At 55.2% G+C, this 57671-nt stretch carries 54 protein-coding genes (2 of these 54 cut by a window edge); 38 read left to right on the top strand and 16 right to left on the bottom strand.

From position 1 onward, the window contains the following. From motB to flhD, 4 genes are all read right to left on the bottom strand, one after another. A protein-coding gene (gene motB / locus ACCC84_RS08785; protein ID WP_371901755.1) for a flagellar motor protein MotB crosses the window boundary here: on the bottom strand, positions 1–671 show its 5' portion. 322 nt of this gene lie to the left of the window's left edge; the window shows 671 of its 993 coding nt (coding positions 1–671); its start codon is at positions 669–671; its stop codon lies beyond the left edge, outside the window. Next, positions 668–1558 (bottom strand): flagellar motor stator protein MotA, encoded by an 891-nt coding sequence (motA, locus tag ACCC84_RS08780; protein WP_039991969.1) that lies wholly within the window; start codon positions 1556–1558, stop codon positions 668–670. Before motA ends, motB begins: the two co-directional genes overlap by 4 nt. 152 nt (positions 1559–1710) lie before the next feature. Further along, the gene (gene flhC, locus ACCC84_RS08775) at positions 1711–2292 is read right to left on the bottom strand and encodes a flagellar transcriptional regulator FlhC (RefSeq protein WP_004961410.1); all 582 of its coding nucleotides are present in this window, start codon (positions 2290–2292) and stop codon (positions 1711–1713) included. Between the two features lie 2 nt (positions 2293–2294). After that, positions 2295–2645 carry a flagellar transcriptional regulator FlhD gene (gene flhD / locus ACCC84_RS08770; RefSeq protein ID WP_039991968.1) on the bottom strand — a complete coding sequence of 117 codons (351 nt, stop codon included), beginning with the start codon at positions 2643–2645 and terminating at the stop codon, positions 2295–2297. Between the two features lie 1346 nt (positions 2646–3991). Between flhD and ydgT the strand changes: the two genes are divergently transcribed. The 29 genes from ydgT (at position 3992) to ACCC84_RS08625 (ending at position 38242) form a co-directional block, all read left to right on the top strand. Next, positions 3992–4207 (top strand): transcription modulator YdgT, encoded by a 216-nt coding sequence (gene ydgT / locus ACCC84_RS08765; protein ID WP_004961406.1) that lies wholly within the window; start codon positions 3992–3994, stop codon positions 4205–4207. 149 nt (positions 4208–4356) lie between these two features. Beyond that, a complete protein-coding gene (uspC, locus tag ACCC84_RS08760) occupies positions 4357–4776 on the top strand; it encodes a universal stress protein UspC (protein ID WP_004961402.1) in 420 nt (139 codons plus the stop codon). A 93-nt stretch (positions 4777–4869) separates the two neighbouring features. Next, positions 4870–5904 (top strand): NADPH-dependent curcumin/dihydrocurcumin reductase, encoded by a 1035-nt coding sequence (curA, locus tag ACCC84_RS08755; RefSeq protein ID WP_371901754.1) that lies wholly within the window; start codon positions 4870–4872, stop codon positions 5902–5904. A gap of 1663 nt (positions 5905–7567) precedes the next feature. Then, on the top strand, positions 7568–8068 hold the full coding sequence (tagV, locus tag ACCC84_RS08750) for a type VI secretion system accessory protein TagV (protein ID WP_081445078.1): 501 nt from the start codon (positions 7568–7570) through the stop codon (positions 8066–8068). A gap of 26 nt (positions 8069–8094) precedes the next feature. After that, positions 8095–8625: a type VI secretion system lipoprotein TssJ gene (tssJ, locus tag ACCC84_RS08745; RefSeq protein ID WP_004961392.1), complete on the top strand. Its 531-nt coding sequence runs from the start codon at positions 8095–8097 to the stop codon at positions 8623–8625. Between the two features lie 40 nt (positions 8626–8665). Further along, positions 8666–10012 carry a type VI secretion system baseplate subunit TssK gene (tssK, locus tag ACCC84_RS08740; RefSeq protein ID WP_039992681.1) on the top strand — a complete coding sequence of 449 codons (1347 nt, stop codon included), beginning with the start codon at positions 8666–8668 and terminating at the stop codon, positions 10010–10012. Positions 10013–10015: 3 nt separating this feature from the next. Further along, positions 10016–11236: a DotU family type VI secretion system protein gene (locus ACCC84_RS08735; protein ID WP_004961388.1), complete on the top strand. Its 1221-nt coding sequence runs from the start codon at positions 10016–10018 to the stop codon at positions 11234–11236. Beyond that, complete coding sequence (tssM, locus tag ACCC84_RS08730) at positions 11236–14871, top strand: type VI secretion system membrane subunit TssM (RefSeq protein ID WP_371901753.1); 3636 nt, start codon at positions 11236–11238, stop codon at positions 14869–14871. Before ACCC84_RS08735 ends, tssM begins: the two co-directional genes overlap by 1 nt. A 22-nt stretch (positions 14872–14893) precedes the next feature. Continuing rightward, complete coding sequence (tagF, locus tag ACCC84_RS08725; RefSeq protein ID WP_004961384.1) at positions 14894–15613, top strand: type VI secretion system-associated protein TagF; 720 nt, start codon at positions 14894–14896, stop codon at positions 15611–15613. 25 nt (positions 15614–15638) lie between these two features. Continuing rightward, positions 15639–16664 (top strand): type VI secretion system protein TssA, encoded by a 1026-nt coding sequence (gene tssA / locus ACCC84_RS08720; protein WP_371901752.1) that lies wholly within the window; start codon positions 15639–15641, stop codon positions 16662–16664. 121 nt (positions 16665–16785) lie between these two features. Further along, entirely contained in the window at positions 16786–17322 is a 537-nt protein-coding gene (tssB, locus tag ACCC84_RS08715) for a type VI secretion system contractile sheath small subunit (RefSeq protein ID WP_004961380.1), read from the top strand. Positions 17323–17325: 3 nt separating this feature from the next. Further along, positions 17326–18831: a type VI secretion system contractile sheath large subunit gene (tssC, locus tag ACCC84_RS08710; RefSeq protein WP_004961378.1), complete on the top strand. Its 1506-nt coding sequence runs from the start codon at positions 17326–17328 to the stop codon at positions 18829–18831. A 59-nt stretch (positions 18832–18890) separates the two neighbouring features. After that, positions 18891–19397, top strand: coding sequence for a type VI secretion system amidase effector protein Tae4 (locus ACCC84_RS08705; RefSeq protein ID WP_004961376.1), 507 nt, complete (start codon positions 18891–18893; stop codon positions 19395–19397). Next, positions 19394–19834 (top strand): T6SS amidase immunity protein Tai4 family protein, encoded by a 441-nt coding sequence (locus ACCC84_RS08700; protein WP_004961374.1) that lies wholly within the window; start codon positions 19394–19396, stop codon positions 19832–19834. The genes ACCC84_RS08705 and ACCC84_RS08700 overlap by 4 nt, the downstream gene beginning before the upstream one ends. A 196-nt stretch (positions 19835–20030) precedes the next feature. After that, on the top strand, positions 20031–20513 hold the full coding sequence (locus ACCC84_RS08695; RefSeq protein WP_004961372.1) for an Hcp family type VI secretion system effector: 483 nt from the start codon (positions 20031–20033) through the stop codon (positions 20511–20513). 240 nt (positions 20514–20753) lie between these two features. Further along, a complete protein-coding gene (gene tagH / locus ACCC84_RS08690; protein WP_371901750.1) occupies positions 20754–22568 on the top strand; it encodes a type VI secretion system-associated FHA domain protein TagH in 1815 nt (604 codons plus the stop codon). Between the two features lie 32 nt (positions 22569–22600). Continuing rightward, positions 22601–23374 carry a PP2C family protein-serine/threonine phosphatase gene (locus tag ACCC84_RS08685; protein WP_004961366.1) on the top strand — a complete coding sequence of 258 codons (774 nt, stop codon included), beginning with the start codon at positions 22601–22603 and terminating at the stop codon, positions 23372–23374. Between the two features lie 35 nt (positions 23375–23409). Continuing rightward, on the top strand, positions 23410–24390 hold the full coding sequence (locus ACCC84_RS08680) for a type VI secretion system-associated protein (RefSeq protein ID WP_371901749.1): 981 nt from the start codon (positions 23410–23412) through the stop codon (positions 24388–24390). A 16-nt stretch (positions 24391–24406) separates the two neighbouring features. Beyond that, positions 24407–25228, top strand: a complete 822-nt coding sequence (locus ACCC84_RS08675; protein ID WP_265332330.1) for a type VI secretion system accessory protein TagJ — start codon at positions 24407–24409, stop codon at positions 25226–25228. Positions 25229–25230: 2 nt separating this feature from the next. After that, on the top strand, positions 25231–25809 hold the full coding sequence (locus tag ACCC84_RS08670; protein ID WP_371901899.1) for a type VI secretion system baseplate subunit TssE: 579 nt from the start codon (positions 25231–25233) through the stop codon (positions 25807–25809). A gap of 4 nt (positions 25810–25813) precedes the next feature. Continuing rightward, positions 25814–27700: a type VI secretion system baseplate subunit TssF gene (gene tssF / locus ACCC84_RS08665; RefSeq protein ID WP_371901748.1), complete on the top strand. Its 1887-nt coding sequence runs from the start codon at positions 25814–25816 to the stop codon at positions 27698–27700. Next, positions 27697–28770 carry a type VI secretion system baseplate subunit TssG gene (tssG, locus tag ACCC84_RS08660; RefSeq protein WP_371901747.1) on the top strand — a complete coding sequence of 358 codons (1074 nt, stop codon included), beginning with the start codon at positions 27697–27699 and terminating at the stop codon, positions 28768–28770. The genes tssF and tssG overlap by 4 nt, the downstream gene beginning before the upstream one ends. Positions 28771–28788: 18 nt before the next feature. Beyond that, positions 28789–31506, top strand: a complete 2718-nt coding sequence (gene tssH, locus ACCC84_RS08655; RefSeq protein WP_371901746.1) for a type VI secretion system ATPase TssH — start codon at positions 28789–28791, stop codon at positions 31504–31506. A gap of 49 nt (positions 31507–31555) precedes the next feature. Beyond that, positions 31556–32995 carry a serine/threonine protein kinase gene (locus ACCC84_RS08650; RefSeq protein ID WP_371901745.1) on the top strand — a complete coding sequence of 480 codons (1440 nt, stop codon included), beginning with the start codon at positions 31556–31558 and terminating at the stop codon, positions 32993–32995. Between the two features lie 210 nt (positions 32996–33205). Then, the gene (locus ACCC84_RS08645; RefSeq protein WP_039991961.1) at positions 33206–35149 is read left to right on the top strand and encodes a type VI secretion system Vgr family protein; all 1944 of its coding nucleotides are present in this window, start codon (positions 33206–33208) and stop codon (positions 35147–35149) included. Positions 35150–35152: 3 nt separating this feature from the next. Further along, positions 35153–35953 carry a DcrB-related protein gene (locus ACCC84_RS08640; RefSeq protein ID WP_273871460.1) on the top strand — a complete coding sequence of 267 codons (801 nt, stop codon included), beginning with the start codon at positions 35153–35155 and terminating at the stop codon, positions 35951–35953. Positions 35954–35956: 3 nt separating this feature from the next. Then, positions 35957–37192: a polymorphic toxin type 46 domain-containing protein gene (locus tag ACCC84_RS08635; protein WP_198772944.1), complete on the top strand. Its 1236-nt coding sequence runs from the start codon at positions 35957–35959 to the stop codon at positions 37190–37192. Continuing rightward, entirely contained in the window at positions 37192–37530 is a 339-nt protein-coding gene (locus ACCC84_RS08630; RefSeq protein ID WP_004961346.1) for an immunity protein Tsi6 family protein, read from the top strand. Before ACCC84_RS08635 ends, ACCC84_RS08630 begins: the two co-directional genes overlap by 1 nt. A 445-nt stretch (positions 37531–37975) precedes the next feature. Next, entirely contained in the window at positions 37976–38242 is a 267-nt protein-coding gene (locus ACCC84_RS08625; protein WP_102991019.1) for a hypothetical protein, read from the top strand. Positions 38243–38583: 341 nt separating this feature from the next. On the opposite strand, the gene umuC is transcribed toward ACCC84_RS08625, so the two are convergent. The 5 genes from umuC to ACCC84_RS08595 form a co-directional block, all read right to left on the bottom strand. Next, the gene (gene umuC, locus ACCC84_RS08615) at positions 38584–39846 is read right to left on the bottom strand and encodes a translesion error-prone DNA polymerase V subunit UmuC (protein ID WP_371901744.1); all 1263 of its coding nucleotides are present in this window, start codon (positions 39844–39846) and stop codon (positions 38584–38586) included. A gap of 169 nt (positions 39847–40015) precedes the next feature. Next, positions 40016–40435: a translesion error-prone DNA polymerase V autoproteolytic subunit gene (gene umuD, locus ACCC84_RS08610; RefSeq protein WP_004961337.1), complete on the bottom strand. Its 420-nt coding sequence runs from the start codon at positions 40433–40435 to the stop codon at positions 40016–40018. A gap of 162 nt (positions 40436–40597) precedes the next feature. Continuing rightward, a complete protein-coding gene (arsC, locus tag ACCC84_RS08605) occupies positions 40598–41023 on the bottom strand; it encodes a glutaredoxin-dependent arsenate reductase (protein ID WP_198772946.1) in 426 nt (141 codons plus the stop codon). Positions 41024–41047: 24 nt separating this feature from the next. Then, entirely contained in the window at positions 41048–42337 is a 1290-nt protein-coding gene (locus ACCC84_RS08600; protein ID WP_004961333.1) for an arsenic transporter, read from the bottom strand. 66 nt (positions 42338–42403) lie between these two features. Beyond that, positions 42404–42757 (bottom strand): metalloregulator ArsR/SmtB family transcription factor, encoded by a 354-nt coding sequence (locus ACCC84_RS08595; RefSeq protein ID WP_004961332.1) that lies wholly within the window; start codon positions 42755–42757, stop codon positions 42404–42406. 164 nt (positions 42758–42921) lie between these two features. Between ACCC84_RS08595 and ACCC84_RS08590 the strand changes: the two genes are divergently transcribed. The 3 genes from ACCC84_RS08590 to ACCC84_RS08580 all read left to right on the top strand — a co-directional run bounded on the left by ACCC84_RS08590 (position 42922) and on the right by ACCC84_RS08580 (position 44575). Beyond that, positions 42922–43440, top strand: a complete 519-nt coding sequence (locus tag ACCC84_RS08590; RefSeq protein WP_004961330.1) for a hypothetical protein — start codon at positions 42922–42924, stop codon at positions 43438–43440. A 9-nt stretch (positions 43441–43449) separates the two neighbouring features. Then, on the top strand, positions 43450–43899 hold the full coding sequence (locus tag ACCC84_RS08585; protein ID WP_004961329.1) for a DUF421 domain-containing protein: 450 nt from the start codon (positions 43450–43452) through the stop codon (positions 43897–43899). Positions 43900–44083: 184 nt separating this feature from the next. Further along, on the top strand, positions 44084–44575 hold the full coding sequence (locus tag ACCC84_RS08580) for a YciE/YciF ferroxidase family protein (RefSeq protein WP_004961327.1): 492 nt from the start codon (positions 44084–44086) through the stop codon (positions 44573–44575). A 242-nt stretch (positions 44576–44817) separates the two neighbouring features. Here ACCC84_RS08580 and ACCC84_RS08575 read toward each other — a convergent pair whose 3' ends face one another. From ACCC84_RS08575 to ACCC84_RS08560, 4 genes are all read right to left on the bottom strand, one after another. Next, a complete protein-coding gene (locus ACCC84_RS08575; RefSeq protein ID WP_371901743.1) occupies positions 44818–45510 on the bottom strand; it encodes a DUF421 domain-containing protein in 693 nt (230 codons plus the stop codon). A 97-nt stretch (positions 45511–45607) separates the two neighbouring features. Then, positions 45608–46462 (bottom strand): SDR family oxidoreductase, encoded by an 855-nt coding sequence (locus ACCC84_RS08570; protein ID WP_004961323.1) that lies wholly within the window; start codon positions 46460–46462, stop codon positions 45608–45610. A 36-nt stretch (positions 46463–46498) separates the two neighbouring features. Next, on the bottom strand, positions 46499–46792 hold the full coding sequence (locus ACCC84_RS08565; protein WP_004961321.1) for a hypothetical protein: 294 nt from the start codon (positions 46790–46792) through the stop codon (positions 46499–46501). 82 nt (positions 46793–46874) lie between these two features. Next, positions 46875–47357, bottom strand: a complete 483-nt coding sequence (locus ACCC84_RS08560; RefSeq protein ID WP_039991960.1) for a ferritin-like domain-containing protein — start codon at positions 47355–47357, stop codon at positions 46875–46877. A 234-nt stretch (positions 47358–47591) separates the two neighbouring features. On the opposite strand from ACCC84_RS08560, the gene ACCC84_RS08555 reads away from it, so the two are divergent. Then, complete coding sequence (locus tag ACCC84_RS08555; protein ID WP_004961316.1) at positions 47592–48104, top strand: host-nuclease inhibitor Gam family protein; 513 nt, start codon at positions 47592–47594, stop codon at positions 48102–48104. 47 nt (positions 48105–48151) lie between these two features. Here ACCC84_RS08555 and katE read toward each other — a convergent pair whose 3' ends face one another. Then, positions 48152–50425: a catalase HPII gene (katE, locus tag ACCC84_RS08550; RefSeq protein ID WP_198772948.1), complete on the bottom strand. Its 2274-nt coding sequence runs from the start codon at positions 50423–50425 to the stop codon at positions 48152–48154. Between the two features lie 254 nt (positions 50426–50679). Here katE and ACCC84_RS08545 point away from each other — a divergent pair, with 254 nt between their 5' ends. Further along, complete coding sequence (locus tag ACCC84_RS08545) at positions 50680–51789, top strand: YbdK family carboxylate-amine ligase (protein ID WP_004961312.1); 1110 nt, start codon at positions 50680–50682, stop codon at positions 51787–51789. A gap of 107 nt (positions 51790–51896) precedes the next feature. After that, complete coding sequence (locus ACCC84_RS08540) at positions 51897–52073, top strand: hypothetical protein (protein WP_004961310.1); 177 nt, start codon at positions 51897–51899, stop codon at positions 52071–52073. 11 nt (positions 52074–52084) lie between these two features. Here ACCC84_RS08540 and ACCC84_RS08535 read toward each other — a convergent pair whose 3' ends face one another. After that, positions 52085–52972 carry an AraC family transcriptional regulator gene (locus ACCC84_RS08535; RefSeq protein WP_004961308.1) on the bottom strand — a complete coding sequence of 296 codons (888 nt, stop codon included), beginning with the start codon at positions 52970–52972 and terminating at the stop codon, positions 52085–52087. A 113-nt stretch (positions 52973–53085) separates the two neighbouring features. Here ACCC84_RS08535 and ACCC84_RS08530 point away from each other — a divergent pair, with 113 nt between their 5' ends. The 3 genes from ACCC84_RS08530 (at position 53086) to ACCC84_RS08520 (ending at position 55471) form a co-directional block, all read left to right on the top strand. Next, the gene (locus ACCC84_RS08530; RefSeq protein ID WP_004961306.1) at positions 53086–53910 is read left to right on the top strand and encodes an oxidoreductase; all 825 of its coding nucleotides are present in this window, start codon (positions 53086–53088) and stop codon (positions 53908–53910) included. Between the two features lie 191 nt (positions 53911–54101). After that, positions 54102–54695: a hypothetical protein gene (locus ACCC84_RS08525; RefSeq protein ID WP_004961304.1), complete on the top strand. Its 594-nt coding sequence runs from the start codon at positions 54102–54104 to the stop codon at positions 54693–54695. Between the two features lie 2 nt (positions 54696–54697). Then, positions 54698–55471 (top strand): DUF3307 domain-containing protein, encoded by a 774-nt coding sequence (locus ACCC84_RS08520; protein WP_088499728.1) that lies wholly within the window; start codon positions 54698–54700, stop codon positions 55469–55471. A 29-nt stretch (positions 55472–55500) separates the two neighbouring features. Here the strand turns inward: ACCC84_RS08520 and mgtA are convergent, their stop codons facing one another. After that, positions 55501–57671, bottom strand: the 3' portion of a protein-coding gene (gene mgtA, locus ACCC84_RS08515) for a magnesium-translocating P-type ATPase (RefSeq protein WP_004961300.1). Its footprint extends 529 nt past the window's final position; 2171 of the gene's 2700 nt are visible here — the last part of the coding sequence; its start codon lies off the right edge, out of view — the gene reads right to left on this strand; it ends in the stop codon at positions 55501–55503.

Here is a 57671-nt window from a genome sequence, read left to right as displayed (position 1 = left end):
GCAATCAGCTCACGCCGTGACGCATTGGCGCGGTCCGCCGACAGTTCCCAGTTGCTGTAATAGCGTTCGCCGGTGGCATAGGGCAGATCGTCGGTATGACCGGACAGGCTGATTTTGTTCGGCAAGTCGTTGAGGATCGGCGCTATCGCCCGCAGAATGTCACGCATGTAACTTTCCACCTGCGCACTGCCGGTGGTAAACATTGGCCGATTCTGGCTATCTATAATCTGAATGCGCAGCCCTTCATCCATCATGTTGATCAGTAAATGCGGGCGCAGCGCCTTGAGACGCGGATCCGATTCAATCAGCTCATCGAGACGTTCGCGCAGCTTGTTGAGACGCAGTTCTTCGGCCTGTTTTTCCGGCGAGTCGAGCTGTTTTCTCACCAACCCCTCCAACTGCGTCGGGTCGTCGCCGCCGCCGGGGATCGGGCTACTTTCAGAGCTGCTTTTATTGCCGGTGGTCAATGCAACCTTGAGCGGGGTGCGAAAATATTCGGCGATCTGCGTCAACTCCTGCGGGCTGGCTATCGCCAGCAACCACATCACCAGAAAAAAGGCCATCATCGCCGTCATAAAATCGGCATAGGCGATTTTCCACGATCCGCCGTGATGAGCCACCTGATGCGCCTTGCGTTTACGCACCAAAATGACCGGGTGATTCTGCTTCATGCCTGCTCTTCTTCCACGGCCGTTTGCGCCGGCGCTTTCACCCGGCGAACATGCTCTTCCAGTTCGACAAAGGAAGGCCGCTCGGTGGTATAAAGCGTTTTACGGCCAAATTCGACGGCGATTTGCGGCGCATAACCGTTCAGGCTGGACAGCAGAGTAACCTTGATGCACTGCATCATCTTGACGTTTTCCGCGCTCTTTTGCCGCAGCAGCGTCGCCAACGGCGAAATAAACCCGTAGGCCAGCAGAATCCCCAGGAACGTGCCCACCATCGCATTGGCGATCAGCGCGCCCAGTTCCGCCGCCGGTCGGTCGGCGGAAGCCAGCGCATGCACCACGCCCATCACCGCCGCCACAATGCCAAACGCCGGCAATGAATCGCCGACCATCGCCAGACTGCCTGCCGGCACCTCACTTTCCTGTTCGAAAGTTTCGATCTCTTCATCCATCAGCGCTTCGATTTCGAATGCGTTCATGTTGCCGCTCACCATCAGCCGTAAGTAGTCGGTAATAAATTCCACCAGATGGTTATCGGCAAGAATGCGCGGATAATTAGAAAAAATTTCACTTTCCTGCGGGTTATCGATATCGAACTCCAACGACAGCATGCCCTGCTGACGCGATTTGGCCAGCAAACGGAACAGCAAGGCCATCAGATCCATATACAATTCTTTGCTGTATTTGGAGCGACGCATCAGTTTTGGCAAGGCACGCAGCGTGGACTTGATGGCTTTGCCGTTATTGCCGACGATGAACGCCCCAACGCCGGCACCGCCGATAATCAGAAATTCAGCCGGCTGATAAAGCGCCCCAAGGTGGCCGCCGACGATCATATAGCCGCCAAATACCGCACCCAATACCACCAGATAACCCAAAATAACTAACACACGCATTCCTTAAATTGACAATGTGGATGGAAGGTGGGGTAAACGCACGACGCAAGCGTAACGGCGCAGCAGGCTGCGCCTCGGTGGATCGGTTGGCCGATCCCTACGATTGAAGAGCGTTGTTGTTGCTGTCAGCCAGGACTGCGCCTGGCCTAGATCGCGCGTTTAACCTGTTCGTCCAGCTGTTGTGGAGTACTATCGGCCGGTTGCGGCAAAAGTTTACGTCTTTTTACTGCGCGGGATGGGGGCTGGCACAAACTGCAGACAAAACTGTTCAGCGGTTGATGCGCATGGGTGATAAACGTACCGCCGCAGCAACTGCAGGCAGACAGTTGCAGCATGCCGCTATCGACAAAGCGAACCAGCGTCCAGGCACGGGTCAGCGCCAGCAGCGGCGCTTCGCCCGGCTGTTCCGGGCACTGTTCCAGATACAGCCGATACGCCTTGATCACCGCCTCGACGCCGGTGCACTGGCCGCTTTTCAGCAAAAACAGATAGGCGTTGTAAAACATGGAGGAATGAATGTTTTGTTCCCACGTCATAAACCAGTCGGTGGAAAACGGCAGCATGCCTTTTGGTGGCGGACTGCCACGCAACTCCTTGTAAAGTTTGATCAAACGCCCGCGACTGAGCTGCGTTTCGCTTTCCAGCATTTGCAAACGCGCACCCAGGGTGATCAGCTCCATGGCAAGCTGTATGTCTTTGGCTTCCTGAACAATACTTTTCTCTACCATTATCAGGCTCTTTTCTTCGTCGCGCTTGCGTCTTTGCCGGACAGCTCTTGCAGTAAATGGCTTGATAACAAAATCCCGGTGTGGATTTGTTGCAGGTCGTCCACGCGCGACTCTTTGGTGAGGTGCGCGATGGTATTGTGATCGTTGAAACGGAAGTGGCAAACCAGTTGATTGGTTTCCGCCAGTTTGACCATTTGCGGTAAGGTCAGCTGCGACAGAGCATCCGCCATGGTCTCGTCGATCCCCAGGCGGAACATTGCCGATGCTTTTTCGTCATTAATCAAACGCTGTGCTAAAAGTAAATATGACAGGTTGATGTCATAAATATGCTTAAGTAATTCAGACGTACCCATATTCCCCATCCCGACAGACTATGTTTAAAAACATACGCTGGGTGATAAATTTATCGCCCGTGACCTGGGAGTGTTCCCAAAGTTGGCAAATGAATCCCTGATTGCCGGCCAAGAAACTCTTTGCCGTTTTAACTTATTCGGACCGTCATTCAGTAATTGATACGTACATAAGCAACGTGTACGGATGTACAGCATTGTGCTTCGATAGTGTTTATTCACCATGAAACTATTTTTACAAAATTAATAAGATTATTCCTAAAGCAGCGCAACTCTACCCCCGAACCATTAGCACATACAATGTAACTAGCAGGCAATTTTAAATACAATGTGACACTGATCACAAAAATAAAAAATATTTAAGCCAAATATCGGCAATATTGCGTGATTTTTAAGCTGAATTACGTCTAAAAATTGGCCACAGGTAAAAAAACGTCTTAAAAACAACGTTTATAAGCCCAAAAATTATCGTTTTTAGATCAATTCGAACAAAAGCATTACCAAACCAAAATCACAGAACAAAAATCTGCGAATATCGCACAATGACAGGATAAATAACCAGTTAGCTAACAATAATATCGCAATTAAGAAAAATAACACACAGAAACTATAAGCATTTGAAATATTCGGACAACGGCAGAAATGGCTGGAAGCTGTGTTTTAAATTTCATCGCAGGGCGTTATCCGGTTAACCAGGTAGCGATTAGGTCACCAACAAGAAAACAGAGGTAACGAGTTGTGTCAGCGCAAAAAAACGCAAGTTGGTTATTTGCGGATAAAAAGTCGGCTAAAACGGATTATCGGCAAATTTATTTAGAACTTTAATTTTTGTCAGCACTTTTTGTTTACCGGCGGCAGTGAGAATATTTATGGGTAAAATTCCGATACCGTTGCTCATTTGTTCGTCAAATAAAACACAGTTTCGCTTTGCTTATACTTTGGCGTAAATCAGCCCGCTCTCACCCTGGCTAATTGCGGTTAATCGCCAACGACCGGCGGTGACAGCGAACGGCGTAACATTCACCTAATGTCAGCACCATCGGTGATAATCTCCGCATCAACTGCCTCAACGTCGCTATTGCACCGAGTAACATTGCCGCGATGAGCGGCTCGCTTTCGACATCGGACTTTCCCGAATTTGGTGGCAGACGGCGGGAGTAGCATTGCTGATAACGCACTTGCAGATTATTATTTTCAGGTTAGTCGCAGGGGCAGAGCCTATTTTCAGTCCAGCGCGGCACTTTTTTAAATACCGTTCTTACGTCGTCATCACCTGGCGAACAGCGCGACGGCTGCGCCAGAGGTGATGTTTTTATTTGGTCCTTCCCTTAATAGGCTATATTTCACTCATGACCAATACCGCTGATTATCTCATGACCTTCCGCAAGTGCTCGACGCTGGACAGCCTGGAAAAAGTCTATGATAAACTTAACTATTCTATTAATAACGATCTGGAAATGAGCAACATGTACCGCGCTGCCGACCACCGTCGCGCTGAATTGGTTGCTGGCAAATTGTTCGATTTGGGGAAAGTGCCAAAAACGCTGTGGGCACAAGTGCTCTAATAGAGACGATTACGCGCGAAAATAACGTTAACCTTACTGGCTATATCTGCCTTGTTGCGGGAAATTATTGCCGCGCGTGATGCAACACACATTTATTCGTACCGCCACGTTCTACCCTTTTGACAGGATAAACGGAATGGAGGTGATACATGACCTATCACAACGTCCTGGTCGCGGTCGCCGTTGCCGCCGACAGTCATCGTTTGGTGGAAAAAGCCGTTGCTATCGTTCGCCCCTACCACGGAAAAATCACGCTGCTGAGCATGATCGCCAACCCGGAAATCTACAACAGTTTTGCCGGTCCGATGCTGGGCGATTTGCGCAGCCTGATGGAAGAGGAAACGCAGCTGTTTATGGAAACGCTGCGCAATCAAGCCGATTACCCGATTGCCGACACCTTGATTTTACAAGGCGAGCTCGGCGATAGCCTGCAGTACGCCAGCCAACGGCACCCTTTTGACCTGGTGATTTGCGGTAACCACAGCGACAGCATAATGAACAAAATCGCCTGTTCTGCGGCGCGCTTTGTCGATACCAGCCAGATAGACGTCCTGATCGTTCCGCTGTAACCGACGCCATGACGTTTGAGCATCTTACGCGCCCTATTGAACGGCGGTATTGACTAGACTGAGAGTTACACATCCTCAGTCCAGGAGCATCAGATGTCTCAACACTCCCAGCATAACCGCCGTATCGTTTTGGCTTCTCGTCCCCACGGCGAACCCACCCCCGACAACCTGCGGCTGGAAACGGTAGAGATACCGCAACCGGCAGAGGGACAGGTTTTGCTGCGCACGGTATACCTGTCGCTCGATCCCTATATGCGCGGCCGCATGAGCGACGCCCCATCCTATGCATCGCCTGTCGAGGTTGGCGAAGTGATGGTAGCCGGCGCAGTGTCGCGCGTGGTGAGTTCCAAACATGCCGACTTTGCCGTCGGCGACTGGGTACTGGGCGCCACCGGTTGGCAAGATTATGCCCTGACCGACGGCAAGGACGTGCGCAACCTTGGCGCTCGGTTATCCCACCCTTCGCGCATGCTGGGCGTATTGGGCATGCCGGGTTTTACCGCCTATATGGGGCTGCTGGATATCGGTCAGCCTCAAACGGGGGAAACCGTGGTCGTTGCCGCAGCCAGCGGCGCGGTAGGCTCGGTTGTCGGTCAGGTGGCGAAGCTGAAAGGCTGCCGCGTGGTTGGCATTGCCGGCGGAGCAGAAAAGTGCCGCTACGTACGTGAAGAATTAGGATTTGATGACTGTATCGACCACCGTGCCGACGACTTCGCCGATCGGTTGGCGAAAGCTTGCCACCAGGGCATTGACGTTTATTACGAAAACGTCGGCGGCGCGGTTTTTGACGCCGTGATGCCGCTACTGAACGCCAAGGCGCGCATTCCGGTCTGCGGGATTATCGCGCAGTACAACGCTACCGGCCTGCCGGATGGACCGGACCGGCTCCCCATGCTGCAAGCGCTGATCCTGCGTAAACGGATCCGCATGCAGGGTTTTATCATCTTCGACGACTACGCCCCGCGCTATGGTGAATTCCTGCAACAGATGGCTCCCTGGGTCGAACAGGGCAAAATCAAATTCCGTGAAGATATCGTCGACGGGCTGGAAAATGCGCCGCAAGCCTTTATTGGCTTATTAAAAGGTAAAAACTTCGGCAAGTTGGTGATCCGCGTAGCGCAAGAGTAATCGCCCCTCCTTACCCTCACAGGGCGCAGCCTGCTGCGTCCTGTCCCTGCCTCTCGCCGCTTTGCGTGCCCCGGCCCCGGTTGATAAAAGATACCGCTCGGATTTCGCCTCAAATCCATTAACAATAATGATCGTTACATTCAGCTTCGAGCCGGCATGCGGCGTACGCAATTTCCGCCATCCCCGTCCGGTCAGTGTCACAAAAAATCAGCACTCCAATAAGAATCCTCCTAATTCATATTCATATAATTCATCTATATGTTTTCATTCACACAATGAATGGTAAGGACAAAAAAAAGCCAGCCACTTAATTTTCGTTAAAAAATAGTTTTTATTTAAGTAGCTTAGCCGATGTTCATCATTCATATGAATTGGTATTACCATTTTCATTTACCATACACGTAGTTATTAAGTGGATATTTAACTCACTGTTTATATTGCTTAAAAAAATAAAATTACTTACCTTAGCCATAACATAACGAAAAAGTGACGCAGGTTTTGCAATTGCGGACGGCTATTGTAGACTGCTGCCAAACCTCTACATGTGTAAACTTTGTTAAATATTTAGTCAGCCACTGTCTGTTTTTATGTCAGATACGCCCTCGGGATCGTGCGTCAATCTCGTGCGGTAGCCATGGCTAAAACCAAGAGATAGTATGAAATGCCTTAACATTGTTGCCTGCGGAGGGTGTGATCATAGCGCGACAGCCATTGCCTCTGATGTCACGGAATATCACGACAGCCTACCGGTAATCGTCACCAAACAGTTAAGCTGGCGTAATGACACTGACACACAACTTTGCTGAGACAACAACGCATCCCCACCAGCGTCACTGCTGAGCGGATTGATCCCGGGTTCGGCGGGAGGCCGCAGGCGTGATAATGCGGTTCCCCACTATTCGGTAGTGGTTTTTTGCAATTTTTCGCCGTTTTGGTTTCATTTCGGGAAGGTGCCCTCACCGCCCTTTACCGGCAGCCTCGCCGCCGGTCGTATTCATCTGCTGTGACGTAGCCTGATATCTATTAAAGCGAAAAACGGGATTGTTTTTGAGCGGTACAGCGTGTCTGTTCGCGGGTATCCACAGGAAGCCTTACACACACAATGAAAGTCGTAAAACCGTTGCGCCTGAACGTGCGCCCACGTCCTGCCGGTCGGCAAGGACCTTACCCTCTGAGATTCTCTGTTTTGGCTCCGACCACTACGGAGGTTGCCCCGCGCCTGCACTCCGCGCTCGCGCAGTGTCATTACGCCGCCGATGGCATACATACCCCCACCTTTGCCACTCTATGCACGGAACGCGTCGTCCAGCATCACCCGTTACCCCAGCGTCAACACGCCAATCCCCCCCACACGACGAAAACCCACCGCAATATGCCAGCAAATGTCGTTGGCGACCGCCGTTGGCGGCGTGCGCTGCCAGCACCTGCGGTTTGCCCAGCCCTGATGTCTTTGCACTGGTGTCCTACCGGCGGCTGTTTACGCGCCAACGACACCAGTCCAAAGGCATTGACTCACGGCAACGCCGATCGCCAGCCAGATAAACAACCACTGCGCTTTCGTCCGCCAGGTGCGCCGCACTGATGTGCCTACAAGCGTCAGCGGCAAGCCCTCGACACACAGCGATTTTTGTCAAAAACAAAACAGATAGAGGATAAGGACATTGTGAAAACCCGGATTACGATGACACTGCTTTCCGCCCTGGTATTGGCCGGCTGTTCCACCCCACCGCCACCACCACCGGTGATCAACAATGACACTCTGGTCACCAGCGAAGTCAACGGCGTGCAGCTGCAACACCGTGTAGCCGTCAGCGCGCCAAAACAGTTCACGCCAATCAATGAGGAATACCGCAGCCTGTACGGTGCCAGCGTCATGAGCCAACCGGGTTATAACGGTGAAATCGTCAGCCAGCTCGATAACGCAGCGCCGTTTTATGTGCTGGGCGCGGTGGAAGGTGACTGGCTGGCCATTTCCGCCATCCGCGGCGGCAATCTGATCGGCTACATCCAGCGCAATGCCGGCGTGCCCGAGAAAAAGTACAAATCTACGTTGCGTAAGGATTTGCCGCGCCGCGCTCGCGCCGCCAAACAGGATTGCGTCAAGGTCGGCGGCGATAGCAAGGCCTGCAAGGATGCCAACTCGGCCACCTGGATTATCCAGTAACCCGCCGCCGAGCCTAGAGAACCCGAATGATGAAACCACTCAACGCCCCACACCGCTGGGGCCTGGCGCTGTTGATGCTGTGTACCCTGGCACTTGGCGGTTGCATGTCATCCGCCAAAAGCGTGCCTTCACGCTACAACCTGGCATTTGATGCGGATCGGCAGGTCAATACCGCCGCAGGGCAGCGCCCGGCGCCGATCAAGGTACGGGTGCTGCTGCTACGCTCCAGCGCAGAATTTATGGATGCCGACTTCTTCAGCCTGCAAAACGATGCCAAAGGCGTGCTCGGCAACAGCCTGCTGGACAGCGATCAGTTCTTCCTGACGCCGGGCCAGATCGGCAAAAAGCTCGCGGGCCAGGCAACGCTGGACGCACGTTACATCGGCATCATCGCCGAATATCAAAGTCTGGATGGCAAGGCGTGGCGCATTACCCTGCCGCTGCCGGAGCCGACCGAAACCAATTTCTACAAAGTATGGCAATTCTCGCCGGATGAGCTGGAAGCGCACATCGTCGCCGGAATCAACGGCCTGCGCACCGTCAACGACGAAGACTGACAATTCGCTTTGCTGAGGCGAAGCTCCATTAGGTGTGATGATGAAAAATGCTCATAAAGTGGTCTGGACCGAGGGAATGTTTTTGCGTCCCCATCATTTCCAGCAGGCGGAAAATTACCTTGAAAGTTACATGCGTAACTGGGGACAGGCGCTTAACGGCTGTTTCTGGGGTTTTCTGACGCTGGAACTGGATCAGTCATTGCTGCGTCAGGGCAAGATCGCGCTGACCGCCGCCAGCGGCATCATGCCGGACGGCACCCCGTTCCGCTTCAACGGCGCCGACCAGGCGCCAGCACCGCTGGCGATTGCCGAAAACAACACCGGCGAAAACGTGGTGCTGGCCTTGCCAACCTACCGCGCCGGGCGCGAGGACGTCATCTTCCAGGAAAAATCGGACGCGCTGGCGCGTTATCTGGCGTATGAAACCGACGTCGACGATCTGAACGCGGTATCGGTCGGCAGCGCAGCATTGCAGTTTGGCAAATTACGTCTGCGGCTGATGCTGGAAAGCGAACTCAATGCCGAATGGACCGCCATGACGATCGGCAACGTGGTGGAAAAACGTGGCGACAACAGTCTGCGTCTGGCGTCTGAGCTGATCCCGCCAATGTTGAACTGCCAGGGCAGTCCGGTACTGAAAACCTTTATCAATGACGTGCAGGGGCTGTTACAGCAGCGTAGCCAGCAGATGAGTCAGCGACTGTTACAGCCGGGCCGCGGCGGCAGTTCGGAAATGGTCGATTTTATGCTGTTGCAGCTGATCAACCGCCATCTTGGCCAGGTGAGCCACGCCTGGCACCTGGATCACCTGCATCCTGAACGCCTGTTCGCCGAATGGCTGCAGTTCGCCACCGAGCTGGCCAGTTTTTCTGCGCAGCGCACGCCGGAGTCGCGTCTGCCGGTGTACGACCACGACAATCTGGCGCTGTGCTTCGGCAAGTTACTGCTGTTGCTGCGTCAGGGTCTGTCGGTGGTACTGGAGGACAACGCCATTCAATTGACGCTGGTGGAGCGCTCGCACGGGCTGAACGTCGCCACGGTGCAGGACGCAAAAATGATGCGCGACTTCGGCTTTGTGCTGGCAGTGCGTGCCGATGTGGCCGCAGAAGTGCTGCTGACCCACTTCCCGGCGCAGATGAAAATCGCGCCGGTGACGCGCATCCGCGATCTGGTGCAACTGCAACTGCCGGGCATTGGTCTGCGCACCATGCCGTCCGCGCCGCGCCAAATCCCCTATCACGCCGGTTATACCTATTTCGAACTGGAGAAAGGCGGCGAGCTGTGGAAGCAGATGGAGAAATCCAGCGCCTTTGCTCTGCACCTGGCCGGGGAGTTCCCCGGTCTGGATATGGAATTCTGGGCCATTCGCAGCCATACGGATCGGTAACTTATGACAGACAACATCCAGGCCGCGCAGTGGGACAACCCGTTGGTGGCCGCCGCCAACCCGCTGCTCAACGCGATTTCGCAGATCCGCCAGTCGGCCACCCACGCCAATCCGGCCCAGCTGCGCCAGCAGTTGATCGACGAGGTGCGCCGTTTCGAAGTGCGCGGGCAACGCGCCAATCTGCCGTATGAAGTAATCATTGGCGCGCGTTACTGCCTGTGCACCGCGCTGGATGAGGCGGCAGCTCTGACGCCTTGGGGCAGCAACAGCGTCTGGTCCGGCAGCGGACTACTGGTGACATTCCATAACGAAACCTGGGGCGGCGAGAAATTCTTCCAACTGCTGGCCAAACTGTCGCAAAGCCCGCGTGAGCATATCAACCTGCTGGAGCTGGTCAATTATTGCCTGCTGCTCGGCTTTGAAGGCCGCTACCGGGTAATGGAAAACGGCCGTTCGCAGTTGGAAACCATGAAGCAGCGCCTGCTGCAACTGATCCGCTCGGTACGCGGCGGCTATGCCCCGCCGCTGTCGCCCAACGCGGTGGATCTGCCGGTACAGCAAAAACGGTGGCGACCGTTGGTGCCGCTGTGGGCCTGCGCCGCATTGACCGGTTTTCTGGCTTCGCTGTTGTTCATTATCCTCAACTGGCGGCTGGGTGATGGCACCGCCCCGGTGCTGGCATCGATTTATCAGACCAATCTGCCGCAGGTGACGATCGGCAATCCGGCGCCGGCCGCGCCGGCGATGCTGAATCTGAAAACCTTCCTGCGTAAGGAAATTGCCGAAGGGCTGGTGGTGGTGCGGGACGAAGCGCAGCAAAGCGTGGTGATCCTCAAGGGCGACGGACTGTTCGACTCCGCCGCGACCACGGTTCGCCCGGCTTATATCCCGGTGATCGACCGCATCGCCAAGGCGATGAACGGCGTCAGCGGTAAAATCCTGGTTACCGGCTACAGCGACAACCTGCCGATCCGCAGCGCCCGCTTCCCATCCAACTGGGAACTGTCACTGGCGCGGGCCGAAGCGGTCAGCGAACGCCTGCAAAAACAGCTTGATAACCCGCAGCGGGTAAAAGCGGAAGGCCGTGGCGACAGCAACCCGGTGGCACCGAACGATAGCAAAGAGAACCGTGCATTGAACCGCCGGGTTGAAATTACGCTGTTGGTTGCGCCTGAAAATACCCAGGCGGAAATCAACGGATTGCAGCAAGGAAACGGAAAGTAATGCTTAGCACGTTATTCTCCATCATCACCAGCCGCCTGCTTTGGGGCTTCTTCGGCATCACCGCGCTGGCTTTCGTCATCTGGACCATCGGTCCGTTGGTGGCCATCGGTGATTACCGGCCGCTGGAACCGGAACTGAATCGCCTGATCGCCATCGGCGTCATCTATGGAATTTGGCTACTGTGCCGCATCATCCCGCGCCTCTACAGCGCCTGGCTTAACCGTAAACTGCTGAGCAATCTGCGGGCGGCAGAGGAAACGCCGGCCGCCGACGCCAAGTCCGAGCCGCAGCAGGATCAGGTGCTGGCGCAGCGGTTTGACGAAGCCACCCAATTGCTGAAAAAAGCGCGCTTTGCGCCGGGCCAGGGCGACAAACACCGCTGGATGACCCGCTTTAGCCGCCAATATCTCTACCAGTTGCCGTGGTACGTCATTATCGGCGCGCCAGGCGCGGGTAAAACCACCGCCCTGGTCAATTCCGGGCTGCACTTCCCGCTGGCCGATCGCTTCGGCAAGTCGGCGCTGCGCGGCGTCGGCGGCACGCGCAATTGCGACTGGTGGTTTACCAACGACGCGGTGCTGCTGGATACCGCCGGCCGCTACACCACGCAGGAAAGCCAGCGTGAAGAAGACGCTGGCGAATGGAAAAGCTTTGTCGGCCTGCTGAAGAAATACCGCACCCGTCAGCCAATCAACGGCGTGGTGGTGACGGTCAGCGTTGCCGACCTGCTGAGCGAAAGCGCCGACGCACGCGCCGCACAGGCCAGCGCGCTGCGCAAGCGCCTGATCGAACTGCACGAGCAGTTGGGCATCCATTTCCCGGTTTACGTGATGGTCACCAAAACCGACCTGCTGAACGGCTTTATGGCCTATTTCAGCGGTTTCGACAAAGCGCAGCGTGACCAGATCTGGGGCTTTACCTTCCCGTACGAAAAATCGCGCCAGCCGGACTTTTCACTTGGCGATGCTTTTGAACAGCAATATGACCTGTTGCAGCAGCGGCTGGATGCCGGGTTGCCGGATACCCTGCTGGTGGAACACGATGCCCGCCAGCGCGCCGAAAGTTACCTGTTCCCTCAGGAGTTCGCGGCGTTGCGCCCGCTATTGGCCCAGTACCTCGACGCGGTGTTTGCCACCTCCAGCTTTGAAACCCGCTTTACGCCACGCGGAATCTATTTCACCAGCGGTACCCAGGAGGGCCTGCCGTTCGACCGCGTGATGGGCGAACTGAACCGCTACCTGCAACTGCCTGCGGCCAACGGCGGCAACAATGCCAGTTCCAGCTGGGATGGCGTCAGCAACGAAACCCCCATTCCGGCGGGCAAAGGCCAGAGCTTCTTCCTGAAGGAGGTGCTGGAAACGGTGATCTTCCAGGAGTCCGGGCTGGCCGGCAGCAACCGCTGGTGGGAATACCGCAACCGCGCCCTGCACTGGGCCGGTTACATCGCGCTGGCGCTGATTTTGCTGGTATTGGGCATTTTCTGGTTCACCAGCTACGGCAACAACAAGGCGTATCTGCAAGAGGTCGCCGCCAAGGTACCGTCGGTGGAACGACAGGGACAGGGACTAACCCAGCTCGACTCCGGCGATATGCTGGCACTGCTGCCGTTTCTCAATAGCGTGTTGCATCTGCCGGAAAGCCGCAGTTTCTCGCTGGAGGATCCGCCGTTTACCTATCGCATGGGGCTGTACCGCGGCGATCAGGTCAGCGACGCCAGCAACGCGCTGTACCAGAAAACGCTGAAGGAACTGCTGCTGCCGCAGGTTGCCCAGCAGATTGCCACCACGCTGCGCAACGACAATCACGGCGATGCCGATTTCAGCTACGAGGCGTTGAAAGCTTATCAAATGCTGTATCTCCCCAAGCAGTACGACGGCAAGTTCCTGCGCGCCTGGGTGATGCTCAATCTGCAACGTAACCTGCCACAAGGCAGTACGCAAAAGCAGCTACAGCAAATTGAATGGCATCTGAGCCAGTTGCTGGATACGCAGATTCAGTCTTCGCCGTATGCCAAAGACGACGCGCTGATCGAACAGGCGCAGGCGGCGATTAACCGCGCACCGCTGTCGCAACGGGTTTACGGTCGACTCAAGCGCCTGCTGTTGAAGCAGACCGAGATCAAGCCGGTCGGGCTGGTGGATCTGGCCGGGCCGCAAACCGAACTGGCCTTTTCGCGCAAGAGCGGCAAGCCGGTTACCGACGGCGTGCCGGGTCTGTTTACGCCGAAGGGGTATTGGCAGGCATTCGACAGCAATATCGATCGCGTCACCGATACCCTGCGTCAGGAGGACGTTTGGGTGTTGAACACCAAAACCCCCGAGCAGAAAAGCGCCGACCTGACCAAAACCGTTCGCCAGCTGTATATGCAGGATTTTATTGCCGTATGGGATGAACTGCTCGGCGATATCCAATTGGCCAATATCAGCAACCTTGGCCAACGCATCAGTAGCGCGCGTCTGCTCTCCGGCACCCCGTCGCCGATGCGCAATCTGCTGGTCAACGTCAGTAAAAACGTCACGCTGCGCGAGGAAAAAAGCGCAGCCGAACAGCGTTCGCTGGCGGACAAAGCCGGCGAGTCGCTCAACCAGAGCGCCAACCGCACGCTAGAGGCGCTGTTCACCAACCGCCCCGCCAATGCCGACGGCGACGTATCAGCCCAGCCAGAACAGGTAGTAATGGCGCACTTTGCGCCGCTGCTGGAACTGTCGCAAAGCCAGGGCGAAGGCAATAAGGCGATCCCGTTCGACAGCGTGCTGAAACAGGTGGACGAGCTGTACAGCTATCTGACGGCGGTGCAGGGTGCGGCCAACAGTGGCATGTCCGCGCCGCCAAGCGACGTGATCCCGCGGCTGCAGGCTGAATCCGGCCGACTGCCGGTACCGTTCAAGCAGATGCTGTTATCGCTGGCGATTGGTGCCAGCAGCGATACCCAGCGCAAGGAAATGGAAAACGTCAAAAAGCGCATCAGCTTTGAAGTCGGCAGCTTCTGCCGCCAGGCGATCGCCGGACGCTATCCCCTCTCCTCGCGCGCGCAAAGAGAGGTTACACCGGACGATCTGGCGCGCATGTTTGCGCCAAACAGCGGACTGATGGACAGCTTCTTTCGCGAAAACCTGCAAGGCAAAGTGGATACCACGCGCGCCAACTGGCGCTTTACGCCGGGCGTAGACGGCAAGACCCTGCCAGGCGGCGAAGGCATTCTGCGATCGTTCCAACAGGCACAGCGTATCCGCGATGCGTTTTTTGCCAACGGCACGGCAACCCCCTCATACCGCGTGACGGTACGTCCGGTGCGCATGGATAACGATATTCTGAACATGACGCTGGATATCGACGGGCAATTGTTCAAATACAGCCATGGCCCGCAGGTTCCACTGGTAGTCAGTTGGCCGGGCACCCGCAACACCAATCAGGTGCACCTGCAACTGGCGCTGGCCAACGGCACCACCGCCAGCCTGGTCACCAGCGGCCCCTGGGCGCTGAACCGCCTGGTGGATATGGCGCAGAGCGCAGCCGGCAGCAGCAGCCTGGGCCGTCAGGCCACGTTTAATCTCGACGGCCACCGCGTCACGCTGGAGTTCACGCCGAACAGTATCCGCAATCCGTTCCAGCTACCGGCATTCTCGTGCCCGTAGCCCCGAAAGGACATTCATTACCATGAACAATGACCAGAGCCCGACAGCGAGCATCGGCTGGTATGGCAAGATCCCTACCGCCGGTGATTTTTTACAGCGCCGCCTGCCCGACTTAGTGGTCAATAACTGGGCCCATTGGTTCCATAATGGCTTGGTCAATTTGCAGCGTAATCTGCCGGGCGATGCCGGGCATCCGTTCAGCAATGCGCCGGTATGGAACTTCGTCATTCCTGCTACGCTCGGCAGCCAACATGTGCAGATGGGATGTTTGCTGCCGGCGCGCGACCGCGTCGGTCGCCACTATCCGATTTGCGCCATTCGGCTGTTTACCCCGGAAGAGTGGCGCAGCCAGCAGTTAAACATGGCGGCGGAATGGTATCGCCAACTGGGGCATACGCTGCTCAACGGCGTGCGCAACGGGTTTTCGGCCGAACAGATTGACCGTTCCCTGCTGTCGATCCCGGCGCTGGCGATCCCGCCGGAAGAGAGCGAGTCCGAGATTCTGTCGATTATCGGCTTTCGCCATCCGGACGTGCCGGGGCTGGGCTGGCAGCAGGCCGCCGATTGTTTCGATCCGGCACAGTACACCAGCTTCTGGTGGACCAATCAGGCTGACGGCCACCCACTTTATACCCACGTCCACAGCGGCAACCTGACGGTGCAGCTGTTTTCGCTGCTGTTTGAACCCAACGGTTGGGCCAGGCCCGGCCGCGGCGGCCAGTATCCGCAAATGTTTGATTAAACGTAGTTTACTATAGAGAAACTGTATGGTTATCGAAACCCTGCTGGCACCGGTTGACGCCGAGCGTCCTTGTGGCGACAACCTGGAATACGACGCCGATTTTCTGGCGATGGAACAGGCCTCGGCAGGCAAGGCCGAGCAACAGTTTGGCAGCACTATTATCCCGGCTGAAGCGCCGGACTGGATGCAGGTTGAACGTTTGGCCACCGCCCTGTTGTCGCGGACCAAGGATTTACGCGTGATGTTGCGTCTGACTCACGCCTGGGCGCAGTTGCGCGGCCTGCAAGGTTATGCCGACGGCCTGGCGCTGACTCATCAGGCGCTGGAACGCTACTGGGAGCCGCTGCTGCCGCCATTGGAGTTTGACGGCGAAGCCGATCCGCTGTTTCGCATCAACGTGCTGGCCGACCTTGGCGACAAGGCAGCGCTGACCAGTTGCGTGCGCAACGCAACCTTGCTGAAGGGGGCCGCCGGCGAGATTTCCCTGCGTGATGCCTGCGCCCTGCTCGATGGCAGCAAGCTGGAATGTGCCACTTTCCCCGGCGGCCGCGCGCGCTTGCAGGATGAGCTGACGCAGCCGGAGCAGCCGGCAGCGGAATGGGTGCAAAACATCATTCATCAACTCAACGCCATCCGCGAGGTGGTTACCCGGCATCTGGGCGAAAGCGCTCTGCCGGAAATGAACGCCCTGATGAAGATGTTCAACACCCTGGCGCAGGCGTGCCATAGCGCAGCGCCGGCGGCAGAAGAACCGCAAGACAACCACCACGATGACGCCAGCGTCAGCCCGGCAGCCGCGCCTGGCGCTGCGCTAACGCTCAACTGGCGCAGCGCACAAATCCAGTCGCGCGATGACGCTCAGTTGATGCTGGACAAGGTGAAAAACTATTTTCAGCGGCATGAGCCAAGCCACCCGGCTCCGCTGATGATCGATCGGGTACAGCGGCTGATTGCCCTGGACTTCCTGCAAATCGTCCGCGATCTGGCGCCTGATGGTCTCAATCAACTGGAGACCATCCTTGGTCGCCCGGATAACGAGGAGAACAACTGACCTTAAAATGCGTTGTTTTCTTCACACATTTTCGTCGCCTGTGCAATGCGCGTCAGGCCAGAATTTGAACGCGCTTATGCCCACGTAAGTCGTTCTTAATCATCATCAGATGGAGTAACTCATGGCAAACTCGAAATCCCGCAGCGGACAGAAGTTCATCGCCCGCAACCGCGCACCGCGCGTACAGATTGAATACGATGTCGAAATCTATGGTGCAGAACGCAAAATCCAGCTGCCGTTCGTGATGGGGGTGATGGCGGATCTGGTCGGTAAACCGGTCGACCCGTTGCCAAGCGTTGATGAGCGTAAATTCCTTGACATCGATATCGACAACTTCGACGAACGCATGAAATCGCTGAAGCCGCGCGTCGCCTACCAGGTCGACAACACGCTGACCGGCGAAGGCAAGCTGAATATCGATCTGTCGTTTGAAAGCATGGAAGACTTCTCCCCTGCCGCCATCGCACGCAAGGTGGATTCGCTGGATAACCTGCTGGAAGCCCGCACCCAGTTGTCCAACCTGCTGTCCTATATGGACGGCAAGAACGGTGCCGAAGAGCTGATCTCCAAGATCCTGCAAAACCCCGAGCTGCTGAAGTCCCTGACCAACGCGCCAAAGCCGGCGTCTACCGACGACAACACCGAGAAGGAGGACTGATTGATGAGCAACCTGCCTCAGCAACAGAATGCGTTGCAGACCACCGAAACCTTCTCCAGCGACGAATTCAGCGCGCTGCTGAACAAAGAGTTCCGTCCAAAGACCGATCAGGCCAAAGAAGCGGTTGAAAATGCGGTGAAAACCCTGGCGCAGCAGGCACTGGAAAACACCGTTACCGTGTCTTCCGACGCCTACCGCACCATTCAGGCACTGATCGCCGAAATCGACGAAAAAATGTCGCAGCAGATCAACCAGATCATTCACCACGAAGACTTCCAGAAGCTGGAAGGCGCCTGGCACGGCCTGCATTATCTGGTGAACAATTCCGAAACCGACGAAATGCTGAAGATCCGCTTTATGAGCATTTCCAAGCAGGAACTCGGCCGCACGCTGAAGCGCCACAAGGGCGTGGGCTGGGACCAGAGCCCGATCTTCAAGAAAGTGTACGAAGAAGAGTATGGCCAGTTCGGCGGCGAACCGTTCGGTTGCCTGGTGGGCGACTATTACTTTGACCACAGCCCGCAGGACGTTGAGCTGCTGGGTGAAATGGCGAAAATCGGTGCCGCGTCGCACTGTCCATTCATCGCTGGCACCGCGCCGAGCGTGATGCAGATGGAGTCCTGGCAGGAACTGGCCAACCCGCGCGATCTGACCAAAATCTTCCAGAATACCGAGTACGCCGCCTGGCGCAGCCTGCGTGAATCCGAGGACGCACGCTATCTTGGCCTGGTAATGCCACGTTTCCTGGCGCGTTTGCCTTACGGTATCCGCACCAACCCGGTTGACGAGTTCGACTTCGAAGAAGAAACCGACGGCGCAACTCACGGCAACTACACCTGGACCAATGCCGCTTACGCGATGGCCGCCAACATCAACCGGTCGTTCAAAGAGTTTGGCTGGTGTACGGCAATCCGCGGTGTAGAATCCGGCGGCGCGGTGGAAAACCTGCCATGCCATACCTTCCCGAGTGACGACGGCGGCGTGGACATGAAGTGCCCAACCGAAATCGCCATCAGCGACCGCCGCGAAGCGGAGTTGGCCAAAAACGGCTTTATGCCGCTGGTACACCGTAAAAATTCCGACTTCGCTGCCTTTATCGGCGCGCAATCGCTGCAGAAACCGGCGGAATACTACGATGCCGACGCCTCGGCCAACGCCCAGCTGTCCGCGCGTCTGCCGTATCTGTTTGCCTGCTGCCGCTTCGCCCACTACCTGAAGTGCATCGTCCGTGACAAGATCGGTTCCTTCCGTGAGCGTGACGATATGGAACGCTGGCTGAACGACTGGATCATGAACTATGTCGATGGCGATCCCGCCAACTCGTCACAGGAAACCAAATCGCGTAAGCCGTTGGCAGCCGCAGAGGTTCAGGTCGAAGAGATCGAGGACAACCCGGGTTACTACAGCGCCAAGTTCTTCCTGCGTCCGCATTACCAACTGGAAGGTTTGACCGTTTCGCTGCGTCTGGTTTCCAAACTGCCGTCGCTGAAACAGAACGACGCCTCTTGATAACCCCGTTATCAGGCTGCGGCAACGCAGCCTGAGCAAGCAGAAAATGGAGACGCTGTATGGGAGCAAGACCCCGCTTTCTGGCCGCCTGGACGGCGGCCAGAAATATTTACGACCCGAACGATGCTTTGGTAAAAGTTAAAAACACCATTGGTGGGGCGGTAAAACGTAATTTCGAGATACCCGCCAGCGCAGGGGGTTGGGAGAACAGTTGTGCGGTAAGAATGAGCTATGTGCTCAATTACACCGGGCACCCGGTTCCCCGTATAAGCCAACTGACGGTCTCCGGTGCCGACAAGAAATGGTACTTTTTCCGCGTGCGCGACCTGGTGGTCTATTTGACCAAAACCTGGGGCAAACCTGATTTGGTGGTTAATTATCCTCAATTGCCGGTGTCCCAGTTGGCGAATAAAAAGGGATTGATCTTGTTTGAGGTTTCGGGTTGGGATAACGCCGGTGGACACGCCACGTTCTGGAACGGCAGCCAGTGTTCCGATCACTGTTATTTTAATCAACCAGGAACCAATTACTCGACGCCTCGAGCCAATTTTTGGGAGTTGCCATGAAGACGTTGTTCACGGTCGGTCTGGTGTCAACCTTGTTGGCGATGTCGCAACAAACGCTGGCCAAAGATGCTTTGGATCCGGTGGCATTTATCAAACAGATGCCTTACAGCCAGGTGGTTAAAGAACTGGCATTGGCACGTTGTCTGGCGCAGGTTTCCGAAGCGGACAATACATTTTCTGTTGATGCTGCCAGAACGGCAAACGCCATGAGGGAGTGGATGCCCTTTGATATCGAATCAGGCGATGCGAAGATCAATGCGCTGATCGATAAATTCAAATCCAACCACAATGCGTCCCACAGCGAAGCAAAAACCCAGAGTCAAGGCGTTACGTTAAACTGCCTGCGGCTGTATCACAGCGCCGAGCTGGACGCCCTGTCACGCGAAGTTATCGTCGGCGATGCGAATCATTCCTGGAATCAGGATAACCCGCAATAATTAAAACTTGAGCCATTGGCACGATTAATAATGGCTCGGTAATCAATACCGTTAAACCCGGTATTTCACAAGGTGCATGGCACAAGGATATTGATTGGTAGTGCATTACCGCATTTTGACTTCCTGCTGCTATAACCTGAATTTTTCAACGCAACGTTAATACTACTGTTAACCCTTAATAAAGAGTGAATGAGCTATGGCTATTGATATGTTCCTGAAAGTCGAAGGTGCCAGCGGCGAATCTAAAGATTCAAACCACAAAGGCTGGACCGACATTACTTCTTTCTCCTGGGGCGCTTCCCAACCCGGTAACATGGGCGTGGGCGGCGGCGGCGGTGCCGGTAAAGTCTGCTTTAACGATCTGCATGTCAATGCGCTGGTCGATAAATCAACCCCTGCGCTGCTGAAGCACTGTTCCAGCGGTAAACACCTGACCAAGGTAGAGCTGTCCGTCTGCAAGGCCGGCGGTACCCAGGTTGAATATGTGAAGATCACCCTCGACGACGTGCTGGTTACCGCGGTGCAATACACCGGTGCCGGTGGCGAAGATACCGTTGGCGTGACTTATTCCTTCCAGGCGGCGAAAGTCAAACAGCAATACTGGGAGCAGAGTGACAAAGGCGGTAAAGGTGCAGAAAGCAGCGCCGGTTGGAATATCAAGGAAAACCGCGAAGCGTAATCTGTGTCTATTATGCCCCTCAATAAGAGGGGCATTCATATATCGATGACAATAATAAAGATGCCCTTCACTGCCATATGCGTAACCACATATGGTTTATGTCCGCGTAATCATTTTCATTGCTTGTCAGCATCAGTCTACGCGTTAACCACGTTAATTCCCCTCACCCCAGCCCTTTCCTGCCCAAGGGCTGGGGTGAGGGTATTGTAATATTTAAAACCTAATCAGCAGGAATGCCTTATGCGATTTACCATTGTACAAAACAAAAATGGCCAGTTGCCGCCACAAAGCAGCTGCGATTTTCTGCCGCCGGGCGGCACTATTGGCCGTAGCGTGGATAACAATCTGGTATTACCGGATGAAGAGCGCGCCATTTCCCGCTTGCAGGCCATTGTGCATATTTCTGCTGATGGCGAATGCCGCATCACCAACCGTGGCAACGTGACCCGCGTACTGCTGAACGATATCCCGTTGGAGCGTGGTCGTCAGGTGGAACTGCAAGACGGCGATATCCTCGGTATCGACGATTATCAGATTCAGGTCAGTGCCCTGCACCAGCAGGCAGCGCCGGTTCAGCAGGCACAGCCGGTGGTCGCCAACGCGGTCGATGCCGCACCGGCCGCCAAAACGCAGCCTGGCGCCGCTCCAATCCCCAACGAAATCTGGGACAGCCTGGTGGAAGAGTTCACGCCGGTCGGCGGCACGGCACAACCCGCGCCGGCCCCCCCCGCTCACGGCGGTCATAACCCGCTGTTGGAAAAACCGCACACCGAGCTGAACCCGGCGGATCCACTGAGCCAATTGGACGGCAACGTCGATCTGCATCAGTTACAGCAAAAACAGACCGATCCCAGCGCGCTGTTCAACACCGATAGCACCTTCGAACGTGACAATATTCTGACCGACACCACGCCGAGCGCGCTGCTGGCGGAAAATCGCCCACAGGCGCCGCAGCAACCGGCGGTCAAGGTCACCAGTGCGGCACCAACCGCAACAAACGCCAAACAGCCGAGCGAAGAACTCGACCCACTGGCACTGTTTGGCGCATCGTCGGCGCCCGCCGCGCCGGACGCACTGAACGGCAATGACCCGTTGGGCTTGCTGATGGGCGGAGCCGTACCGCTGACCCAGATGGACGCCGAGCCGTCCACGGCGCCACGGCAAGCGCAACCGTCACCGCAAGCGCAGCAGCTGAAGCCTGCGCCGATCGAACCGACGCCGCCGCCGTCCGTTGCGCAGCCAGTGCCGCCGGTGGCAGCAAAAGAAGAACCACGCATGCCGCCTGCGCCAGAGCCGCAATTTGCCCAACCTGCCGCAGCAGAACCTGAATTCAGCCAGCCACCGCAGCACCGGCCTCGCACTGGCAACCGTCTGGGAATCGATCCGGTGGCCTATCAGTCACCCCGCACGCAAAACGCCGGCACGGCGAACGGCGATCTGCTGGAAGGGCCTTTGCTGAACGCGCTGCTGCAGGGCATCGGGCTGGACGATCTGCAGCCGCAGCCGCATTTCGACGAACAACAGGTACGCCAGGTTGGCCGTTTGCTGAGCCTGTTTTCACAAGGTACCGTTGCCCTGCTCTCCTCGCGCTCAATTCTCAAACGCGGCGTGAAGGCGGAAATGACCATGATCCTCGACGAGGCCAATAACCCGTTCAAGCTGCTGCCATCCGGGAAAACCGTGCTGATGCAGATGTTCGGCAGCCAGATGCCGGGCTTTATGCCACCGGAACAGGCGGTGCGCGACGCGTTGATCGATTTACAGGCTCACCAGTTGGGGATGATTGCCGGTATCCGCGCCATCATCGCCGCAATGTTGCAGTCGTTTAATCCGGACCGTCTGGAAGAAGAAGCGCGCAAGGAAGGTTCGGCGCCGCGCCTGGCGCTGCCGTCCAACCGCAAGGCCGCGCTGTGGGACTACTTTGTCAAAAATTATCAGCAAACCGCAGGCGAAATCGAAGATGACTTCCATACGCTGTTTGGCGAAGCCTTCCTGCACGCCTATGACGTTGAAGTGAATCAATATAAAGACTCACAAACCCAGGGCCTGTCTTGATAGGCGCAATTTTGGCTCAACCCGGACGCGTAATGAATATCACTATAGCCTCTACCTCTAATCAAGGTGGCCGCGATTCCAATCAGGATCAAACCGGTGAAGTGGTTGGCAACCGCGCCGCCTGCTTCGTGGTGTGCGACGGCATCGCCGGCTTTCCCGGTGGCGATATCGCCGCAAAGCTGGCGCGCGACACCATTCTGCATAATTTCGACGGTGAAAAGCACCTGAATGCACAGAGCATTCGCCAGCACATCTCGCAGGCCAACGCCGCCATCCACCAGCAACAGAACCAGTCGGACGAGCTCAGCAAGATGGGCACCACGCTGGTCAGCCTGTTTATCGATCGCGATTATCAGTTGGCCTACTGGGCGCATGCCGGCGACAGCCGCCTGTACCTGTTCCGCCGCGGTTATCTGCATGCCGTGACCACCGATCACAGCCTGATCCAGCAAATGCAGGACGCCGGCTATCAAACCAGCGGCATCAACAGCAACCTGCTGTACTTTGCGCTCGGCCTTAGCGAAGAGCGTGACGCCACCTACAGCGATGTGCTGCAACTGGAAGACGGCGACGTTTTCCTGCTGTGCACCGACGGCTTCTGGCACAGCTTTACCCAGTCGGAACTGGAGCAGTCGCTGCACATGGTCAATTCGCCAAGTGAGTGGATCGCTCTGATGCAACAGGCATGGAAGAAAAATAATAACAGCGATAACTACAGCGCTATCGCCGTATGGATTGGCTCGCCGCAAGAAACCACGCTGCTGCATTCGCTGGCGGATGCCGAACGTTTCCTTTCGCGCGATTGAGTCGCTTAACACAGCCCACGTTAGCAAGGTTAACGATGAAATATTGGATGCCCGGTGTTATCGCCCTGATGGCGATGCCTGCCGTTCACGCGGCAAATTATCGGTTGGTGTATTCCCCCAGCCAAAAACTCGAAGTATTCATCGACGACGTCAAGAACAACAAGCCTGCCAGCTGGTGTGCGAAAAACATTCCGCTGCGCATTGTGTCTGCCAAAAGTCGCGACGCCGCGGTGCTGAATGACTTTCTGCCACGCGTTGGCAATTTGCTGGAAAAGCAATGCGCCAAAGCCACGCAACTGCCCTGGACGCTGACCGATAAAAGCGGCGCGACCCTGGCTAGCGGCAACGCCAGCAAAAACCGCAAATGGCAGCCGGAAATAGCGGCAAACGCGGCGGCACAGTCGACAGAACCGGCGCCTGCGCCACCACCGGCGGTGGCGGTCAACTCCGCGCCGGCCGACGCGTCCCCGGCACAGGTATTCACCCTGCCCCAAGGCTGCAAGTTCCGCACCTATTGGGGCCAGGGCAACGCCGGCAGCGCGCTGTTCATCCCCAGCGGCGATGCCTTGCAGTGCGTCGACGGCTGGCTGAACGGCAACAGCGCCGTCACGCTGCAACAAGGCGGGAAAACGCTGACGCCGTCCGTCAGTTTTTACCAGGGCTATCCGCTGATGAACATTGACGTGGCCACCCGGCCACTGAAGGTGGTCAGCGCCAACGCGCAACGGCTGGTGCTCGCCAATCCGCAGGCGGCCGGCAGTTATCTGCTGCTGCCGTTTGATGCCAAACAGCACGCCTGGATCTTTAACGGCGCGCTTATCGCCGAATTGCCGCGTCTGGAGGCCGCCGACGCCGAACGCGTCAAGCAACGCGTCGCCGAGGTGCAGGCCGCCTGGCAACCGTTGCTGAGCGAGCACAACGCGACGCTCACGGTACGTCTGGTGGATAAACTGGTTGCCGACCGCGCCGATCCCGCCAGCGGCAGTTATCTGTCCGTCAACAACGTTGCCCACTGAATCAAGAGGAAGTGCTGTGAAATCATTAACTGAAATGTTGCAAGGTGGCTCCATCGGTGACGCAACGCTGGCGGTAGAATCTGAAATCAAGGCACGACCGGCGGACGCCGATCTGCGTGCCGCCCTGGTGCAACTGCTGTGCCTGAGCGGCAACTGGCAGCGAGCCAAGGCGCAATTAAAATCATGGCAAGCGCTGAAACCCATCGCGCAACCCACCACCTTGCTGCTGATGCAGTCGGTTGACGCCGAGCTGCAACGCCAGGCGGTGTTCGCCGGTCAGGCCGCACCTGCGTTACTGAAACAGGACCCGCAGTGGCTGGCGCTGATGATCCAGGCACTGCAACAGGACATCAACGGCGAGCATCAGGCAGCGCAAGCCTCGCGCGATAGTGCATTGGAACAGGCACCGGCGGTGAGCGGGCAATTGACGCAGGCCGACGCCAACGGCGATAACACCCTCAGCTTCGACTGGCTGATGGACGGCGATGGCCGTCTCGGCCCGATCTGCGAACTGGCGCTGAACGGCGTGTATTACTGGCTGCCGTTCTGCGACATCGCCGACATTCAGTTTCAGGCGCCGCAAAGCGCCATCGATCTGGTGTGGAGCCACGCGCTGGTGCGCCTGACCGACGGCCGCGAGCAGGTGTGTCAATTGCCGGCGCGCTATCCGTTGGCGGCAGGCAGCGACGATGCGCTGCTGCTCGGCAAACGTACCGAATGGCAGCCGCTGGGCGACAGCCCGCATTATGCCGGTTTCGGTCTGAAAACCTGGCTGAGCGACAGCGACGAGCTGCCGTTGCACGGTCTGCGCCAGCTGAGTTTTAACCAGGACGCCTGATGATGAACGCCAAACGCCCGGCCGCGCCCCCCAGCGACGGCGATCTGCGTCGTCAGGGTTATCGCCAGCGTCAGGACAGCGATCGCCTGACCTCGCGCGACAAAATGCAACCGGTACTGCTGGATCTGCTGACCGATGACGAACCGCAGAAAAAAAAGGAAGCGCAAACGCGCAACCTGGTGTCACACAGTGAACTGCGCCGCCGGGTGTTGCGCGATCTGCAATGGCTGTTCAACTGCGTCAACAGCGAATCGAATCTCGACCTCGCCGATCTGCCGCAGGTACGTCGCTCAACCCTCAATTACGGCATTGCCTCGCTGGCCGGCAAACGCATGTCGGATATCGAATGGCTGGATATTCAACGCGCGCTCACCGAATCGATCCTCAATTTCGAGCCGCGCATCCTGCCCGACGGCCTGCAGGTGCGCTGTATTTCCGATACCGGTTCGCTGGAGTTACACAACGTGCTGTCGATTGAGATCAAGGGCCGCCTATGGTGCGTACCCTACCCGCTGGAGTTTCTGTTCCGTACCGACGTAGACCTGGAAAACGGCCATTTCGATCTGAAAGACATAGGGTAAGGCGATGGACAGTAAACTTTTAGAGTATTACAACCGCGAACTGGCCTATCTGCGCGAGATGGGCGCCGAGTTTGCCGAACAGTATCCCAAGGTCGCCGGGCGTCTTGGCATGCGTGGCATTGATGTGGCAGACCCGTACATTGAGCGCCTGATGGAGGGCTTCGCCTTCCTCACCTCACGCGTACAGCTGAAGATGGACGCAGAGTTCCCGCGCTTTTCCCAGCGGCTGCTGGAAATCATTTATCCGAATTATTTATCACCCACCCCGTCGATGGCGATTGCCGAGCTACAGCCGGACAGCCATAAGGGCGATATCAGCAACGGCTTCGTGGTACCGCGCGGCACCATGATGGACAGCCAGACGCTGAAGAAAAACGGCATTACCTGCAGTTACACCACCGCGCATGACGTCACGCTGCAACCGGTACGGCTGAAAAACGTCGAACTGGGCGGCATTCCGGCCGATATTCCACTGGCATTGCTCGGCTTGCAGCACAGTGGCTGCGTCAGCGCGCTGCGCATCACGCTGGAATGCTACGACACCGTCACGCTGAACAACCTGAATCTCGATCGGCTGATGTTCTACCTGGCCGGCCCGGATCTGCAAGCACAGCAACTGCTGGAACTGCTGATGCAGCATACCGTCGGCCTGCTGTGCCAAACCGTCGATGCACAGCCGCAGCGCCGGGTACTGGCAGAGGACGCGCTGCGCCAGGAGGGATTCGACGCCGAGCAGGCGTTATTACCCAACGATCTGCGCAACTTTGACGGCTATCGCCTGTTGCAGGAATACTTCGCTTTCCCGGCGCGCTTTCAGTTCTTCAGCATCGGTGGCTTACAGCCGCTGCTGCACGGGGTTCGCGAAGGCAAAAAACCGCTGCGTCAGTTCGACATCGTGGTGTTGCTCGACAAGCAGGATGCCGCGCTGGAGCGCGTAATCGACGTCAGCCATCTGGCGCTGCACTGCACGCCGGTGATCAACCTGTTCCCGAAAGTCGCCGAACGCATCACGGTCAACGAGAAAAACCATGAATATCACCTGGTGGTCGACAACATACGCCCGCTGGATTATGAGGTGTTTTCGGTGCAACGGCTGGGAGGCAGCGCCAGCGAAAAACGCTACGAGCAGGAGTTTCGTCCGTTTTACAGCACCCTGAGCGAGGATGACGGCAATTACGGTGCCTATTTCTCACTACGCCGCGAACAGCGCACGCTGTCTGAACATGCACGTCGCTACGGCACACGCACCGGCTATCTCGGTTCCGAGGTGTTCGTGTCGCTGGTGGACGAACGCCAGTCACCGTGGCACAGCGATCTGAAATACCTGACCGCCGACGTACTGTGCACCAGCCGCGATTTGCCGTTGATGCTGCTGCAACAGGATCAGGGCAACTTCGTGATGCCGGATTCCATTCCGATCAAACAGGTCACGCTGAGAAAAGGGCCTACGCCCCCGCGCCCGGCGCTGGCGGACGGCATGATCACCTGGCGACTGATCAGCCAGTTGCAACTCAACTACCTGAGCATGATGGACGGCGATCCGGAACAAGGCGCAGCCAGCCTGCGACAACTGCTCGGCCTGTACGGCAACCTGAGCGAACCGGCGGTCGCCAAGCAGATCCAGGGGGTGCGTCACTGTCATCTGCGACCGGTCTACCGCCGGGTGCCGGAGCCAGGGCCGATCGTGTTCGCGCGCGGCATTGCCATTGATCTTACCGTTGACGATCAGGCGTTTTCCGGCAGCAGCCCCTACCTGCTGGGCAGCGTGCTGGAGCGGCTGTTCGCCCGACTGGTGGCGATGAACACCTTTACCGAAATGACGCTGTCCAGCCAGCAACGCGGTGAGATCGCCCACTGGCAGGCACGCATGGGCAAAAGGACGTTGATATGAGCGACAGCGTCACCGAACGGCCGGTCAGCGACAGGCCGCAGATCAACGCGCTTTACCGCCTGCCGGAGGATTTCTGGCAACGGCTGCGCGCCGCGCCGTATCAATACGATCTGTTCCAGCTGTTGCGCCGCCTCGACGCACAAGGCGGACAGCCTTATCTGCTGGGCCGTGCGCCGCTGCCGCGCCATGAAATGCTGCGACTTGGCCAGGAGCCGTCGCTGTCGTTCGCGCCATCAACGCTGGCGCGAGTCAGCCCGCGTGACGGCAGTCCGCTGCATGAGGTGTCGATCTTCAGCTTCGGCCTGTTCGGACCCAATGGGCCGCTGCCGCTGCATTTGACCGAATACGTGCGCGAACGGATCCATCACCATCAGGACACCACCCTGATGGCCTTTGCCAATCTGTTCCATCACCGCCTGACGCTGCTGTTCTACCGCGCCTGGGCCGATGCGCAACCGACGGTGTCGCTCGATCGCGCCGATAACGGCCGTTTCGATGACTATCTGGCCAGCCTGATTGGCAACGGCCAGCCGGCGCAGCGCCGGCGTGACGCGATCAATGCCCACGCCAAGCATTTTATGGCCGGTCATCTGATTCGCCACAGTCGCGATCCGGAGGGCCTGAGCAAGATTCTGCGACAATATTTTCAGGTACCGGTGCGCATCGTGGAAAACGTCCCGCACTGGCTACGGGTGGAGCCGCGTGAACAAGCGCGTCTGAAGGCTGGCCGCAATGCGCCACGCCTCGGGGAGTCCGCCTTTCTTGGCGTGGCGGTGCGTGATGTACAGCATAAGTTTCGTATCGAGCTGGGGCCGATGTCTCAACGCGATTACGACCGATTTCTGCCCGGCGCATCGCTGTGCGTACAGCTCCGCGACTGGGTACGACAGTATCTTGGTATTGAATTCGTCTGGGAAGTGCGGCTGATTCTGGCAAAAGAACAGCTGGTCGGCACTCAACTTGGCGGTGTTCAGCGTCTCGGGCTCAGCAGTTGGATGGCCGCGGCGCAACGACGCCACGACGTCGGCGATCTGATCTTCAGCCCGGAACCGCTGGAAAATCCATTTTAACGAGACTTGAGGAACACCATGTCTGAAATCAGCCGCTCGGTATTATTTGGCAAACTGGACAGTTTATTATTCACCTCGCTGGAAAGCGCAACCGCCTTCTGCAAGCTGCGCGGCAACCCCTACGTCGAACTGGCGCACTGGCTGCACCAGTTAATGCAGGCTCAAGACGGCGATCTGCAACAGATTTTCCGCCACTTTGCCGTTGACGAAGCGCAGTTGGCGCACGATATCGTCGAGGCGCTGGATCGCCTGCCGCGCGGCGCCAGCGCCATTTCCGATCTCTCGGAACACATCGACAACGCGGTGGAGCGCGCCTGGGTATACGGCTCGCTGAAGTTCGGTGCCCAGACCATTCGCGGCGGTCATTTGCTGCTCGGCATTCAGAAAACCTACAGTCTGCGCCACCAGTTGAAGGCCATTTCCGGCCAGTTCGAGCGCATCAACAGCGATATTTTAATGGCGCAGTTTGCCGACATCACCGCCCATTCTGCCGAAAATGCACTGGCACAGTCCGCAGCGCCGGTTGTCGACGGTAACGCCGCCACTGCCAGCCAAAGCGGCGGTAGCGTGCTGGCACAATATGCGCAGGACATGACCGCCCGTGCGCGCAACGGCGAGATCGACCCTGTCACCGGCCGTGACGAAGAAATTCGCCAGATTATTGATATCCTGATGCGCCGCCGCCAGAACAACCCGCTGCTGACCGGCGAGGCCGGCGTCGGTAAAACCGCCGTGGTCGAAGGCCTGGCACTACGCATTGTCGCCGACGATGTACCGCCACAGCTGCGTGGCGTACAGCTGATGCTGCTGGATATCGGCATGCTGCAAGCCGGCGCCGGGGTGAAAGGCGAGTTCGAAAAACGCCTGCAGGCGGTGATCGATGAAGTCCAGTCCAGCCCGACGCCGATCGTTTTGTTCATTGATGAAATTCACACGCTGATCGGCGCTGGCGGCGCCCAGGGCACCGGCGATGCCGCCAACCTGCTGAAACCGGCGCTGGCACGTGGTCAACTGCGTACCGTCGGCGCCACCACCTGGTCCGAGTACAAAAAATACATCGAAAAGGATCCGGCGCTGACCCGCCGCTTCCAGGTGGTGCAGGTGCATGAACCCAGCGAGGACAAAGCGCTGCTGATGCTGCGCAGTACCGTCAGTCCACTGGAACAGCACCACCGCGTGCTGCTGCTGGATGAGGCGGTCGATGCGGCGGTGCGCCTGTCGCACCGTTATATTCCGGCGCGCCAGTTACCGGACAAGGCGGTGGCGCTGCTGGATACCGCCTGCGCGCGCGTGGCGGTCAGCCAGCATGCCGAACCGGCGCAGGTGGAAGATTGCCGTCACCGTATCGAGGCACTGCAAATCGAGTTGGAGATTGCCCGCCGCGAGAGCAAAGTCGGCATTGGCAACCTGCAACGTCCTGAAGAAATCGAAGCTCAACTGGCCACGCTGCAACAACAGTTGGCGCAGTTGACCCAGCGTTGGCAACAAGAACTGGTGCTGATTCAGCAGATTATCGATCTGCGCAGCCAGCTGCATCAGCAGGAAACGCCGCCAACGCCGCACGACAACGATGGCCACAGCGCCAGCGAACCCGCGCCGCCCCACCACGCCGAGGATCCCTCGCCGACTGAAGCGCCGCTCAGCGCCGATGCGCTGCGCGAGCAACTGAGCGAGCTGCAACAGCAACTCAATGCGTTGCAGGGCGAGGCGCCGCTGATCTTCGCCGCGGTGGACGCCAACGTCGTCGCGGCGGTCGTAGCCGACTGGACCGGCATCCCGTTGGGCCGCATGGTCAAAAACGAAATCGACGCGGTATTGCAGCTGTCCGATACCCTGAACCAGCGGGTGATCGGCCAGCGTCACGCGCTGGATCTGATCGCCCGTCGCGTACGCACCTCTCGCGCCCGGCTGGACGATCCGAACAAACCGGTGGGGGTATTCCTGCTGGCCGGTCCGTCCGGCGTCGGTAAAACCGAAACGGCATTGGCACTGGCGGAAACGCTGTATGGCGGAGAACAGAACGTCATCACCATCAACATGAGCGAATTCCAGGAGTCGCACACCGTCTCCACGCTGAAAGGTGCACCGCCGGGTTACGTTGGTTACGGCGAAGGCGGCGTATTGACCGAAGCGGTACGACGCCGCCCTTACAGCGTGGTACTGCTGGACGAGATCGAAAAAGCGCACCCGGACGTGCATGAGATTTTCTTCCAGGTCTTTGACAAGGGCTGGATGGAAGATGGCGAAGGTCGTCACATCGACTTCCGCAATACCATCATTATCCTGACCTCCAACGTCGGCACCGATCTGATCGCCGGTCTGTGCAGCGATCCGGAGTTAATGCCGGAACCTGAGGCGCTTAGCGCGGCGCTACGCCAGCCGCTGCTGTCGGTGTTCCCGGCGGCGCTGCTGGGCCGTCTGCTGGTGGCGCCGTACTACCCGCTGACCGACGCCACGCTCGGCAATATCGTACGTTTGCAGCTTGGCCGCATACAGCGCCGTATGGCAGAAAACCATGCCATCACCACCACCTTCGACGATGCGGTGATCTCGCTTATCGTCAGCCGCTGTACCGAAGTGGAGTCCGGCGGACGCATGGTCGACGCGATCCTGACCAATACCCTGCTGCCGCAGATCAGCCATACCCTGCTGTCGGCCAGCGCCAACGATCAACGTTACCGTCAGCTGCATATCACGCTGCAAGACCACGAGTTTGTTTGTCAATTTCAGGCTTAATGCCAAGGTCGCCCCGGCGGCGACCGTTTGAACACAGAGAGTAGCCATTATGTCGGGAACCGGGATAAAAAAACCGAACTCAAACAGCCTGCCGATCGGCCATCGGTTCAATGAGTTCGAAATCAGGGAAGTGATTGGCGAAGGCGGCTTCGGCATCGTTTATCGCGCTTATGACCACCAGCTCGAACGCACTATTGCCATCAAGGAATACATGCCAACCCAGCTGGCGCGGCGCAATGACGATCTGACGCTCAGCCTGCGCGGTGAACGCTTCAGCAAGACGTTCCAGGCCGGATTGAACAGTTTCATTCAGGAAGCACGGCTGCTGGCCCGTTTTTCTCATCCCGGCTTGCTGCACGTGCTGCGTTTCTGGGAAGAGAACGGCACCGCCTATATGGGCACCCAGTTCTACAGCGGCACCACGCTGAAAAATCTCAAGGCACAGCAGCCGGAGATCGTTGACGAAGCGTGGATCCGCAGGCTGTTGCCACCGCTGTTCAGCGCCATCAACACCATTCATCAGGAAGGTTACCTGCACCGCGATATTTCGCTGGATAATATCCAGATTCAGGAAAACCAGTTGCCGGTGCTGCTGGACTTCGGTTCGGCACGCAAAGAGATCGGCAACCTGTCCGACGAAACGGAAATCATGCTCAAGCCGGGCTTTGCGCCGATCGAACAATACACCGAAAACAGCGACGGCGAGCAAGGTCCCTGGACCGATATCTACGCGCTCGGTGCGGTACTGCATACGCTGATTGTCGGCAGCCCGCCGCCGGTGAGCGTGGTGCGCAGCATTGAAGACAGTTATCAACCGCTGACCGCGCGTCGCCCAGAGGGCTATTCACAGGAACTGCTGCGGGTGATCGACCAGTCGCTGGCGCTGCGACCGGAAGATCGCCCACAAACCATTGACGAGATGGCCGAGCTGCTGCACCTGACGGTCGCTGACGAAGCGGAGATCGTCAGTACCCCGGCCGCGACGCCAGAGCCGCCGTTGATCGCCACCAATCCGGCGGCCAGCGCAGCCGCAGCCGGCACCGCCACCGCTGGCAGTCTCAAGCTATCCCGCCCGATGATGATTGGCGCCGGCGTCGCCGCCCTGCTGGTTATCGGCGCCATCAGCTGGATCACCAGCAGCCCGGAAGAGAGCCAACCCGCCACCGCCGTCGTTGAGAACGCCAATACGCCGCCGGCGGAGAAAACGCTGAGCGCGCAGCAGAGCGCACCACAGCAGGCAGCGCCGGCTGAAGCGGCACCGGTACCGGCTCCGGTAGCGTTGGTGTATTTCAAATTGCAGCCGGGTGAAAACGTGACCCTGGATGGCAAGGCGCAGCAGCTGCACCCCGATAGCAACGGCAACGCCCGCCTGAATCTGGCACCGGGCAGCTATCGGTTAGAGATCCGCCACAATGACAGCCTGCGACGTCAGCAATTGACCATCGACAGCGCCGGCACCTGGCTGGTCAACCCGGCAAGCGCCGGCTAAACCCTCCCCCACCGCGCGTCGGACTTCCGGCGCCGTTGTTATCTTATTTCATGGGATTGGCATCATTACCCCAACGGTTGGCATTGACTCAGGACGGCAAGCGGGCAGACTCCGCGGCGCTTACGCGGTAAGTGACGCGGCTGACAGCCCGCAGCCCATGCAGGGACAGCGTCAAATTGACCGGGGATGTCATTTACCGAGGATGTTCTCATGTTCGACCGCATTATCGCGCATACCCCGCTGGGCCAGGAGCAGTTGCTGTTCCGCTCATTGGAAGGGAGCGAAGCCCTTTCCACCCCGTTTGATTTCACCGTTGAATTGCTGAGCAAAGACGCGCGACTGGATCGCAAGGCGCTACTCGGCCAACCGCTGACGCTGGAAATCCCGACCTCGGGTCTGATCGGCCCAACGCGTTACCTGAATGGCAAAATCACCGCCATTGCCGTCAGCAGCGAAGAAATCAGCGGCACCCGATATTCGGTGTATTCGCTGCGTATGCAGCCCGATCTGTGGCCGATGACCAAAGACCGCAACTTCCGTATTTTCCAGGAACAGACCGTTCCGCAGATCGTCAAAACGCTGCTCGGCGAGCACAATGTCCAACTGGAGGATCAGCTGACCGGCAGCTATCGCCAGTGGGGTTACTGCGTGCAGTACAGCGAATCGACCTTTAACTTCATCAGCCGTCTGATGGAGCTGGAAGGGATTTACTATTACTTCAAGCACGAAAAAGACAAGCACACGCTGGTGCTGGCCGACGCACCACATCATCATCAGCCGTTCCCCGGCTATGAAATGATCCCCTATCACCTGACGCCGTCCGGTGGCAGCACCAGCGAAGAAGGCATCAGCCAGTGGACGCTGGCGGATCGGGTAACGCCGGGCATTTACAGCGTCGATGATTACGACTTCCGCAAACCTAACGCCTGGCTATTCCAGGCACGGCAAAACCCGGTTTCGCCGTCACCGGGCCAGATCGACGTTTATGACTGGCCGGGCCGCTACACCGAACACCAGCAGGGTGAGTTTTACGCTCGCGTACGTCAGGAAGCGTGGCAGGCCGAGCACCAACAGATCAGCGCTACCGCTACCGCGCTGGGCATCGCCCCCGGTTGTACGTTCACGCTGTATAACGCGCCCTACCTTGCCGACAACGGTGAATACCTGACGCTGGCCGCCACCTATAGGCTGCAAGAGAACCGCTACGCCAGCGGCGACGACCAATCCAGCGAACATCGTATCGACTTTACCGTTATCCCGGCGGACGTGCCATGGCGGCCGGCGCAGCGTGCCGAATGGCCCAAAACCCACGGGCCGCAGACCGCCCGGGTGGTCGGCCCGAAAGGTGAATCCATCTGGACCGACAAATATGGCCGCATCAAGGTGAAGTTCCACTGGGATCGATTGGCCAAAGGCGATGACACCAGTTCGTGCTGGGTGCGCGTTTCCAGCGCCTGGGCCGGTCAGGGTTACGGCGGTGTGCAGATCCCGCGGGTCAATGACGAAGTGGTGGTGGACTTTATCAACGGCGATCCGGACCGGCCGATCGTTACCGGCCGCGTCTACAACGAAGCCAGCATGCCGCCGTGGGCGCTGCCGGCCGCCGCGACCCAGATGGGCTTTATGAGCCGCTCGAAAGACGGTACGCCGGACAATGCCAACGCCCTGCGCTTTGAGGACAAGGCGGGCTCCGAGCAGGTGTGGTTACATGCCGAGCGCAATATGGACATCGACGTGGAGAACGACGAAACCCATACCATTGATAAAAACCATACCCACTTTGTCGGCGGCAAAGAAGAACAACGCGTGGTCGAAACCCAGACCATTTGCGTCAAGGGCGACTCCACCATGTTGACCGCACAAAAGCGTACCGATAACGCGCTTGGCGCCTTCATTATCGGCTCTGGCGAGTCAATTCGCCTGGAGTGTGGGGAAAGCGTTTTGGAACTGACCAAAGAAGGCAATATCAATATCAAAGGGGTGAACTTCAATATCACCGTGGATAAGGCCGGTGAGATCAACACCTCCGGTGGCAAGCTCAACCTCAACCCATCCAGCGGCAGTAAAAAGACCGATGCGCCAGGCGCCGGCCATAAAGATGCGATCAATTCCCAAATTCAAAGCTTCTTTCCCGAAGGAAACGGTAAAGGATAAGCCATGACGCACTATGTAACGCAAGAGGCAAAATTTGAATTGCCCGATGCATTTAAAGACAGAACGATGAATCTCTTCACGTTAAGTGAAAATAATGCCAGCGAGTTTACTTTTGTCGTCTCGCGCGCCACGGCTACGCCTGACGATACGTTGCACAAAGTCGCGGCTCGTCTGGCCAAAGAGCTGGAAAACACCGTGCAGGGATTCCAACTGGCGTCATCGACGCCGGGAAGTATTGACGGACAACCGTCCATTGAACTGTCTTATCAGTTCATCTCCGGTGACGCACGCATCTGGCAAAAACAGCAGATAGTTATTTTAGACGAGCGGCCGCAGGGGCGGAAAATCGTCTGTTATATCGGTACATGCCAAAACGGCTTTGATGAATACTACCAACGCCAATATGAACAGATTATTGCCAGTATCGCCTTCACCCGGCAGGAAACCTTTGCCGCTGAAATGCTGCCGGCAGACTCCAGCGGCAAATTTTTTGTCTTCGACAACGATAATAAGCAACTTTCCGTCTTCACCAGCATTACCGCGCTTTATCAGCATATCGATTTGCAGCGGGCGCTGAGCGGCAGTTACCTGTTCTACCACACGCAGGGGGAACCGTTGCAGATCGCGCCGGTGGTGGGCAGCAATCCACAGGAGCCCACGCGCTATGCGCTGTGGACCTCCTCAGCCAGCAGCACGCAAAATTTAGCCTCGATCCTGTTACTCTGCCGTTCGGTGAATGGCCCGGAGGAGCTCAACGATCCTGAACGCATTGCGGAGTATCTGCGGCTGAGTAAGGAGTCGTAGCCCATGGCGGATCTCGCTGCTGCACGCGAACTGGATGAAATTGCCCATACCGCCTCGCAGGGATGGATGATAGCCGGCCTGGTTGGCGGCGCGATCATCGGTGCCGCCATCATCGCCGTGACGGGCGGAACCGCTGCCGTCGCCGTGGCCGCCGTTGCGGCCGGTGCCTCTGCCGGTGGTGGGCTGGGCGAGGTATTGGGTAGTATGTCCTGGGCCCCACGCCACGTAACCGGCGTGCTGGTGGACGGTTCGCCAAACGTTTATATCAATGGCCGCGCGGCCATTCGTGCACACCTTTCCTTTGGTGAATGCGCCGAGGATGGGCCAGCCAAAAAGGTGGTGGCTCAAGGCTCTGCCAAGGTGTATATCAACGACCTGCCGGCGGCACGCATTAATGATTTGCTGGCCTGTAGCGCAGAAATTCACAGCGGCTCGCCCAACGTGATTATCGGCGGCGATACCGAACAGACCGATGAGATTGAACCCGAAATTCCGGCCTGGGTTAACTGGACGCTGCTGGCCGTTGGCGCCGGCGCTGCGGCAGTATTGGCCTCGCCTGCGATAGCCATTCTGGGGACGCTGGGTGGCCTGGGTGGCGGATTTGCCGGCAGCCTGCTCGGGGGCGCACGGTTCGGCGAAGGCAGCGATGGCCAAAAATGGTCCATGCTGGCCGGCGGCTTTGCCGGTGGGTTTCTCGGGGGTAAAGGCGGCGCCAAGTTTGATGCGTTTAATCGTACTAAAGCAATCAGTGCGCGACGTGCCTATTTGAATGAAAAATTTGGGCGTACCGGTGATTTAAACAAAGATATAACAATCCGAGGAAATAAAGAAAGTGCAAGGGACTTCCTTGAATCCAAAGGGTTTACATCGCAGCAAATAAAAGACTTTGACAATGGGATTGATTATACACAAAGAGTATCGGTTGAGACCTTGAACAGAAACAAAGTGCTCTATCAAAATCAGGTACCTAATGGTAGGCAAGGTAATTGGTATGCTCTGAGTGAAAAAGTAGAACCAACAGAGCTGGGGATTAATCCTAAAGGTACTATTTACGGCACAGATAAAATTGTCGATAAAGTAGCCATGCCTTATGTAACTCAAGAAAAAGTGCAAGTATTAAGAAGCACTTCCCTTCCTGCACTTGATACATGGTCCGTAAAAGATGTACCCTTCCAGACTAAAGGTGGAGCAATACAGTTGCTCTCAAGTGAAAAAGATTTATTTAAGGTAAAACCGTAATGTCTATGACAGCCATTGATTATGTGAATGCAGCCTTAGCTGTGGTAAAAGAAAGACAAAACACGTTGCCTAGCTTCCCATTATACCAATCTGCCCTTAATCAAATTCAATATATCAAAGACATATTGGAGGGCAACAACAATGACAAAAGCAAACTGCATACCATTACTTTAGGCGCATATGCCTCCAAAGAGTTCGCTACCACAGATCCAGAGCTTGCTCAACATTTATCCAATGTGAATTATATTGCATCTCAAATGGCATCAGGACTTAAAGTAATACTTCCCCATGAAGAAGATCCTGAATATATAAAGCGTCAAAAAAGATATAAAAAATGACCTATCAAATGGTAACTTGCATCTGAAATTAGCAAGTATAAAAATAACCGAGTTGCCATTGTAATAAATTAATGCGATGGACTTTGCGCACTTCCGCACAGTATTTTTGCATTAGGGAACCGTAGACAATAACGGTATTACAATGGTCAATTTCCAGGACACACCATGATCAACCTACATGAAGAAAAAGACGTTCTTACTCGAAGCATCCGTTCCTGTCTTTGCAGACAGGATATTCAGTGCATAATTCATTGATTATCAAATGAGAAAAGGATTAAAAATAAAACCACCGCATAAACTAGATATTGATTATTCCGAAAAGAAACGAGAGTTACGATTAAGCTTTCCAAATCATTTTTATTTTCAACCCAATGACTGCTTGGAAACAAGTTATCTGCAGGCGAACGCGAAATAACCACAAGTGAATTCATAACCGGGAAATTTTATGGATAACGCCATTTTAATGTACACAAGCAAAGGTGATTATGCAATAATCAAGGTTAATAATACTTATGTGATTAACGTATTATTCCCTAACTTCTATCCTAATTCTCATTTCGATGTAAGCAAGAGTTTCCTTTTGGATATATCAAGACTTGTTGAAAACAAAGAATTCACAAAAACAAAAGAACTAGCCGAATCAATCAGGAAAGACTATGAAAAATATAAAGCCTATGAGATTAGGCCAGTAATAACAACCAAAAAAACGTGACGCATTTAACCAAAAAACCATACTATATTAATTTAACTCCTCGTCCTTTTCAAAACCACTTGCAAATGCCACATCCCAGACAGAAATTACCACCATACTTCTGTAGGTTAAGCAAATTCCTGTAATAAGCGTAGTTTGAATAGGCAAAGCTGCTCCTTATTTCATCATAACTCATCATATTCATTGCTATTTACCTCTTCCCGGAATCAAACGCACACCGTTATTATCTAAAACGCCAACTTTCACCCCAGGGTACCTACACTCGAATTGTTTAACAACGCCCAGGCAACTGTCGCAGGCAGCTTTTTCGGTGAAGTTAGGTCAAAACATCCCTAAGCGCGCTATTTAACACGCAGCAAATCTGAATAGCGCGTGGTATACGCCGGCGATAGCATGTCGCGCTTCATCTGCCACGGTTTGACAATCCCCTGCCCGGCAAACCATACTCGCCCTCGCCCTTCCTGGTTCAATTTATCCAGCGTCGCCATCAATTGGCCGCTATTGCGGCGTGGCGGGTGCTCGTCAAACAGGTCGATTTGCGCCATCGCCGATTCGCTGAAATCCCCCAGCATCACCCCGCCCTTCAGATAGCGACATCCCTCCCGCCAGATTTCATCCAACGCCCGTACCGCCATCGCGATGATATCGCGGCTGTCATTGCTCGGCATCGTCAGTCGTGTGGTCGCCAGGTTACTGTAATAACCTTCGCCGGCGGCATGCGGGCTGGTTTTGATAAATACCGACACGTTGCGGCAAAAGCGCTTTTCGCCACGCAGCTTTTCCGCAGCGCGTTCTGCATAGCTGCAAATCGCCTCACGCATATGCTGATAGTTCGTCAGGCGATGGCCAAACGAACGGGAACAGACAATCTGCTGTTTGGTCGGTGCGACATCCTCCCAATGCAAACAGGATTCGCCGCGCAGTTCACGCACCGTACGTTCCAATACCACGCTAAACGTTTTGCGGATCAGTTGTGTATCGCAGTCCGCCAATTGCAGCGCATTTTCAATACCCATGGTCTGCAATTGCCGCGTCAGGCGACGGCCAACGCCCCACACTTCGCTCACCGGTAATAACGCCAGCAGCTTACGCTGGCGCAACGGATCGGAAAGATCCACCACCCCTTTGGTTTGCCCCCATGTTTTAGCCGCATGATTAGCCAGTTTGGCCAGCGTTTTCGATGGCGCAATGCCCACGCCCACCGTCAGGTGAGTTTCTCGCTTGATCCTATCGCGCACCGCCCGGCCAAAATCTGCCAGCGGTACGCCGTTGCTCATGCCGTCCAGCTTTAGGAAAGCCTCGTCCAGTGAATAGATTTCTACCGCCGGCGCCATCGCCTCCAGGGTATCCATCACTCGCGCCGACATATCGGCATACAATGCATAGTTGGAAGAAAATACCGCCACATTCAGCCGCTGCGTTTCCTGCCTGATTTTGAAATACGGCGCGCCCATCGGGATACCCAACGCTTTGGCTTCGGCGCTGCGGGCGATCACACAGCCGTCGTTATTGGAAAGCACGATCACCGGCCGCCCTCGTAAATCCGGGCGGAAGATGGTTTCACAAGATGCATAAAACGAATTCACATCCACCAAAGCAAACATGATGATACTCACAATAAAAACTGTATATAAATACAGTATAAAAATATCACAAGCGCGATCAACTCATCTGTTCAAAATGACGAGAAATGCCGATGCTCAAGACCTGCTCCGCCCAAGCAGTAAGCGGCAATAGGATGTTTGCGCCATCAATCACGCCCATGGTCACGGATCACCGCGCGGCATAGACGATAAACGTCACCACGCCAAAGATTTCCAGCGTTGCATCTTCGGCCAGAATAATCGGCGCATAGGCCGGGTTCATGGCTACCAATTGCCGCGTGGGATGTAACTGTAATCGCTTGACGGTGAATTCGCCGTCGATAGCGGCAATCACGATGTTGCCATGCTCAGCATTGAGTGCGCTGTCGACCACCAACAGGTCGCCGTCATGAATATTGGCATCAATCATCGAATTGCCGCTGGCGCGTACAAAATAGGTGGCGTTAGGATGCCGCACCAGCAGCTTGCCGATATCCAACCGCGACTCGACATAGTCCTGCGCCGGAGAAGGAAACCCACAGGGGACACGCTCGGCAAACAGAGGGAAAGCAGGTTCTGCTGCTTTTTCATCTGGTTGGAAAAATATCATCTGGCACCTCTTTTACTGTTTTTATATACAGTATTTGAGGTGCCAGTCAGGATCAAGCGGCAGATGGGGAAAAGCCACTATCAGGCTGATGGCGCAGGGAATTTAATTTCAACACGGGTTTGCCTCTGTGCAAACCCTTGCCTTGCCATACCGCAGCGCGGTTTACTTCACCCGTCGCCCTTGTGCGTCAATCACTTCTTCGCCGTCTTCTTTGCTGAACGGTCCTAACTGTGCATCCGGTAAAATATCCAGTACCGCCTCTGACGGACGGCATAAGCGGGTACCCAGCGGAGTGACCACAATCGGGCGATTAATCAGGATCGGGTGTTGCAACATACAGTCGATCAGCCGTTGGTCGCTCCAGCTATCCTGCGCCAAATCCAGTTGCTGATAAGGCTCGACGTTTTTACGCAGCAAATCGCGCACCGATATGCCCATTTCGCTAATCAACCCGATCAGTTCATCACGGCTCGGCGGTGTTTCCAGATACAATATGACCGTCGGCTCTACGCCGCTGTTGCGGATCAGCGCCAGCGTATTGCGTGACGTACCGCAGTACGGATTATGATAAATCGTTATATTGCTCATAAAACGCTCCCACCTCTTCCTCTGTTATAGCGCAACGGACAGGCGCAGCGCCAATGCGGCCAGCGTGACGAACAGCACCGGCAATGTCATCACTACCCCCACGCGGAAATAGTATCCCCAGGTGATGTTGATATTTTTACGAGACAGCACGTGCAGCCACAGTAACGTCGCCAGGCTGCCTATCGGCGTGATTTTCGGCCCCAGATCGCTGCCAATCACGTTAGCGTAAATCATGGCTTGCTTAACTACGCCGCCGGCGGTACTGCCGTCGATCGACAGCGCACCAATCAACACCGTAGGTAGGTTATTCATCACCGACGACAGGAAGGCGGTAATAAATCCGGTACCGAGCGTCGCAGCCCACAGGCCACTTTCTGCCAGACGATTGAGCACCATAGAAAGCAGGTCGGTCAGCCCCGCATTACGCAGACCGTAGACCACCAGATACATCCCCAACGAGAAAATGACGATTTGCCATGGAGCGCCGCGCAGCACTTTGCCGGTATTGATCGCCTGGCCTTTTTTCGCGACCAACAATAAAATCAATGCGCCCACCGCGGCAACCAGGCTAACCGGAACGCCATGCGGCTCCAGAGCGAAGAAACCGACCAGTAGCAACAGCAACACGCCCCAACCGGCGCGGAACGTCGGCAGACAGCGGATCGCCTGCGCTGGTGCCTTCAGTCGCGCGACGTCATAACGGGCCGGAATGTCCTTGCGGAAAAACCAGTGCAGCATAATCAGCGTCGCTGCAATAGCCACCATATTCACCGGTACCATCACCGAGGCATAGTCATTAAAACCCAGCTTGAAGAAGTCGGCCGAGACGATGTTAACCAGGTTGGAGACGATAAGCGGCAGACTGGCGGTGTCGGCAATAAAACCGGCCGCCATCACAAAGGCTAACGTCGCCGCCGGGCTAAAGCCCAGCGCCAGCAACATGGCGATAACGATCGGCGTCAGGATCAGCGCTGCGCCGTCATTGGCAAACAGCGCAGCAACCGCCGCCCCCAACAGAATAATATACGTAAACAGCCAGCGCCCTTTACCGCCCCCCCAGCGTGCGACATGCAGCGCCGCCCATTCAAAAAAGCCGGACTCATCCAGCAACAGGCTGATGATAATCACCGCAATAAACGTGGCAGTGGCATTCCAGACGACGTGCCACACCACCGGTATGTCACCCACCTGCACCACACCGCTCAGCAGGGCCAGGGCCGCTCCCAATAAAGCACTCCAACCAATGCCCAGTCCTTTGGGCTGCCAAATCACCAACACAATGGTCAGAATAAAAATTGCGCCTGCCAGCCACATGGGGCCTCCTCGTGACATGCTGAAAATATATGGGATACCATATGTTATTATTTAAAATCCGGATCGTTACAGACAAACTGCGCGGCTATCAGCTAACGCACAACTGGCGGCCAGTTGCCCGGCAAGCTGCGTCACCCTCTCCTGTTGGCTAAGGTAAGCCTGCTCGATAATATGTGCCGCCCACGCTGGCATATGCGGCGAAAGTCGATAGTAGATCCACTTGCCTTCCCGCCGATCCTTCAGTAGCCCACTGGCGCGCAACATCGCCAAATGGCGGGAGATCTTCGGTTGGGATTCGCTCAATGCGGCGGAAAGCTCACATACGCACAGCTCCCCGGCATGTCGTAACAGCAGCACCATGCTCAGTCGCGTATCGTCTGAAAGATTTTTGAACAGCTGTAAAGGTATCAGCGTTGTCATAATGGCCTCAGGTTGTTGCCCGCGCTAATCATAGGCCGGCAGTGCAACAAGTCAAATAATATATGAAAAAACGAATGTGTATTCTCAGCTGGCGGCGAGGACGAGGTTACCGCTGCGTAATTACGCTAAACTTGTTATTCCATGCAGTCGCGCCTGGAGGTTGAATGACGCTCCCGATACAAAGCGAAAAGCAAAGCCGACAAACGCCGGTAACAGAAGATATACCGCTGTTGCGTTTGTCATGGCTACTGGAAAAGCTGGGTTATGTGCTGATGTTTTCGGTGGTAATTGCCGCTCTGGCCGGGGTGTTTGCCGACGGCATCTTGAGCGACACCCGGCAGCAAAACGTTAACGGTACTCTCACCGTGGATTATCAGCGTTTCGCACGCCAGGGCGCGCAAAGCCAGTGGCGGGTAAAAATCAAGGATGACGGCGACGGTCCGCTCACCTTGATGGTATCGGACAGCCTGACAGCAAGCTATCTGATCGAAAATATCCAACCGCAATCGGTACAGGTCACGCAGCGCGGCAATGAAATCTTGTTCAGCGTGCCGGATGACGACCGACAGCAGTGGCACACCTTCAATCTCACCTTACGCGCCCAGGATTGGGGACGGTTCAGCGCCAGCCTCGCCGATGGCGAGACTCCCCCTATCGTTATTCACCAATGGATCTATCCGTGAGGAATCGCCATGGACATTGTCTTCCGCGCTACGGCTATCTATCTGATACTGTTTATCGTATTGAAAATCGCCGGTAGCCGCACCTTGTTGCAAATGACTTCTTTTGATTTCATTTTATTGCTCATTATCAGTGAGGCCACGCAACAGGCCATGTTGCCGGACGATTTTTCGGTGACGGCAGCTTTTATTACCATTGTCACCTTATTTACCATCGATATTGTTTTCTCATTAATAAAAACCTATATCCCTTTAGCTGATAAATTTCTGGATGGTTCACCGGTAATTCTGGTAGAGAACGGCAAGATATTGCGCTGGCGGCTGACCAAGCTGCATTTAACCACCGACGACATCCTGGAAGTGGCGCGTAACAAACAGGGAATAGAAGACATTGGCCAGATTAAATTTGCCATTATGGAAAAAAACGGTGATATATCTATCATCCCGCAACAACAAAAATAAAATTGCCAATAAAACAATTAACAAAAAAATAACATTAAGATTAATCCCAAAACCACAGGAACCCGAAAACACACGACATCCATTGCAGCGAGAATGCCGCTTATCGGCTAAACTTTATTATTGAGCATGTGATTAATATTCACAACGTAGCATCACACCGAAATAACCAAATAGGAGTGTCACTATGTCAATCAAAACGTTGAACGATTTATTCATTCATGCACTCTCGGATGTATACAGCGCCGAAAAACAAATCACAAAAGCCCTACCTAAATTAGCGCGTGCTGCAACGACGGAAGAATTGGCCAATGCGTTTAAAACACACCTGGAAGAAACGCAGGGGCAAATTGAGCGGCTGGACAAACTGGTGGAAAGCACGCCAGAAGTACGCATAAAGCGCATCAAATGCCTGGCAATGGAAGGGTTGATCGAAGAGGGCCAGGAAGTGATTGATAGCGTTGAGGCAGGCCCGGTACGCGATGCCGGCCTGATTGCTGCGGCACAGAAAGTTGAACATTATGAGATTGCCACCTATGGCACTCTGTGTGCGCTGGCAGAAAAACTGGGCTATACCACGGCGAAAAAACTGTTAGGCGAAACGCTGGAAGAAGAGAAATCAACCGACAGCAAGCTGACCCTGCTGGCAGAAAAGAAAGTAAATCAGAAAGCCGCCTGAACAGGCGTCCTTTCCGGTGGGAAACAGGCCGGTATTTGCCGGCCTTTTTGCATTTTCGACGGTGACACTCTTATTGGAGGTAAACCATGCGAAACCAACAATCTGAAACAGCCAGGGAAAAATCCTCAAAAACCGGTATGAAGGGGCCTCGCCCATACTATGCTTATATTATTGGCGCTATTGTGGTCATCCTGGCTATTATATATAGCATAATGTATTGGTAATCCTCCCTGACAGGGACGTCAGGTAATACGTTTTTCTTGACTGGCAACGGTCCATTTTTTGGATTGGCAGCGTGGGCAGCTAAAATCATCGCCCTTCTGCAAAAAACAGGTGTAACTACAGCAGGTGCATGAATAATAGCCCTCAGATTCGATAGTATTGCAACATTCCACCATGGAAAATGGCAATACCGACAAACCTGGTTTAACATCTTCATCCTTATAAAAATAGACGCTAAGGTTGCCATCTATCTCCAAGATCGCCAGTCTGACCTGTCCAAGATGGTCAATGCCTTTTTCCCTCAACTCCATAATAAACTCTTCATAGGCAAAACTTTGCTTCTTGGTATTTTCCCAGTGCAACACCCCTTCTTTAACCAATAAAATCGGCTTGCCCTCCAATTTAATCTGCAAGCGCGTGCTTTTATTAATCAAGGTGGTGAAAAACCGATACAGGCCGGTAATGGTAATAAAGGTGATTATCACTGGCAGTAGCGGTGAGTCCTGGTTAAGCGCAACATCGCCGGCCGCCGACCCCAGGGTCAGAATGATGATCAATTCGAACAGGGTCATTTGCTTGACGCCACGTCGCCCCACCCAGCGCAGGAAAATATAGGCCAGGAAAAAGGTAAACACCGAACGAAACGCCACTTCAAGCAGGTAGGTATACGGATAATCATTGATTGCAATTCTATTGAAATCAAAAACTTTCATACGCTAGCCCCTTGCTACATAACGGTTATGGTGGAAAGCGTCGTTTTCGGGCACAAAAAAGCCCGGTTTCGGGCGAAGACCGGGCCGATAGAGGCAATTAGCCGTTAAGGATCATCCCGCCGTTGATGTGCAGCGTTTGTCCCGTCATGTACGACGAATCGCTGCTTGCCAGATACACATAGGCCGCAGCCAGCTCCGAAGGCTGTCCAGGGCGTTTCATCGGCGTATCTTTACCGAACTGGGCTACTTTATCCGCCCCGAATGAAGCTGGAATAAGCGGTGTCCAGATTGGCCCCGGGGCAACTGAATTAACGCGGATACCCCGCTGGCACAGCTTCAGCGCCAGCGAGCGGGTAAAGGCGGTGATCGCGCCCTTGGTTGCCGAATAGTCAATCAGATCGGGATTGCCGTGATAGGCCGTCACCGACGAGGTGTTGATGATCACCCCGTCCTTGGGCAGATATTCCAATGCCGTCTGGGTAAGTTTCACCATGCTGAAGAAATTGGTGGCAAAGGTTTTTTCCAATTGTTCTTCGGTGATCATCTCCGGTTGATCGACCGGGTGCTGTTCACCGGCGTTATTAACCAGAATATCCAGCTTGCCGAAATTGGCGATGGTTTTCGCCACGATTTGCTTCACGAAGCCGTTATCTCGCAGGTCGCCCTTCAGCAGCAGGATTTCCCCACCGTACTTCGCCGCGCAACGCTTGGTTTCCTTAGCGTCTTCATCTTCATCCAGATAAACCACCGTGACCTTTGCCCCTTCTTTCACATAGGCAATGGTTGCAGCCCGCCCAATCCCGCTATCACCACCGGTAATGATCGCCACCTTCCCTTCCAGTTTACCGCCGGCGCGGTATGCCGGGTCGTCATAGACCGGTTCAGGCAGCATTTCATTCTCGAAGCCCGGCTGTTCATCTTGATGCTGTGCAGGTTGGTTTCTCTGTTCCATGTCGCCTCCGTTGTATCGTTAGCCAATGACATTGGGTTACTTTTCCTGTTGATAGGGGATCTCAGCGTCGCTTTGCCTTTTGTCAGATTTCAGGGCAATGATATTTCTTTCCCGGTCAAATTTTTCAACCTGACACAGCGTTTTCTCGCCGTTAATCTCCAATTCTATTTCGTCCCATTCACCTAATGAGCTCAACATTTTGGCAATTTCCGGCGACTGCTCGCAGTGGATAAGAATACTGCCCTTGCAACTGCCGTCCATGGGATGCGGCGGTGGTAATATCTCAGCACCTAAGATGATCTTATTTTGATATCTCACAACATCAGCCATGATATTTCCTCGCTATTTGTCGATTAAATATCTAAGGACGCATTAAGCATTCCTTTGCTGCCGTTCTGGATAGGGGAAAGGTTTATTTCTGATTTAAATAAGCCTTTGTGATAGATGGCATATTCTCCAGCAACCAGTCGGCCATCGCCTGTTCCTGCTTGAGGATCTTTTCCAGTACCATTTGGGTTTCATAGTCACCCACCAGTTCGGCAGCGGCGATCAGCGTGGTATAGGAGGCGATCTCCATATGTTCGAAGACATAAGAGCTCATTGAACCCTTGACGATCTCATCCTCGACAAAGAAGCCGCTCAGCGTCTGGCCAAGCGCTACCGCCTTACCCGCCAGATCCTTCATGCTGGAGGTGGAAGTATCCAGACGTTCGATACAGCTCTTCAGCTGTTGCTGCTGCTGTTTGGTTTCTTCCAGATGCTGAATCACGCGGTTATGTAGCTGTGGGTAATCCTTTACGCGATCCTTCATGCCGTTGAGCATGGTTTCCGCCTGTTCCTCCATGGCGTGCGCATCGCGCAGCCAGTCGATGAAGTGGTCTTTTAAATCGCTCATTATATTCTCCCGTGCATTTAGGATGAAAAGCAGAATTATTTTCACCTCACCCAAATAACTTTAGTAAAACGTGCTAAATATGCCAGCAAGGTTAATAAAAATTACAATTTACACATCTTTAAACAACTCAGATAAATAACAAATATCGATTTAGGATTATTCTTATAAAAATAAACCAACGCATGTTCACAGTGATTATCATGGTCACTTTTTTGTCACAAGGGAAATACCGCCATGCGTAACCACAGTGAAACATTCAATTTGCAAGACAAACCGAGAAACCGCGATGATATCGCCGAGGCGATTAAACGACTTGGCGAACTCGATCGAGAAATGAGCGCCCTGGAAAACGAGCTCAATGAAAAAATAAGCCAGTTGACCGACCGCTATATGACCAGCATTAAACAGAGCAAATCCCAGTATCAGAAGCTCTATCAGGATATCGCCATCTGGTGTGAGGCCAATAAGGAACGGCTGTTGACAGACGATGGCAAAAAGTCCGTCAATCTCATCACCGGTGAAGTGAAGTGGCGTATCCGCCCCCCGGCGGTGATTGTCAACGATCCACAGCAGGCGTTGGCCGCTTTGAAACGCTTTGGCCTCAATCAATTCATCCGTACTCGGGAAACGATTAACAAGGAGGCGATTTTGCATCAGCCGGAACAGATTAAAGGCATTGCGGGTATTGCCATACTCGAAGGTCAGGAAGATGTCATTGTCACCCCTTATGAAAAGGCGCTCGATTAACCCTCGGGCAGCATAGCGTCACGCGCCGTGCTGCCCGCCAGGAAACGCTACGCGGGGATCGCCGCCGCTTTGGCACTGCGGCTCCATACCCGGTGTGCGGCCAGCGCCTGAATAAAGCGCTCCATCATCTCGCCTTTCACCGCCCTGGCCTCGATGACGCCCTCTTCTGCCTGCTCATTCCCATGCCACAGCGACTTCAATTGCAGCGCATCACCGCTCAGACCAATGACCTTGAGGTGCTTGTAAGCCTCCAGCAGATAATGCTGGGCATCACCGCTGCCTAGCAATGCAGCGGCCGCACCGTCAGGCACCAGTACCGCATCAACGGTAATGGAAGGTGCACCGGCGAAGGTGGCATCGATATGAATCTGCGAACCGTCGCTGCCCTGCAACACGCCCTGCGTAGCCGCCAGCAATTTAGCGTGCACGCCGCGTTTTTTCAGCTCTTTGAGCATGCTCAGCAGGTCATTGGATACCACACCCGCCCCCAACAACACGGCGACAACACGGCCTTTAACGCTACCGCCCGGCATGGCATACAGACTCAACGCCGGATCTTTTTGCAGGCCGTTGACCGGTTTCGGCGCTGGCGTTTTCAATACGCTGGCCGACAGGGTAATGCCCAGATTGAACGCCACCTTTTTCGCCAATGTGGTATCGATATGCGCCAGTTTTTCCACCACGCGCTGACGGATATAGGCGCGTGCCACTTTGCCCAGTTCAAACGAGAACGCATCAATGATGTGCTGCTGTTCTACCGGCGTCTGACTCAGCCAGAACAGCCGCGGCTGCGCATAATATTCCTGGAACGACTCGCTCCTTTCACGAATTTTATGCGCATCAATCCGCTCGGCGTAACTGGCAAAACCGCCGCCGCTAGCCGAGGGCGGCGTTTCTCGTGGCCAGTTATTGTTGATTGAATTCGGGCTGTAGTTGGCCGGATTGGTGTCGATATCCATCCGGTGCATGCCGTCGCGTTGCAAATTGTGATACGGGCAGGTCGGTCGGTTAATCGGTATTTCGTGGAAGTTCGGCCCACCCAGACGGCTGATCTGCGTATCGGTGTAGGAAAACAGGCGCCCTTGCAACAGCGGATCGTTAGTGAAATCAATCCCCGGCACAATATGCCCTGGGTGGAATGCCACCTGTTCGGTTTCGGCGAAGAAATTGTCAGGGTTGCGATCCAGCACCATTTTGCCGACCAGCTCTACCGGTACCAGTTCCTCCGGGATCAGCTTGGTGGCGTCCAGCAGATCAAAATCGAACTTGAACTCGTCTTCTTCCGGGATCAACTGTACTCCCAGCTGATATTCCGGGTAATCGCCGGCTTCGATAGCCTCCCACAGATCGCGGCGATGAAAATCGGCGTCCTTGCCCGCCAGTTTTTGCGCTTCGTCCCACAGTAGCGACGCTTTACCCGCCACTGGCTTCCAGTGGAAACGCACAAACGTGGCTTTGCCCTGAGCATTAACCAAGCGGAAGGTATGAATACCAAAACCTTCCATCGTCCGATAGCTGCGCGGAATACCGCGATCCGACATCGCCCAGATCACGTTATGCAGCGTTTCCGGCTGGAGCGAAACAAAATCCCAAAAACTGTCGTGGGCGCTGGCGCCCTGCGGGATTTCATTATGCGGTTCCGGTTTCACCGCATGCACGAAATCAGGAAACTTGATTGCGTCCTGAATGAAGAACACCGGCGTATTGTTGCCAACCAGATCGAATATGCCTTCCTGAGTATAAAACTTGGTGGCGAAACCGCGGATATCGCGCACCGTATCCGCCGAGCCGCGAGAGCCCTGCACCGTTGAGAAACGTACGTAAACCGGCGTTTTTTGCCCTTCATGTTGCAGGAAATCCGCTTTGCTCAGGTGCGCCAGGCTTTTATATAACTCAAAATAGCCATGCGCCGCCGAACCACGCGCATGCACAATGCGTTCTGGAATACGTTCATGGTCAAAATGCGTGATCTTCTCGCGCATGATGAAGTCTTCCAGCAGCGTCGGCCCACGCGCGCCAGCCTTCAGCGAGTTTTGATCGTCACCGATACGCGTCCCCTGGTTAGTGGTCAGCGGCTGTCGATCGTCATATTTGCGATTGATCTCTAACGCCTTGATTTTGGCACTGGCCGGCCCGGTTTTTTTCTTGCTGCCGGGCGCAGTCGGCTCTTTGCCTGGCGCGGTCGGTTTTGGGCTAGGTAAATGTGAATTATCTACCGGCGCGGTATCCCCCAAATGAATCTCATCTGCAGGATTGCCTGCCGATACTTTTTTCATTTTGGTGGTTTTATCCTGCGGTTTTGCAATAGGTTTTTTCGACATTGTTTCACCTTATCCAAACGTTGAGAAATAAAAGCCAACGCGGTTATATTCAGCCTTAAAGGGTAGACCAATATCCGTATGCACTCCAATCGGATAACGTAACGGAAAATAACGCTAACAGCACCATCACCTGACGAATAAAAAACATAAAACACCGCCACTTAGCGGCTAGGCTTCGCTATTTACCCAACTAACTGGTAATAGGCTGAAAGCACATTATAATTATTAAAAGCGCATTCATTGCGGAGGTGAAAATGCCTCGTAAATTCAAGCCATCCACGCCTCTCAGCATTGGCACGGAAATAGAACTCCAACTGATTGATATTAAAACCCTCAACCTGTCTGACAAGGCGGCGTTGATTGTCGCGGATATCAATGATAAAAAACACATTAAGCACGAATTAACGCGTTCAATGCTGGAAATCAACAGTTCGGTACATCTTCAGCTGACTGAGTTAAAACAGGAACTGGCAGCCCAGGTGCAACGTGTACGCGCCACCGCCCAGCGGCATCAGTGCGACGTCACCGGCGGCGGGCGCCACCTGTGCAATGACTGGAAAGATCAGCTGATTACCAATGCACAACGCTATAAAAAATTGGCGACGCGCTTCGGTTATATCAGCAAAATGGCCTGTGTGTTCGGCCAGCATATCCATATCGGCGTGAGCAACGGTGATGAATCGATATATTTATGCCACGCGCTAACGCCCTATTTCCCGCAACTTCTGGCACTTAGTGCATCTTCACCTTATTATCAGGGCGAAGATACGCTATTCGCCAGCTCTCGCTTCAGCGCGCAAAATTCCTTTCCCAACTATGGATGTATTGAAAAAATATATTCATGGCAGGAGTTTACTGAATATTACGACACGCTAACCTCTGCCGGCGTTATCGAAAGTATCAAGGACATCTATTGGGATGCGCGACCAAAACCGGAGCTTGGTACGGTAGAAATAAGAGTCTGTGACACGCCATTACATATTAGCCACGCGGCAAACCTGGTGGGATATTGTCGTTTAATTGCCCGTTATCTATTGAAAAATCGGCATGAAATCATCCCGGAATATAACGCGTTCTCCATGTACAACAAATTGAATGCCTGCCGTCATGGATTGCAGGCCGATTACGTCGATGCCCAAACGTTACAGCGTTGCAGCCTGGCCGAACATATCCTGACGACGCTGACCCGACTCCACCCAGAGGCCGTTGATGATGAGGAGCGCCAGTTGCTGCAAACGCTTGAACGTTTTGTCCGGCGTGGGGCCAATGATGCCGATAACATTCGCCGCTTGCTGGACAGTGGTTTAACACAGCCGGAGACCATCAAACGCATGTGCGACGCCCTGCTGGTGCCAATGAGTTAACTTTCAGCTATTGATTCCATACGCCAAAGCGTCTGTTCATTATGTGCGCTTTCCCTACAATATAGCTGAATGAAAAAACCGCACTTAACCATTATCGGGGGCACTTTATGTACAACTTTTCGCGCTATCAGGCCAAAGAACTGGCTTTGGCTTATATGAGCGGTAAACGGCATGATCTATCGCCGCAAGAATTCCTGCAACAGCTGAAAAACACCGAAAAATCATTTGACCATCTGCTCAAACACGGCTGTGAACCACGCGAGGTGCTGGTAAAAAGTTTTTAACCCGGCCAGCGCTACGCTGAATAACGGCCTGCTTTTCGCAACTCGCTAGCGTCTTTCGCCGGCGGCATGCCAAACAGCCGTGCGTATTCCCGGCTGAACTGCGACGGACTTTCATAACCCACGCTGAACGCTATGCTACCAACATCCCGCTGTTGCGCCACCAGCATATGGCGCGCCTGTTGCAGACGAATGCGCTTTTGATATTGCAATGGGCTGACACCGGTTACCGCTTTGAAGTGCCGGTGCAATGAGGATGGACTCATACCACAATCAGCCGCTAACTCAGCAATTTCAAACGGTTGTGCATAATGTTGATTGATCCATTGCGCCGCTCGATGCACCTGCCCCAGTCGGCTGTCAGGTACGGCAATTTGTCGCAACATCGCGCTCTGCTCGCCTTGCAACAGGCGGTAGAGGATTTCGCGTTCAATCAGCGGTGCCAGGGTCGAAACATCCTGTGGATGATCCAGTAACCGTAGCAGGCGTACGATCGGATCCAGCAAATCGGTGTTCAGGCTATGTACGGCGATTGCCGCGTTGGGACTTACGCCGACCGGGGCCGGCATGCCAATCGCCAGTGACGCTAATTGTGCACAATCCAATTCCAGTCCAAGGGCCAGATAGGGTTCGGTTTTGGTGGCGCAACACACCGCACCGCTCAGCGGCAGCGCCACAGAGGTAATCAGGTAATTTGCCGGATTATACTCAAACACCTTTTCCCCCAGCGAAGCGCGTTTCGCCCCTTGCGCCACAATGCAGACCATCGGCTGGTAAACCGCCGGGATCGCTGCGGTCAGACAATCGGATCGGGACAACATCACGCGAGGGATCGCCGTAATGTCGATCATCCCACGACAGTGCCTGTCGATTAAATCACCCAATTCATCAAGCTGCTGCATCTTTCTCTCCACTACGATTTGCCAGTTTTAGGCAAGAATCAGCCAGTAATTGGCACTGCCAGCCAGACGATGCCGCGCATACTGGACTCTGACTTTACAGAGAGGAACAACGTATGAGCAAGACATGGTTTATTACCGGCGCTTCCCGCGGGATCGGTGCCGAAATTGTCAAAGCGGCCCTGACGGCAGGCGATAACGTGGTGGCAGCAATGCGTAACCCCTCGCCGTCGCCCCCTGATGGCGAGCAACTGCTGACGGTCAGACTGGACGTCAGTCAGCCCGAGCAGATTACCCAGGCGCTGGCCGCCGCTAGCGCACGTTTTGGCAGGATTGATATATTAGTCAACAACGCCGGCTACGGTGAACTGGGGTTGTTCGAAGAAATTCCACCGCAGATGGCCGAGCAGCAGTTTGCCACCAATGTGTTCGGCCTGTTTAACGTCACGCGTGCCGTATTGCCACTGATGCGCGCCCAACGTGGCGGGATGATTTTTAATCTCTCGTCCATTGGCGGCATGGTCGGCGGTGCTGGCGCATCGCTGTACTGCAGCAGTAAATTTGCCGTGGAGGGATTTTCCGAATCGCTGGCGGCCGAAGTGGCGCAGTTCAACATTGCCGTTACGCTGATCGAGCCGGGCTATTTTCGCACCGACTTTCTTGATGATCGGTCGGTGCGCTTTGCCGCAGCCAGCATTGATGATTACCGTGCCCTGTCACAACAGTTCACCGACGGCATGCAACAGCGCAGCCATCGGCAAGCCGGCGACCCGAAGAAACTCGCTGATGCCATACTGCAACTCGCGGCAAGCGAACGCCCCCCGATACGCTTTCTCGCCGGCAGTGACGCGGTCGAGGTCGCGGAAAACAAAATCGCCACGCTGAGCCAGGAGCTGGCCGCCTACCGCCAGCTTTCCATCAGCACCGATGGCGAATTCTAAACGCCCCCTGCCCACCGCCTTGCGGGGCGGTGCGGCGGTTCCCCGCACAGGCTCCTGCGCGGCCAGCATCCATCGGGAAATGTTCGCCTCTGGATACGAATGTGCTTTAAATTCGCCTCTAGATACGAATTATTGACAAATTCGCCTCCAGGTGCGAATTTATTGTTCTCTGTCCCCTTGGTTCAACGCCTATGAAAGCACAACTTAGCGTTATTACCGGTGACCTGGTCAACTCGCGTCACGTCGATACCGCGCATTACATTGCGCAGTTACGCCATCTGCTCAACAAACTCCAGCAGGAAAACTGGCTACAGCATTTTGATATTTTCCGCGGTGATGCCTTCCAGGCGGAGTGTAAACCGGAACATGGCTTGCTGTTGGCGGTCTATCTGCGTGTCTCGCTAAAGGCCGGCAATGCCGAATGGGATGCGCGCATCGCCGTCGGACTCGGCAGCCGCAACGCAAGGCGCGCGGGTTATGGCAGTGCCTTCCTTAATTCTGGTAACGCCATGGACCAGATGACAAAAAGTTGCAAGCTGGCTCTGAAAATTGACAACCAGCGCGCCAACGCCATTGTCAACGATCTGCTGCCGATGCTAGATCATACCCTCAGCCGTTTGTCGCAGGCCGAAGCGCACGTCATGCAGGCACGCATGTTTGCCGACAGCAATGCGCAGGTAGCAAAAAAACTGCAAAAAGCAGCGTCCACCGTTTCTGCTACGCTAAAACGCGCGGCTTATGAAGAAACCATACGGTTCGTCGAGGCGATTAACAGGATCATTTAAGTATGGAAATCACCTACGCTCCTTTGTTGCTGTGGTTGTTGGTGGGCCATGTGATAGCCGACTTTCCGCTGCAACCGCTCAGTTGGGTGCAAGACAAGGCCAGGCATCGTGCCCGTTCGCGCTTATTGGTGTTACATGCGCTGATCCATGGCGCCGTGGCAGCATGGGTGGTCGCCGCCTTTGGCGGGATCTACGGCGGCATAACGGCCGTCGGGGTGCTGGCGGCACTGATTTTTATCAGTATTAGCCACTATTTGATTGATTTAATAAAGGTCACGCTATTGAGGCAGCTTCAGCACGTCGGCGGTTTTCTGCTCGATCAGGGCCTGCACCTGTTGATGCTGCTATTGCTATGGCTGTTTGTCACGCCAAATGCCTACATGCTAACCGCCATTGCGGCGCTGCCAGTGACCGGTTGGCATATTGGGCTGTTGGCATTGGCCTATTTGCTGATTTATATGCCGATGGGGATTCTGATTGGCCAGTTTCTGGCACGCTGGACTCCACAGATGCCACCGTCGGCCAAGGCAGACGACGACTCACTGTTACGCGCCGGCAAGCAGATCGGTTATTTGGAAAGGACGCTGATCCTGACTTTTGTGCTGATCGGCCAACTACCGGCCATCGGTTTTTTACTGGCGGCCAAATCAATCTTTCGCTTTGGTGATTTACGCCAAAGTGATGACAAAATGCGTACCGAGTACGTAATGCTCGGTACGCTGTTCTCATTTACCCTGACCATCATGCTCGGGCTGTTGATCAAGGCATTATGGTAGCCGTCGGGTAACGTTCGCGGCCCTCACCGTTAGAGCCATTCGCCGAAGCGGCGAATATAAAAACGCTTCATCAACTGCGCAACAACGCAGTAGCTGACCAGCGTGGCGACCAGCCATGGGAAGTATTCCCACGGCAGCGGCTGCAGGCCAACCCAGGCGCCCAATGGCGAAAAGGGAATATAAATACCGATCGCCATCACCAATCCGGTCATCAGCAGCACCGGCAATGCTGCGGTGCTCTGGATGAACGGAATTTTCTGAGTGCGCAGCATATGCACCACCAGCGTTTGCGACAACAGCCCTTCAATGAACCAGCCGGACTGGAACAGCGCCTGATGCTCAACGCTGTTGGCAGCAAACACGAACCACATCAAGGCGTAGGTGGTGATATCGAAAATCGACGAGGTCGGCCCAATCCATAGCATAAAACGACCAATGTTCTTGGCGTCCCACTTGCGTGGCTTGCGCAGAAATTCTTTATCCATCTTGTCCCATGGCAAAGACAGCTGCGAGATGTCGTACATCAGATTCTGAATCAGCAAATGAATCGCCAGCATCGGTAAAAATGGAATAAACGCGCTGGCAACCAACACCGAGAACACATTGCCAAAATTGGAACTGGCGGTCATGTTGAGATACTTGATGATATTGCCGAAGGTTTCGCGGCCCTTGATAACGCCCTGTTCCAGTACCATCAGGTTTTTTTCCAGCAGGATGATATCCGCCGACTCTTTGGCGATATCGGTAGCGGTATCCACCGAAATACCCACATCGGCATCACGCAGCGCCGGGGCGTCGTTAATACCATCGCCCAGAAAACCGACGGTGTGGCCATTTTCCTGCAACATTTTCAATACGCGTGATTTTTGCAACGGTGTCAGCTTGGTGAACAGGGTGCGCAACTCGACTTCATGCGCCAACTGGCGATCGTCCATTTGCTCGATTTCCGCCCCGGAAAGCGGCGTCCCCGGCTCCAGCCCCACATCGCGACAGATTTTGCTGGTAATCACCGGGTTGTCGCCGGTTAATACTTTCACCGCCACGCCGTTTTCCTGCAACGCCGCAATCGCCTGCTGAGCACTCTCCTTTGGCGGGTCGAGGAACGTCAGCAGCCCTTCGATCACCATATCGCACTCATCGGCTACGCTAAGCGGCAATTTACCGCCTGTTTCTCCCAGTTCGCGCGTCGCCAGCATCAAAACGCGAAAGCCGTCTTCATTATACCGAGTGGCCAGCGCCATCAGCGCCGCACGCCGCTCGTCGTCCAACGGCAAAGTCTGCTCACCGTCCCTCACCCAGGTGGCGATCTGCAACATTTCTTCTACCGCGCCTTTGCAGATCAACAGCGGCTGCCGGTTTTCCTCGCTGACCACGATCGACAGACGACGACGAATGAAATCAAACGGCAGTTCATCCAGCTTCCGGTAACGCCCTAATGCCTCAATGCCGGGTTTGTCGCGGCCAAAACGGATCACCGCCTGATCCATCAAATTTTTCATGCCACTCTGATGGACGCTGTTCAACCAGGCCAGTTGCAGCACCTGGCCATTGCTCGCTCCCGTCGTATCCAGGTGGTGTTCCAGAATGATGCGATCTTGCGTTAGCGTACCGGTTTTGTCGGTGCATAATACGTCCATCGCACCGAAGTTCTGAATGGCGTTCAGCCGCTTGACCACTACTTTGCGCCGCGACATGGCTATGGCGCCTTTCGCCAGGTTGGAACTGACAATCATCGGTAACATTTCCGGCGTCAGGCCAACCGCAACCGCCAAGGCAAACAGTGCCGCTTCGCCCCAGTCACCTTTGGTAAACCCGTTGATCAACAGCACTACCGGCACCATCACCAGCATAAAGCGGATCAGCAGCATGCTGACGCTGTTCACCCCACGGTCAAACGCGGTTTGCGAGCGGCTGCCGACGATCGACTTCGCCAGGGAGCCAAAATAGGTTTTGCCCCCGGTTGCCACGACCACCGCCGTGGCCGTGCCGCTGGCGACGTTGGTGCCCATCAGGCAGACGTTGGCCAGTTCCAGCAATTGACTTTCGTTGGTAACGTCGGTATCGCAGGACTTTTGGCTGACGCAGCCGAGAACGTCGTACTTTTCAATCGGGATCGCTTCGCCGGTCAGGATCGCCTGGCTGATAAACAAATCGCGAGACGTCAGCAAACGTACGTCTGCGGGTACCATATCGCCGGCTG

This window comes from Serratia odorifera, assembly GCF_041448735.1.
GTDB classification, from domain to species: Bacteria; Pseudomonadota; Gammaproteobacteria; order Enterobacterales; family Enterobacteriaceae; genus Serratia_F; species Serratia_F odorifera.
Note: the sequence above shows the minus strand (reverse complement) of the source record. Positions and strands in the feature narration are given on the sequence as shown.

Bases quoted from the DNA above. Each gene is read 5' to 3' on its own strand.
- umuC (WP_371901744.1), bottom strand. From the start codon at position 39,846: ATGTTTGCTTTGGTGGATGTGAATTCGTTTTATGCATCTTGTGAAACC.
- ACCC84_RS08705 (WP_004961376.1), top strand. From the start codon at position 18,891: ATGGGAGCAAGACCCCGCTTTCTGGCCGCCTGGACGGCGGCCAGAAAT.
- ACCC84_RS08570 (WP_004961323.1), bottom strand. From the start codon at position 46,462: ATGGAACAGAGAAACCAACCTGCACAGCATCAAGATGAACAGCCGGGC.
- ACCC84_RS08685 (WP_004961366.1), top strand. From the start codon at position 22,601: ATGAATATCACTATAGCCTCTACCTCTAATCAAGGTGGCCGCGATTCC.
- arsC (WP_198772946.1), bottom strand. From the start codon at position 41,023: ATGAGCAATATAACGATTTATCATAATCCGTACTGCGGTACGTCACGC.
- ACCC84_RS08680 (WP_371901749.1), top strand. From the start codon at position 23,410: ATGAAATATTGGATGCCCGGTGTTATCGCCCTGATGGCGATGCCTGCC.
- flhC (WP_004961410.1), bottom strand. From the start codon at position 2,292: ATGGTAGAGAAAAGTATTGTTCAGGAAGCCAAAGACATACAGCTTGCC.
- ACCC84_RS08640 (WP_273871460.1), top strand. From the start codon at position 35,153: ATGACGCACTATGTAACGCAAGAGGCAAAATTTGAATTGCCCGATGCA.
- tssK (WP_039992681.1), top strand. From the start codon at position 8,666: ATGAAAAATGCTCATAAAGTGGTCTGGACCGAGGGAATGTTTTTGCGT.
- ACCC84_RS08590 (WP_004961330.1), top strand. From the start codon at position 42,922: ATGACGCTCCCGATACAAAGCGAAAAGCAAAGCCGACAAACGCCGGTA.
- ACCC84_RS08670 (WP_371901899.1), top strand. From the start codon at position 25,231: ATGAACGCCAAACGCCCGGCCGCGCCCCCCAGCGACGGCGATCTGCGT.
- ydgT (WP_004961406.1), top strand. From the start codon at position 3,992: ATGACCAATACCGCTGATTATCTCATGACCTTCCGCAAGTGCTCGACG.
- tssG (WP_371901747.1), top strand. From the start codon at position 27,697: ATGAGCGACAGCGTCACCGAACGGCCGGTCAGCGACAGGCCGCAGATC.
- ACCC84_RS08600 (WP_004961333.1), bottom strand. From the start codon at position 42,337: ATGTGGCTGGCAGGCGCAATTTTTATTCTGACCATTGTGTTGGTGATT.
- tssM (WP_371901753.1), top strand. From the start codon at position 11,236: ATGCTTAGCACGTTATTCTCCATCATCACCAGCCGCCTGCTTTGGGGC.
- ACCC84_RS08535 (WP_004961308.1), bottom strand. From the start codon at position 52,972: ATGCAGCAGCTTGATGAATTGGGTGATTTAATCGACAGGCACTGTCGT.
- ACCC84_RS08585 (WP_004961329.1), top strand. From the start codon at position 43,450: ATGGACATTGTCTTCCGCGCTACGGCTATCTATCTGATACTGTTTATC.
- tagH (WP_371901750.1), top strand. From the start codon at position 20,754: ATGCGATTTACCATTGTACAAAACAAAAATGGCCAGTTGCCGCCACAA.
- curA (WP_371901754.1), top strand. From the start codon at position 4,870: ATGTCTCAACACTCCCAGCATAACCGCCGTATCGTTTTGGCTTCTCGT.
- ACCC84_RS08695 (WP_004961372.1), top strand. From the start codon at position 20,031: ATGGCTATTGATATGTTCCTGAAAGTCGAAGGTGCCAGCGGCGAATCT.
- ACCC84_RS08565 (WP_004961321.1), bottom strand. From the start codon at position 46,792: ATGGCTGATGTTGTGAGATATCAAAATAAGATCATCTTAGGTGCTGAG.
- ACCC84_RS08625 (WP_102991019.1), top strand. From the start codon at position 37,976: ATGGATAACGCCATTTTAATGTACACAAGCAAAGGTGATTATGCAATA.
- ACCC84_RS08700 (WP_004961374.1), top strand. From the start codon at position 19,394: ATGAAGACGTTGTTCACGGTCGGTCTGGTGTCAACCTTGTTGGCGATG.
- tssA (WP_371901752.1), top strand. From the start codon at position 15,639: ATGGTTATCGAAACCCTGCTGGCACCGGTTGACGCCGAGCGTCCTTGT.
- tssC (WP_004961378.1), top strand. From the start codon at position 17,326: ATGAGCAACCTGCCTCAGCAACAGAATGCGTTGCAGACCACCGAAACC.
- umuD (WP_004961337.1), bottom strand. From the start codon at position 40,435: ATGATATTTTTCCAACCAGATGAAAAAGCAGCAGAACCTGCTTTCCCT.
- ACCC84_RS08555 (WP_004961316.1), top strand. From the start codon at position 47,592: ATGCGTAACCACAGTGAAACATTCAATTTGCAAGACAAACCGAGAAAC.
- tagF (WP_004961384.1), top strand. From the start codon at position 14,894: ATGAACAATGACCAGAGCCCGACAGCGAGCATCGGCTGGTATGGCAAG.
- tssB (WP_004961380.1), top strand. From the start codon at position 16,786: ATGGCAAACTCGAAATCCCGCAGCGGACAGAAGTTCATCGCCCGCAAC.
- ACCC84_RS08540 (WP_004961310.1), top strand. From the start codon at position 51,897: ATGTACAACTTTTCGCGCTATCAGGCCAAAGAACTGGCTTTGGCTTAT.
- tssJ (WP_004961392.1), top strand. From the start codon at position 8,095: ATGATGAAACCACTCAACGCCCCACACCGCTGGGGCCTGGCGCTGTTG.
- ACCC84_RS08530 (WP_004961306.1), top strand. From the start codon at position 53,086: ATGAGCAAGACATGGTTTATTACCGGCGCTTCCCGCGGGATCGGTGCC.
- ACCC84_RS08575 (WP_371901743.1), bottom strand. From the start codon at position 45,510: ATGAAAGTTTTTGATTTCAATAGAATTGCAATCAATGATTATCCGTAT.
- ACCC84_RS08650 (WP_371901745.1), top strand. From the start codon at position 31,556: ATGTCGGGAACCGGGATAAAAAAACCGAACTCAAACAGCCTGCCGATC.
- ACCC84_RS08630 (WP_004961346.1), top strand. From the start codon at position 37,192: ATGTCTATGACAGCCATTGATTATGTGAATGCAGCCTTAGCTGTGGTA.
- flhD (WP_039991968.1), bottom strand. From the start codon at position 2,645: ATGGGTACGTCTGAATTACTTAAGCATATTTATGACATCAACCTGTCA.
- ACCC84_RS08635 (WP_198772944.1), top strand. From the start codon at position 35,957: ATGGCGGATCTCGCTGCTGCACGCGAACTGGATGAAATTGCCCATACC.
- ACCC84_RS08520 (WP_088499728.1), top strand. From the start codon at position 54,698: ATGGAAATCACCTACGCTCCTTTGTTGCTGTGGTTGTTGGTGGGCCAT.
- katE (WP_198772948.1), bottom strand. From the start codon at position 50,425: ATGTCGAAAAAACCTATTGCAAAACCGCAGGATAAAACCACCAAAATG.
- tssH (WP_371901746.1), top strand. From the start codon at position 28,789: ATGTCTGAAATCAGCCGCTCGGTATTATTTGGCAAACTGGACAGTTTA.
- uspC (WP_004961402.1), top strand. From the start codon at position 4,357: ATGACCTATCACAACGTCCTGGTCGCGGTCGCCGTTGCCGCCGACAGT.
- ACCC84_RS08580 (WP_004961327.1), top strand. From the start codon at position 44,084: ATGTCAATCAAAACGTTGAACGATTTATTCATTCATGCACTCTCGGAT.
- ACCC84_RS08525 (WP_004961304.1), top strand. From the start codon at position 54,102: ATGAAAGCACAACTTAGCGTTATTACCGGTGACCTGGTCAACTCGCGT.
- ACCC84_RS08735 (WP_004961388.1), top strand. From the start codon at position 10,016: ATGACAGACAACATCCAGGCCGCGCAGTGGGACAACCCGTTGGTGGCC.
- ACCC84_RS08595 (WP_004961332.1), bottom strand. From the start codon at position 42,757: ATGACAACGCTGATACCTTTACAGCTGTTCAAAAATCTTTCAGACGAT.
- ACCC84_RS08560 (WP_039991960.1), bottom strand. From the start codon at position 47,357: ATGAGCGATTTAAAAGACCACTTCATCGACTGGCTGCGCGATGCGCAC.
- ACCC84_RS08545 (WP_004961312.1), top strand. From the start codon at position 50,680: ATGCCTCGTAAATTCAAGCCATCCACGCCTCTCAGCATTGGCACGGAA.
- ACCC84_RS08645 (WP_039991961.1), top strand. From the start codon at position 33,206: ATGTTCGACCGCATTATCGCGCATACCCCGCTGGGCCAGGAGCAGTTG.
- tssF (WP_371901748.1), top strand. From the start codon at position 25,814: ATGGACAGTAAACTTTTAGAGTATTACAACCGCGAACTGGCCTATCTG.